The following is a 54,239-nucleotide window of genomic DNA, read 5'->3' as shown; positions in this document are numbered from 1 at the left end:
GCCGAGGCGCGGCGCAGAGCCGCGGAAGAAGCCAGGGCCAAGGCGGCGGAAGCCGAGGCGAAACGGAGAGCGGCCGAGGCGGCGCGGGAGAAAGCCGAGGCCGAAGCGCGGGAGAAGGCGGCGGCGGAAGCGGCGGCGCGGAAGAAGGCGGAAGCCGAAGCGAAGGAAAGGGCCGAGGCCGAGGCGCGGCGCAGAGCCGCGGAAGAAGCTAGGGCCAGAGCCATGGCAGAAGCCACGAGGGAGATGGAGGAAGAAGTCAAGGCCAAGGCGGCGGCGGAAGCACGGAAAAAGGCCGTGGAAGATGCCCGGCGCAAGGCCGAATTGGAGGAGCAGTTGAACAACGAACGCAGGGAGCTGGCGGAACGTGAGGCGAACAAATGGGCGAATCGTTACATCAAACCCCGCGTGGAAGGCCTGTGGCTCAAGCCGTCTGCCGCCAGAGGCGGCCTGTTTTGTATAATCCAGGTGAGAACGCTTGGGGATGGAACGGTCGTCGAGGCACGGGTCGTGAAGAGCAGCGGCGATGCCGCCTTCGACCGTTCCGCGGAAAGCGCGGTGAAAAAAGCGTCCCCCCTGCCCATGCCGTCGGATCCCAGGGTTGCCGCGGAGCTGCGTTCTTTCACGTTCAAATTCGAACCTGCCGGTTAGTCGAGTCAAGGTACCAAGCATGAACAAGGCGCGTGCGATCGCCCGTTGGATCTCGTTCCTGTTGCTCATCGCCGCGGGTCAGGTCTGTGCGGAACTCCAGGTTCAGATCAGCCAAGGGGTGGAAGGGGCGATTCCGGTGGCCGTCGTTCCCTTCGCCAACCAGGGAAGCTTGAGCGACTCTCTCAGCCAGATCGTGTCGGCCGACCTGCAGCGCAGCGGGCGATTCAGAACCTTGGCGGAAAGCGCCATGCAGGAGCGGCCGACGGCGCCGGACCAGGTTCAGCAGGCGGCATGGCAGGCTTTGGGCCAGGATTTCGTCGTGGTGGGCCAAATCCGGCCGTCCGGCGACGGCTACGAAGCCGATTTCCATGTCGTCGACGTCATCCGTGGCACGCTGGTCGTCAGCTACAGATTGCCCTTCGGAAGAGCCGAAACCCGCCAAGCCGCCCATCGGATCGCCGACGTCATCTATAAGGCCATCACCGGTGAGCCCGGCGCGTTCGCCACGCGCGTCGCTTATGTCAGCGTGTCGGGTGAGGGCGCCAACCGGCGCTACAACCTGCAGGTGGCGGACACGGACGGCTACAACCCGCAGAGCGTCATCGTCTCGAACGAGCCGATTATGTCGCCGGCCTGGTCGCCCGACGGTACCAAGATCGCCTACGTTTCGTTCGAAAGCCGCAGGTCGGCGATCTACGTTCAGACGCTGGCTACCGGCGAGCGCCGCAAGGTGTCGGATGCTCCGGGTATCAACGGCGCGCCGGCGTTCTCGCCGGACGGATCGCGGCTGGCGCTGACCTTGTCGAAAGACGGCAATCCCGATATCTACGTCATGAACCTGGGATCGGGCGGGCTCACCAGGATCACCGATTACGGCGGGATCGACACCGAACCGAACTGGTCACGGGACGGCCGTTCCATCGTGTTCACTTCCGATCGCGGTGGCAAACCCCAGCTGTATCTGGTGTCGGCAAGCGGGGGACCGGCCGAACGGCTGACGTACGAAGGGGATTACAATGCCCGCGGTGTGTTCTCGCCGGATGGCCGCAGCCTCGCCATGGTGCACGGTAAGGGCGGCGATTACCGGATCGCAGTCATGGATCTGGCCAGCCGTGCGGTTCGGGTTTTGACCAGCGGTCCTTTGGACGAATCCCCGGGCTTCGCTCCCAATGGCAGCATGATTTTGTACGCTGCGCGGCGGGGCCAGCTGGCGGCGGTTTCCATCGACGGCAAGGTCCGTCAGAGTTTGCGGATCGAGGGGGGCGCCGTGCGGGAGCCCGCATGGTCGCCTTGATCTCGATGGCCGAGGCCATAAATCTCGAGATTTCGGAAGGGTAGGCATTATGAATCGCATGAGAACGGGTTTGTTGATTGTGGTTGCGGCATCGCTGCTGACAGCGGGATGCTCCAAGAAGGAAGAAGTGAGACCTGACGATGCGGCCGGCGTGGGGCTCGAGGGCGGCGGCGGTCCGGGCGGGCCCCAGATCGGCAAGTACGGCGCGGGCGGGAACGGCGGCAAGGCGTATGGCGGTACAGGCGGTGCCTATGGCGGTGGGGCATATGGCAGTGGCGGGGGCGATCCCGCACTGAACGATCCTTCCAGCCCGCTCTATAAGCGGGTGATTTATTTCGGCTATGACAGCAGTGAGGTCCTGCCCGAGTACGTGCCGATCGTCAACGCGCACGCCGCTTATCTGGCATCGCATCCCAACGTCACGGTGACGCTGGAAGGGCATTGCGACGAACGCGGCTCGCCCGAATACAACATCGCCCTGGGCGAACAGCGGGCGCGCTCGATCGCCAACACCATGCGCTTTCAGGGGGCGAGCGACGGTCAGATGCAGATCGTGAGTTTCGGCGAAGAGAAACCCGCGGACCCGGGCAGCGGAGAAGCGGCCTGGGCCAAGAATCGCCGTGTCGAGATAGTCTACCCGGGAAACTGATCCGATGAGATCTTTACCTGTTCTGTTCATGTCTTGCGGACTGTCGCTGGCCGTTCCGGTGCAGGCGGAGCAGGGCTACGGCGGCTACGATGCCGGAGGTTACGGCGCGGAGACCTTGGACGAGCGCGTCGCCAAACTGGAAAAGAAGCTTGCCGGCCAGGTGCTGGTGGATCTGAACACTCAGATCGAGCGCCTCCAGCGGGAGTTGGCGAAAACACGCGGCCAACTCGAGGAGGTCAACCACAAGCTTGAGACGCTGAAGAGCCAGCAGCAGGCCATGTACACGGATCTGGATCAGCGGATCCGACAGGGCGCCGGGAGCCCGCCGGCGGCATCGGCCGACGGCGTCGCGGCGGACGCCCCGGACGCCGGAGCCGAGGGGGCCGGGACGGGCGGCGAAACCCGAACCGCGGCCGCGACCCCGGCTCCCGCGCCGACGAGCAGGCCGGTCGCGCCTCCTCCAGCATCCGATGGTGCGGCCCGGGAGGCCGCGTACCAGAGGGCCTTCGGCACGCTCAAGGATGGCAGATTCGCCGAAGCGATCAAGGAGTTCAAGAGTTTCACTGCCCGCTATCCCAGCGGCGACTATGCCGATAACGGCCAGTACTGGCTGGGCGAGGCCCATTACGTCAACCGTGATTTCAGTAGCGCAAAGGAGGCGTTTCAGAAGCTGATCAAGAATTTTCCGCAAAGTGCCAAGGTTCCGGACGCGGCGCTGAAGCTGGCTTACATCGAATCCGACACGGGCCAGATTGCCAGCGCGAGGCAGATGCTGAACGACGTCATCAAGCGTTATCCCGGCTCCAGCGCCGCGAAGCAGGCCGAGAAACGACTTCAGAAGATGCAGCAGGAGAAGCGCTGATCCTCGTGACCGAGACCCTCGTCCGCATCACGGAAATCTTCTTTTCACTCCAGGGCGAAACCCGGACGGTCGGCCTGCCGACCGTATTCGTCCGTCTCACCGGCTGCCCCTTGCGCTGTTCCTACTGCGATACCGCCTACGCCTTCAGCGGCGGCGAACGCATGAGTATTGCTGAAATCGTCGAACGGGTCGGTCGGTACGGCGCCCGCTACGTTACGGTGACGGGGGGCGAACCGCTGGCGCAGAAGGCCTGTCTGCCGCTGCTTACCGCCTTGTGCGACGAGGACTACCAAGTGTCGCTGGAGACCGGCGGGGCGCACGACATCTCGGCGGTTGACCCGCGCGTGGTGCGGGTGGTCGACCTGAAGACCCCCGGCTCGGGCGAAGCGTCCCGCAACCTTTATGCGAATGTCGACGCGCTCCGCCAAGGCGATCAGGTTAAGTTCGTGATCGCCGACCGGCCGGATTACGATTGGGCCGTGGCTAAGCTTGACGAACACCGGCTCGCGGAGCGTTGCGAAATCCTTTTTTCCCCGGTGGCCGGTGCGCTCCAGCCGGCGCAGCTCGCCGAATGGATTCTGCGGGACCGGCTGCCGGTTCGGTTCCAGCTCCAGTTGCACAAGCTGCTTTGGGGCGACACTCCGGGGCACTGATGAAACCTGCCGTAGTCCTGTTGTCGGGCGGACTCGATTCCGCCACCACCTTGGCGATTGCCCGCCGCGAAGGCTTCGCCTGCCATGCCATGAGTTTCGATTACGGCCAACGCCACGGAGCCGAACTCAAGGCCGCGCGGCGCCTCGCCCAGTCCTTGGGGGCAATCGAGCACAAGACCATCCACATCGGCCTCGATGCCATCGGCGGTTCGGCGTTGACGGACTTGCGGATCGCCGTCCCTGATCATCCCCAGAACGGGATTCCGGTCACCTACGTTCCCGCCCGCAACACCGTGTTCCTTTCCTTCGCACTGGGCTGGGCGGAGGTCTTGGGTGCGCTGGACATCTTCATCGGCGTCAATGCCGTGGACTATTCCGGCTATCCGGACTGTCGGCCGGAATTCATCCGCGCCTTCGAGCAGCTCGCCAACCTGGCGACCAAGGTGGGCGTCGAGGGGGGGCGGTTCCGGATCCATACGCCACTGATCGATCTTTCCAAGGCCGATATCATCCGTACCGGTACGGCTCTCGGCATCGACTACGCCATGACGGTATCGTGCTATGCCGCCGATGCGGAGGGTCTGGCGTGCGGAGTCTGCGACTCCTGCCGTCTGCGTCGCCAAGGGTTCGAGCAAGCCGGCATTGCCGATCCGACCCGCTATCGCTCTTGATGCCGCCCGCCCTGTATCATTAACGTCTTTTTGGTTTATTGCTCACCCATCAGGTTCTAGGGATGACCCACCGCACACGTTTCGCACCCAGCCCGACCGGCCACCTGCATATCGGCGGCGCTCGGACCGCTCTGTTCTCCTGGCTGTACGCCCGCAAGCACGGCGGCACCTTCATTCTGCGCATCGAGGATACCGACCTGGAGCGTTCCACTGTCGAATCGGTGAACGCCATTCTCGAAGGTATGACCTGGCTGGGGCTGGAGTATGACGAAGGTCCTTTCTATCAGACCCACCGTTTCGACCGCTACCGGGAGGTGATGGAGCAACTGCTGGAAGAAGGCCATGCCTACCGCTGCTACTGCACCAAGGAGGAACTGGACGAGCTGAGGGCAGGGCAAATGGAGCGCAAGGAAAAACCGCGTTACGACGGTCGTTGTCGCCATCGCAGCGAGCCCAGGCCGGGCGTGCTCCCGGTGATCCGTTTCCGCAACCCGACCGAAGGGGAGGTGGCTTGGGACGATCTGGTGCGCGGGCGCATCGCTTTCCAGAACAGCGAACTCGACGATCTGATCATCGCCCGCTCGGACGGTACCCCGACCTATAATTTCACCGTGGTGGTGGATGACCTCGACATGAAGATATCACACGTCATCCGCGGCGACGATCACGTCAACAACACCCCGCGCCAGATCAATATCCTCAAGGCCCTGGGCGTCGAGCCGCCTCGCTACGGCCATGTGCCGATGATCCTCGGCGCCGATGGCGCACGGTTGTCGAAACGCCATGGCGCGGTGAGCGTGATGCAGTACCGCGACGAAGGTTATCTGCCGGAAGCCTTGCTCAACTATCTGGTCCGTCTGGGCTGGTCCCATGGCGATCAGGAAATCTTTTCGGTCGACGAGATGATCGAGTACTTCGACGCCAACGTGATCAACCACTCGGCAGCTACCTTCAATCCGGACAAGCTGCTCTGGCTCAACCATCATTACCTGATGCATTCCGATCCCGCCCATGTCGCCCACCATCTGCGATGGCATCTGGGGCGTCTGGACATCGATCCGACCGAAGGCCCCGATCCCGTCGACGTGGTGGTAGCCCAGCGCGAACGCTGCAAGACCCTGGTGGAGATGGCTCAGGCCAGCCGATTCTTTTATCGAGACTTCGACGATTACGACCCCAAATCCGCCCAGAAGTATCTGACTGCGGCCAGCGTGCCGGCGCTGGAATCGCTGCGGCGCCATCTGGCCGTCGTCCGGTCATGGGAAAAGGAGTTCCTCCACGCAGTCCTCGTTGCCACAGGGGAGGAGATGGGGCTCAAGCTCGGGGCTGTCGCTCAGCCGCTACGGGTGGCGGTGGCCGGCACCGCCGTGTCGCCACCCATGGATGTCACCCTGCATTTACTGGGTCAATTGCGCACTCTGAATCGCATAGACCGAGCCTTGCAGTACATCGAGGCAAAAAAAGACTAGACAGATATATCCAGCGGCCATATAATGATCGCTCAACTTCGGTTGGGGCCATAGCTCAGCTGGGAGAGCGCAACAATGGCATTGTTGAGGTCGGGAGTTCGATCCTCCCTGGCTCCACCAACTCTAAGTTAGCAGCCAGTCCTGTCCCCATCGTCTAGAGGCCCAGGACACCGCCCTTTCACGGCGGCGACGGGGGTTCGAATCCCCCTGGGGACGCCAGTGAAATCGATCAGTCACGATTCGGGGTGCACACGTGCGGTGTGGTACCCTGCATTCGCTTTTCCAGTTTCTGCACCTGTGCGGAGCGTACGCGCCCGCACACTGGCGTGAACGACGGCGACGCGTGATGCCGTGTTCCGAAGGGCCACGCCCGCGGTGGACGAAATGAGAAAAGATCCACCGTTTCGGCTGCCGATGACCTGGGCGTGGCGATCGGGCACATTAGCATGCTTCAGTTACGATATGATGTCGATGGAATGAGGGAGGCGCGAAGGTCCAATGCTGACCGTCAGCGACGATCACGGCTATCAGCTGCGCTGGATGACGAAAGGAATAGATCGCCATGATCGGTTTCTTTCATCCCCGGCCCTTTCGTGACTCCGCGATCGTCTGATGACCGGTTGGCGGCCGTTAGCCGCGCCAGCTGGAAAAGTACTTGAGCGTTGATCTGGCTTCGCTCCAAAATAGGGTTCTTAACCAGCCTGAGAGGATCGAAATCATGAAGCTCCATGACGCTATGTGTGCCGTGCTGCTCGGTCTGGCTCTCGGCTCGATGTCGATCGAGTCTTGTGCCGATGATTGGGCCAATTACGCCGGCGATGTCGGAGACAAATTCGGACGGGGTCTGGCCAACGCCTCGCTCGGATGGGTGGAAATGGTGAAAGGAGTGGGTATTGCGGCAAGCCATGACGGTCCGGCATTCATCCCGTTTGGTTTCGTAAAAGGTCTCGGCCATACCCTCGGCCGGACCTTGTCCGGCGCCTTCGACGTGGTGACTTTTCCCATCCCCACGGCTCCATTGAGTGATCCGGCGTATGTCTGGGATCGATTCGACCAGGAGACGCAATACGGCTATTTCGAACCCGCTAAGCGGCGATCCTCGAAATGATGATGATGAGCTCGGTCCACCTTCGGTCCGGGCGAATGGGGGAGGACGGGACGAGCTGATCTCATACGAGCCTTCGCGGCACGACACCGTGCGTGCTGCGAATGGCCCGCCCGGCAACAGGACAGAGCCGTGTCATGTACCAAGAGCAGCATGTCCTCGGAGAGGATGAAAGCGGTGGTTCGATCGAATCCCTGATGGCCGAAACCGTCGTTGCGCACTCGTTGCCGAAAGCCGGTTCAATTCATTCCATTTACTTGCGTTATCAGTTTGGCGACATCATCCGCAGGCAGCGGTTTGGCAATGAGAAAGCCTTGGATGGCATCGCAACCCGAGTTTTGCAGCAGGTTTTTCTGGGCGTCGGTTTCCACGCCTTCGGCGATGATTTTCAGTCCAAGGCTGTGGCCGAGCGCGATGATGCCGTCGCAGATCTTGGCATTGCCGTGATCGGTTTCGATGTCGTGAACGAAGGAGCGATCGATTTTCAGACTCTGAATGGGTAATAGTTTGAGGCGCCCCAATGAGGAATACCCAGTGCCGAAATCGTCGATGGAGAGGGTGATTCCATAATCCTGAAGCGATTTCAACAAAGCCTGAACCCGGCTGAGATTTTCCATGATGGCGGATTCGGTGATTTCGAGTTCGATATCAGAGCCGGACAGGCCATGGCGTTCGACGATGGAGCCCAGGGCTTCGAAAAACGACTCGTCCTGCAACTGCTTCACCGAAACGTTGATGGCCATGCGCACGCCCGCGATACCGTCGTTCCGCCAGGCTCGCAGCTGATGGCATGCCCGGTCGATGACCCACAGTCCCAAAGGCAGGATGAGTTTGGTCTCTTCGGCGATGGGTATGAACCGGTCGGGAGCGATGACTCCGAGCAGCGGGTGGCGCCAGCGCAGCAGCGCCTCGACGCTGCAGATGGAGCCGGTGGTCAAATCGATCTGGGGTTGGTAATGGAGTTTGAAGCCGCCGTGCTTCAGTGCATCGCGCAGGCCGTTTTCGATGTCGAGCCGCTCCCGAACGCCGCGGTTGATGGCCTGACTGAAGAACTCGAAGGTGTTGCGTCCCCGCGATTTGGCATGGTACATCGCGGCGTCCGCATGTTTCATCAGTGTCTCAGCGCTGTTTCCGTCGGCTGGGTAAATGGCGATGCCTATGCTTGCGCCGGAGTGCAGCTGATAGTCTTCGACGGTATAGGGGCGGCAAAGGCTTTCCAGGATTCGTTCCGCCATGGCGGCTGAAGTCGTCGAAACCCTGTTGCCGGTGATCACGACGATGAACTCGTCGCCGCCCAGTCGTCCCACCACCTGGCTGCCGGGGACGTTTTCGGTCAGGCGCGCCGCAACCTGTTCCAGCAGCGCATCGCCGATCCGGTGTCCCAGGGTATCGTTGATTCTCTTGAAATTGTCCAGGTCGATGAACATCACCGCGACCTGATTCTGTTCCCGCCGGGCGAGTTCAATCGCCTGTTCGAGGCGTCCGTGCAGGAAGACACGATTGGGCAGGTTGGTGAGCGGGTCGTGATGAGCGAGATGTTTGATCCGGTCTTCCGCTTCCCTGCGCTGGGTGATGTCGCGGAATGCGCCGTGGACGTAGCGTCGCCCGTCCATTTCGAAGGTGCTGCTACTGACTTCCACCGGCACGGTGGTGCCGTCGGCCCTGACCAGCGACAGCTCGATGGTCCCGGTTTTGCCCTGCAGCATGTGGCCGAGGAGATCCGTTTCTGCACCATCGGCATCGTTACCGGTTTGCTGGAGGTTGCACAGGTGCCGGCCGATGATTTCGTTGCGGGACATTCCCAGCAGTGTTTCGGCCTGACGGTTGCAGTCGACCAGGGTTCCTGTCTCGGAATCGGTGACGAGGATGGCGTCGCTGGCGACCTCGATCAAGGTGCGGTAGCGCCGTTCGCTGGCACGGAGTGCCCGGTTCTTGGCCACTTCCTCCTGGCGCCGCCGTTCCAGCTCCTCCATTTTCATGATCGCGGTGACCATGATGGCTGATACGAAAAGTGCAGCCACCATTCCTGTGGCCAGGTAGTCGTAGGTGACTTCACCTTTGAAGAGCAGCCCCATCGCTGCGGTCACGGCTTCGGACATCACGACAGAGGCCAGAATGCCGGCTATCCACAGGTATTTTCCCAAGAGAATGATGAGCGTCACTCTAAAATTCCTGCTTTTCTGCTCTTGCGGTTCGGGATTATCGGATGGATCGGCGTCTGTGTTGCCGACAGCCGCTCCCATGTCTATCGGGCGATTCCTTGAATAAGCCAATTGTATTGTAGCGCCCTCACCACCACAGCCGGCCTTGGTACGATCCGATTCAGATGTCGGCCTGCACTTCCAGGATGTTGAGACGTGCTTGCGCATCGTTCCCATGGAGGGTGGCTCCCGAGGGTTACCATTGTACCCATTCGCCTTCGCCATCGGGCTCCCCTCTCGGAGAGAGGGGAGGCGCAGCTCAAGCGGTCGTTTCCGTCAAGCAGCCGATTTGCTCGGCGCCGTCAGTATCTCGTCCCTGACCAATTTGAGCAAATGGATACGCAACATCGATGGCAGGTTCGTGATCTCTGCACTTTCCGTCGCCATCCTCCAGGCTGCCATATGCGTGCCGGTGGCGAGTTTTTCCGATTTGCCGCCGGGCAGTAACCGGAAAAAATCGAATTCCAGCAGAACCCCTTTTTGATGGATCGCTGCTACGGACATCCGGGCTTTGATGGTATCGAACGGCATCGCGTCCCGGAGGTGCCGGATCTCGGTGAAGATGCACCGGAGACCTTCCTGCGCTTCTCCGATTCGATAGGCGTCCGGAACGATGCCGTGAAAGTAGCTGTCCCGAAGGCTCCCTTGCAGTTCATAGTACTTTGAATAGTAAATGTTTCCTACCAGATTCGCATCGTTCGGCGATGTGACGACGCTTTGCTCGGCAAGAAAGACGCCTCCGGCGGGTCCAGGTTTTGCGCGCCACAGAGCGGTTCCAAGGAGTTCCATTGACCGACTGTGGCTGGTCTGTTCTCTCGCGCCATGCTCTGCTGGAGCTGCCTCGAGTTCACGGAAGAAGCTATCGAGGTAGGGAGGGTAAGGTTCGGGCATAACGACCCCGTGTGACAGGACCTTGGCCCAGGTCATCTGGATCTGGCTCGTTGCAACGCGCTCCGGTGTCCCGTGAGGGGGTACGCGGTTCCATTCGAATCCGACAGCGACCGTGGCATTTCCTGGACCATTTCGGCCAAGGAAACGGCACGATACCTCGATGATCTCGCCGGCGCAGACGGGCTTTTCGATCACCGCCCAGGACCGATTGGTCACCCATGCATGCTCGCCCGACGTGAACTCGTTGGTGAGTTGGCGCAAGACCGGCCGCAGTGCCATTTCCCTGATTCGTCCCATCCATTCGAAGTAGCGGGAGAAGTAGAGCGTTCCGTCTGCATTGGCACCGTCCTTGAATGCGAGGGGGAAGCGAAAAGCGATACGGTGGTCGGAATCCTGGGCGGTTACGTGGGTTTCAACGCGGAGAATATCCGCGGGATCGCCCCCAGCTGCGAGCCAGCGCAGCCAGGATCCGTCGTTCTCTCCCGTTGGCGCGGGGTGCGCCATCTTTACCGGAACTGCTTTGTCGAGCACCGGGGTACCGGTGACGACCATGGCCACCATGCGTTGCCCCCCGTGCTCCCTTACAAGGGGGAAACTCACAATCCAAAGTCGGACATATTTGTCTGTGGCGCGAAACAGCACGCCATCTGCTTTCATGGCTTCGATATCCAGGGTGAGATCACGCGTGTTCAGCGCTTTCATGGCCGCTTCCAGCGCGGCCCAGACCCTCGCTCCAGCCTCGTTCAGCAATTCACCCCTGCTTTCCAGACGGTGGACGAGGGAAAAAAGGTTGGCGTTGAGCATTGCACGCCATTGTTCGCGGCTACGCTGGATCGGTCCCACCAGGTCGCAGCCTTGAAAGCCCTTGCCAGCGACGCAAAGCAGCATTTCATCGTCATGGCTCAATGAGACTTCCAGCGGAGTGTGAGTTGCCATGGTTTCCCCGAGGCCGGCCGTCGTTCCGCTTTCTGGTGGGACAGGCGGGCGGAACAGTATCGGTTTTCCGTTTTCCAGCCAACGTATTTCGAGGTGAGACGTGTCCACCGCGAAGCGGCGTCCGGCTCCCCGGACGGCGGCATGAAAGACGGGGAGGCTCAACGCTCGCCTTTCGTGGCGTTTGCGCTTGTGCAGTTCCGGAATCTTACGAATGATTACGTAAGGGGCGGATAGACCGAACTTTCCTGCTTGCCGATCCGCCGTCTCCTGTAAGGACGGCTCATCCGTCGAGTCTGCTTGCTCAACCAGTTGGGCCGGTGTGGGGAGATCGGCACCATGCTCTAGCATATGGACTTCATAATTTTCGATGCGCTCAACGATTCGGTCGTTGTCATCATAAACGACCACGTCGGCCAGAACCCGGTGACCGTTACGCTGGGTTATTTCGGCTCGCGCCCTGTAGACTCCGCCATCGTTTATCTGGCGATACAGATCAATGCGGCCGATGTGCACGGGCAGGCAGACATCAGGGGTGAGCGTGAGTTGTCCGGCCTGCAGCAAGGTGTCGCGGTAGAACGGATCGCCCAGCACCAAGGGAGCCCGCACCGTGTCCGAGAATCCCTCGGGGGCATGTACGGTTTCGGCCCGCGCTTCGGTCACGAACACGACATGGTTGTCGTCCAACGATTCCACGCCGCTGATACGCTGGAACAGCGGCCCCTGGAACAGCACGCTGCCATAGAGATCGACCTTCGGAACGATGCCCAGCAACTGGCGCGGCGGCAGAGCGGTCTCTCCCGCCTCAGCGTCTCGACGCCGCCCCAGCACGAAGCGGGCGGCGAAATGCGCCGGTTCCATGCCGGTCTGTTCGGCATGGATCGATGCTTCCACCACAATCGGCTCCGACACCGCCGTGCGTTCCAGCGCCAGTGCCCGGATCTCGATGCGTTGCGGCCTTTCCGGATTCACCACGATCGGTCGTTCCAGGCGGATGTCCTCGATGCATACCACCTCCGCCCCGGCTTCACCCGCGACCCGCAGCGCCGCCTGGGCCATGGCTTCGAGCCCCATGACCGTAGGCAGGAGCAGGGAGCCGCGGTAGTCGTGGTCGGTGAGATAGAGATCGTGCCGGGTGTCGAGGCTGACCTGGGTGATGAGTTCTATCTCTGCCTCGAAGCGTTGCACTTCGCCGAGGAAGCGGCCGGCTGGGGGGGATACCTCGGTCACCGGCGGACGGACCCAGGTGGCGAGACCGTCGGCGCTGGCGGCCACGATCACTTCCCGCGTCGGCGGCGCCGTGCGCATCCAGCGTAGGAACTGGCGCACGCCCTCGGCGACCGGAATCGCGTCGATGCCCAACTGGCCCAGATGGCGGACGCTACCGAGTTTCACGCCCATGCCGACTTCGTCCCATACGCTGAACGCGTGGCAGACCACCGCCGTTTCCGGGTGCGCCTGCGCGAATCCGTCCAGCAGCCGCGCCACCGCCTCGTTCGAATAGGCATACCAGGCATTGTTCATCATGCCGGTGACACCGATGATCGACGTCAGTGCCGCGAACAGTTTGGGCGGACGGTTCCCGAACAGGGCCAGCAGGTTCTCGGCGCCTTTCAGCTTGGGTGCGATTTCGCGTCGGGCCTGTTCGGCCGACACCTCGGTCACCGGCCGCGGGATGTTGGTCCCGGCGCCGTGTATCACCCCGGTCACCGGCCCCATTTCGCTGTGGATGGTGGTGATCGCCCGTTCCATCGCCTGGAGGTCGGCGACGTCGGCGGCGTAGTAGCGGCAGTCGACACCCGCTTCGGCGAAGCGCCGGAGGGTCGCCGCGAGTTCACCGGATTCGCCCGGCTGCGGTGCCGGCGAGCGTCCGATGAGGGCGAGCCGGACACCGGTCTCGAGGGCGAAAGCCAGGGCGCATTCGGCGGTGATGCCCTTGCCGCCGCCAGTGACCAGCACTACATCTTCGGCCGACCATTCGATCGAGCGCGGGGTGCAGTCTTCGGGTTCGATCCTCTCGATGCAGCGGCTCCAGCGCTTGCCCTCGCCATCGTATTCCACCGCCTTGTAGCCGGGCTGGCCGGACAGTTCCGCCGCCACCCGGTCCGCGACGAAATCCGCGGTCAGAGCCGGGTCGAAATCGATCACGCCGACTTCGAGTTCCGGCCGCTCCAGCGAAAGGCTGGCGGCGAACGACCAGGCGCTGACCGTTCGCCCACCCGGCAGCCCCCTTTGGCCGCTGCGCTGGAGGAAGAAGATGCCGTTCAGGTTCCGCCAGAGGGCGGGAGTCTGTCGGGCGAGTCTGTGAACGACGGCCAGTTCGTCGACCCCGGCGTCGGCGACCGAACCGGCGCGCGGCGCATCGTCATCCGACAGTACGATCACCAGCCGTTGCGTGTCTTCAGGGAGCTGGGCCCGTTCCAGATCGCCTGCATTCACCGTCCGGGCCGCAAGGCGTCGCCCCAGATGCTCTGCAAACGGGGCGCCGGCGAGGGGGAGCACGACCAGACATTCGCCGGCCGGTGGTTCCGGTGCGTCACAAGGCGAAACGAGCGGGGCGGCCACTCTCGACTGGCGGAATGCCCGGACCCAGTGCAGGCGTCTGGCGGGTGCCTTGGCGATTGCCGCAGCCGGCTTGGAACGGGCGGCCTCTCCGCCGGTCGCCGTCTGGAGCGCCGCGGCGATTTCTTCCAGGGTCGCGTTGGCCAGCGACGCGGCGTCGATCCGGTCCTGGGTGCCCGTGGCCAGGATCAAATCGCCCAGCAGCGCGCCTGCTTTGATCGAGTCGATGTTGAGGTCATCCAGTAGTCGCTGGTCCGGTGCCAGGCAGTCGCGGCTGAACCCGGTGCGCTCGGCAACCAGGTCGAGCACCAGGTCCATCGCCGGGACCGGCGGGAGAGAGGCCACGGGAGGTGTCGGCGCGGCGGCGTCGAAAGCGGCGATGACGCTACCGACGGTGTCGGCGTGCAGGTGCATCGGATCGATCGTTCCCTGCACCCCCAGGCGGATGGCGGCATCGCCGAGCAGGGTGCCGATCTTGATCGAGTCCAGGTTCAGGTCATCGATCAGGCGGGCCTCGTCCTTCAACGTGTCGATCGCGAAGCCGGTACCTTCGGCCAGCAGCGCCAACACCACGTCGCGCGCCGAGGCGGACGTCGTGCCTGCGGATGCCGGAGCGGCGGCCGCCGGTTCAGGCCGGTGCTCGATGATGGCGGGCCGGACGTCGGCGAAGAATTCGCCCTTGAGGTTCTGCGAAATGGACCGCATGCGATCGAGTAACGGACGGTTGGCGAGCAGGGCTCCGATTCTCAGGCCCAGCTCGGTCAGGTAGTCCCGGTTGCCCGGAAACCGGCGGTTGATCAGCAGCAGCACGCCCAGGGGCAGATGCTGCTTGGTGAGGACGGGTACGCAGTCCACCGCGCGCGTTCTGACGCCGGCCAGTCGGTCGAGCGTGGGCTCGAAACGGGGGTCGGCGTGGGCATTGGCCAGATGCAGTGAGCGCCGGGTGGTGAAAACTTCCCCAGGAATGCCGCGCTCCGCGCTCAGGCCCAGCTTTTCGGCCGCAGCGCCGAAGGCGGGATAGAGCATGGCGGTATCACGATCGTGCAGCAGGAGCGCGCCGTATTCGGCCCCGAGGCTGTCCTTGGCCGATTCCACCAGGTTGCCGATGATCGCCTCCGGGCGTGGGTCCACCGTTTCCCCAGCTACCACACGATGCAGCATCGTCTCGATGCCATCCAGCTCACGGGCGCGTTCGGCCAGGTAGGCCTGGATCAGGCCGGGTGCGGCGATCGCTGCGAGTTCCGCCAGAATTTCCGCGTCCATGGGCGTGAAAGGCTCCCCCGGTCGTCGGGCGACGCGAACCAGCCCGAGCGGGTGGCCGGCACCGCTGGGGAATGGCACGTACAGCGCGGTCCAGGAAGGCGGGACGCCAAGGGTCTCGAGCTCGGCCTGGACGCGGGGATCTTCCCCGAGGATTTCGATGGCCTCCGGCGCCCCGGAACGGAGCACGTCGGCGAAGATGCCGTCGGCGGCGCTCAGCCGGTTGGCGAACATGTCGAAAGGCAGGACCACCCGCAAGGACTGCTCGCTCTGCTCGAACAACAACACGGTGGCGTGATCGGCATGAACGGCATCACGGAAGGCCGCCGTCAGCGTCTCCGACAACTGGGCCAGATCGGAGGCCGTTCGTTCGCCGATCCGGCGCAGTGCGCCGTCTCTGAGGACGGTCCGGTTGCCGTCGACCGTGGGGACGGCACCGAGTTCACGTTCGCACGGGGCGACATAGAACTTGCGTGCGGAGGCGGGCACGAATGGCCGGACCAGCCGGTTTTCGTACAAGCGTTCCCAGCGCAGGGCGAGCCCGCGGACATGGGCTTCGGCTACCACTGCATTGAAATCGGCGTCGCGTCCTGGTCTCCCTTCGACCGGCAGGCAGGGGCGCACGCGGCCGTTGCCATGGCTTTGCGCCAGTCCGGACAGCACCCGGCCGGGGCCGACTTCCACCAGCCAGTCGCAATGTTCCGACATCGCTTCCAGCAGACGGGTGAAATTCACCGACGATACGATCTGGCGGGACAGGTGGGCGCGCAGATCCACGCCGGAGGCGATTTCGCTGCCGTCGATGCTGGAGAACACCCGGACGATCAGCTCGCTGGCGCGCTCGGGGACGTCCGCGTTGCGTCGGAAGTCTTCCGCCGCGCTTTCGACCAGCCTCGAATGGAAGGCATTGGATACCGGCAGCAGGCTGGCGCGGATGCCGTCGGCATTCGCCAGCTCGACGGCACGGGCAACCGCCGCCCGCTCACCCGAAATGACGGTCTGCGACGGTGAGTTGATGTTGGCGATCGCGCAATAGCCGTGGTCTTCGCGGGCCAGGATCGCCTCGGCGGTCGCGGCGTCGCAGGCCAGCACGCCCATCGCGCCCGCCTCGCCTTCCGGAGCCGCCATGACGAGCCCCCGTAGCGTGGCCAAACGGATGAGCGTGGATGCGTCGTACGCGCCGGCCGCGGCCAGCGCAGTGAGTTCGCCCAGACTGTGTCCGCCCACCACGGAAGGAAGGATGCCGAGCGATTCCAGCCGCTGTTGCCACAGCAGGGAGGCGGTGCAGATCGCAGGCTGGGCATTTTCGGTGGCGGTCAGCGCAGCCATCCAGGCCGGTTCAAGCTTTTTCGCCGGATCACGCTCAGTGGAGCGGAGGTACAGCCGACTCAAGCGGCCGTCCGGGTCCTCCGGACGCAAGGTCGCGGCTTCGGCGTCCGAGCGTGCGACGGTGTCCCGCGCCCATTCGAAACGCTCGACCAGACTGCGGCCCATCCCGATCTGCTGGGAGCCCTGGCCCGGAAACAGGAACCCGACTCGCTGCGGCGAGATGGCATGTCCGATCCAGACCTGATCCCCTTGCCACAGGCTGCTCACTGCCGGGGTTTCTTGCTCCAGCTGCCGCTCCAGCAGTTCGAGCCGGGATTCGAGCTCCTCGACCGAACCGGCGACCACAGCCGCCCGCCAGGGATGGTCGCCGGCGAGAGTCGCTGCCCGGGCGGCCGCATCCACCAACTCCCCGACCGCCATTCCCTCGATCTGCCGGCGGAATTCACACACGGCCTGACGCAGCGAGTGCGGATCAGCGGCCGAGAAGGGGAAAACTTCCGTGTGCTGACGGCTGGCCAGCAGCACCCGCTCCGGCAAGGAAGGTTCGAGTTCCGGGGACGGCGGGTCACCGCTTTCCAGCGTGACGTGGCAGTTGATCCCGCCGAACCCCATGGCAGACACGCCGGCGCGCAGGCACTCGTTGGGCTCCCTGAGCTGTCCGTCCAGCACCGGGTAAAGCCCGCGCGCCGATTCCGCGAAGCTGGGGTGCGGCTCGGTACAGCCGGCGGTGGGTGGCACCACACGCCGGTTGACCGCCAGGACCGCCTTGATGAATCCGCCGATGCCGGCCGCCGCTTTGGTGTGACCGACGATCGACTTGAACGAGGTCATGCCGACCGAATGGTCCTCGACCGCTCCGTATGCGGCCAGTGCGCCGGCCACGCCTTCGAGCTCGGTACGATCGCCGACGGCGGTGCCGGTGCCGTGACCTTCCACGAATGCCAGCGTCTGTGGGGCATAACCCGCGGCCCGGTAGGCGCGCAGCAGCGCCAGGCTCTGGCCCTTCGCGCTGGGCGCGGTGATGCCGCCGCGGCCGTCGGATGACACGCCCCAGCCGCGCAATACCGCATAGACCGTGTCGCCGTCCCGGCGGGCGTCCTCCAGCCGTTTCAGCACTACCATGCCGCAGCCCTCGCCGGGAATGAATCCCTTGCCGCGCCTGTCGTAGACCCGCATTTCATCGCGGGTGAGGGCAGTGGCTTTGGCGAAGCCGATCAGTTCGAGCGTGTCGAGGCTCACGTCGACGCCGCCGGCGATCGCCAGGTCCATTTTGCCCTGCTGCAGGTAATCGGCGGCGGTGGCCACCGCCAACAGCGAGGATGAGCAGGCGCCGTCGACGATGTAACCGCCGCCGTGCCAGTCGAGGTAATTGCAGATGCGGCCGGCGATGGTATTGGCCAGGCCGCCCGCCAGCGTGTCTTCGCTGGCCGGCGGGAACACCGATTTGTAGACGTCTTCCATCGCGGTTTCGAATTCCTGCATCAGGTCTTCGGAGAGTCCGCGCGCCTGCGCCGTTTTTCGCAGCACCTTGCGGACGAAAGGCCAGCGCAGGCGCATCGTGCCGGCGCGGGTCTCCTCGCCCGTCAGGGTGTTGCCGATGATCGCGCCGGCGGTGTCCTTCGGAAGGGCGTCGGGGCGGACGCGGGCATGGTTCAGCGCCTCCAGGGCCGTGGCCAGGGAAAGCCAATGGACGATGTCCGTGGCCTCGAACGTCGATTTGGGGATGCGATAAGTGCCGGGATCGAACTCGAAGCCGTCAAGGACGGCGGCTTTGCGTCCATAGGTCTTGTCGGGCGCTGCGGGGTCGGGGTCGTAATAGTCGGCGAGCGGCAATCGCACGTCGGGTATTTCGCGGAACTGTTGCCGGCGGCTGAGTATGTTTTCCCACAGTTGCAACAGGTTTCCGGCGCCGGGGTAGCGACAGGCCATACCGATGACGGCGATCGGCTGAACGGTTTCGGTACGCATAGGGCATTTTCCTCCTAGAAAAAGAACTGCCCGGGATTCGGGCAATGGGAATGACGCTCCCTGGGGGCGGAACGTCGGGACGTGAATGCAGCGAAGAATGGCTGCCTCGAAATTCAACGTACCAAGAATGAGGAGGAATTCAAGGGCATACGGCATAGGAGCCGACAACCCCTGGACAAAGGGGGATTCGGAGAAACAAGAAGAGTTACAAAATGCTGCCGGAGCCCTCCGAAATTCTGGCAGGGGTCAGGACGAGGCGCGATCGTCGAACCACCGGTACAGGGTCGGCAATACCACCAAGGTCAGCAGCGTCGAGGTGATGAGGCCGCCGATCACGACGATGGCCAGCGGCCGCTGGACTTCCGAACCGGGGCCGGTGGCGAACAGGAACGGCACCAGGCCCAGCATGGCGACGGTGGCGGTCATCATGACCGGCCGGAAACGCTGCTTGCAGCCTTCGACTATGGCGGCTTCGCGATCGAGGCCGGTTTCGCGCAGACTCCGTATGTAGGAGACCAGGACGACGCCATTCAGCACCGCGATACCCCAGAGCGTGATGAAGCCGACCGAAGCGGGCACCGACAGATATTCGCCAGAGGCGAACAGGGAAAAAATCCCACCCATGGAGGCGAAGGGGAGGACCAGAATGATGAGGCTGGCGAATCGCAGCGAATCGAACAGCAGGAACAGCAGGAAAAAGATCGCCGCGATGGTGACCGGAACGATGACGAGCAGGCGATTCATGGCGCGCTCCAGGTTCTCGAACTGGCCGCCCCACTCGAGGTAATAACCCTCGGGCAGCTTGACCTTTTCGCCGACGGCCTTTTGCAGTTCGGCCACGAAACCACCCAGGTCGCGGCCGCGCACGTTGGCGCCGATCACCAGGCGGCGCTTGGCCATTTCCCGGCTGATCTGGGCCGGGCCATCGGTCAGCCGGATTTCGGCCAGATGTTCCAGCGGCACCAGCGCACCATGATGGGAGCGCAGCAGGATCTTACCGATGGCTTCCACACTGTCTCGGAAGTCGGCGGGGAATCGCACCACCGCCGGGAAGCGTCGCTCGCCTTCGTAGATCTGGGTTGCCTCGCGCCCTCCGATCGCGGTTTCGATGATGTCGTTGATGTCCTGCACGTTGATTCCGTGGCGGGCGATGGCCCAGCGGTCGATGTCGATGGTGAGGTACTGCTGGCCGCTGACCCGCTCCATCCGGACGTCCGCCGAACCCCGGATCGAGTTGAGCACCCGGATGATTTCCTCGCCCTTGCGTTTCAACGTCTCGAGTTCATCGCCGAAGATCTTGATGGCGATGTCGGACCGCACGCCGGTCACCATCTCGTCGACCCGGTCCGAGATCGGCTGGGCCATCACGACCTGAACGCCCGGCAGCACCTTGAGCTTCTCGGCCAGCGCCTCCATCACGTCGTCCTGGTCCCAGCCGCGCGGCAACTGGTCCACCGGCTTGAGGGTGAGGATGGGGGTGGATTCGTTCTCCGGCTGGGTGTCGGTGGGGTTCTGGCTGCGGCCGAGCTGGGAAACGGCGCGTTCGACGCCCGGGACCTGCATGACCAGCCGCATCGCCTCGGTCTCCATTTCGATCGACTCGTCCAGCGACATGCTGGGGGCCCGGTTGATGCCGGTGACGATCGAACCTTCCTTCATCTCGGGAACGAACGAGGTGCCCAGCAAGGGGAACAGCGCAAGGCTCGAGGCCAGCAGGGCCAGGGCCAGGGCGACCACCGTCCGCGGCCGGCCGAGCGCAACCCGCAGCAGGGCGAGGTAGGGGCGCTTCATCGCCGCGATGATACGGGTGTCGCGCTCGGCCCCGCCTTTGAGCAGGTAGGCGCACAGCACCGGCGAGAGGGTCAGCGATACGATGAGCGAAATGAACAGCGCGATGGCGATGGTGTAGGCCAGCGGGGCGAACAGCTTCCCTTCCAGGCCGGTCATGGTCATCAGCGGCAGGAACACCAGGCAGATGATGCCGACCCCGAACAATACCGGCGTGCCGACCTCGGCGGCGGCGCGCAGCACCACCTGCAGCTTGGTTTCCCCGGAGTCCTTCATTTCGCCCAAGTGGCGGAAGGTGTTTTCCACGACCACCACCGAACCGTCGACCATGATGCCGATGGCAATCGCCAGCCCACCCAGCGACATCAGGTTGGCCGAAATGCCGTAGCGGTTCATGACGATGAAGGTCGCCAGCGGCGTGACCACCAGGGTTGCCACCACGATCAGGCTGGAGCGGACGTCGCCCAGGTAGAGCAGCAGAATGACGACGACCAGCGTGATGCCTTCGACCAGCACCTTGGTCACGGTGTGGACAGCAGCGTCGACCAGCGTGGTGCGGTCGTAGTAAGGCACGATTTTCAGGCCGCCGGGCAGCATGCCCTTGTCGTTGATCTCACGGATCCGTTCCTTCAACTCCGTGACGATGCGCTTGGCGTTGCCGCCGCGGAGCATCATCACGATGCCGCCCACGGCCTCGGTCTGCCCGTTCTTGATGACGGCCCCGTAGCGGACTGCGTGACCGATCTTCACCTCGGCCACGTCGCGGATGAACACGGGCGTGCCGCCGCTTTCCTTGAGCACGATGTTGCGGATGTCCTCGATGCTTTCGATCAGTCCCAGCCCGCGGATGAGGTACTGCTCGGCATAGCGGGGTAGCTTGCCGCCGCCGCTGTTGGCGTTGTTGAGCGCCAGGGCCGTGTAGATGTCCTTGAGCGAGATGCCGTAGTGCCGCAGCCGGTCCGGGTTGGCGAGCACCTGATACTGCCGCTCGAAGCCGCCGATCGAGTTGATTTCCGCGACGCCGGGGACGCCGCGCAACAAGGGGCGGACCACCCAGTCCTGAATGGTCCGGCGCTCGGTCAGCTCCTGCTCGGTCAGGACACGGTCGCCGTCGTCCGGGCGCTCCAGGGTGAACTGGTAGACTTCGCCCAGGCCGGTCGACACCGGCCCCAGTACCGGCGTGATGCCTTCCGGCAACTGGGCGGCCGCTTCGATCAGCCGCTCCAGCACCAATTGGCGGGCGAAGTAGACGTCGGTGTCGTCGCTGAACACCAGGTTGATCTGGGACAGGGCGTTGCGGTTGACCGAGCGCATCTCGGTCAGGCCCGGCAGGCCGGTCATCGCGATTTCCAGCGGCACCGTCACGAAGCGCTCGACCTCCTCGGGCGAGCGCCCCGGCGCCTCCGCCGCGACCTGGACCTGGACGTTGGTCACGTCGGGGAAGGCATCCACCGACAGTTCCTGCATTGCGTCGATCCCGAAGCCCAGCAGGCACAAGCCCAGGATCACCACGACGAGGCGTTGCCGGAGGACCGCGCGGATGAGGGATTCGATCACGGGGGAGCAGTCTGTGGTTGATCGCAGGGTGGCCGATAACTCCTGGAATTCGGCTCCGCTGTTGTTCGAGCATGAAGTCGGCTCGATCCAAGGCGGCTGCGGCAGTTTAGCAAAATCCGGTTTCCCCGCCCGCGCCGCCAACAAAGGGCGGGAATCGGAGATTGGCTCGGGATACAATCGAGATACACACTGATTGGAAGCCAGCCTGTCATGCCACAACCCCAACGCCTCATCGTCGGCATCAGCGGTGCCACGGGAATCATCTATGGTGCGCGGCTGCTGGAGCTGCTGAAGGAGACCGGGATCGAGACGCACCTGGTGGTGTCCCGGGCCGCCGATCTGACCCGGGCGCACGAGCTGGAGCTGAGCGCCGCGGCGCTGCGTGGTCTCGCCAGCGTGAGCTATGGCGCGAACGACGTAGGCGCGGCGCTTTCCAGCGGATCGTTCCGGACCGCCGGTATGGTGATTCTGCCATGTTCCATGCGGACGCTGGCCGAGATCGCCACCGGCGTGACCAGCACCCTGCTGACCCGTGCCGCCGACGTGGTATTGAAGGAGCGGCGGCGGCTGGTGCTGCTGGTGCGTGAGACCCCGCTGCACGCCATCCACCTGCGCAACATGCTGAGCGTGACCGAATGCGGCGCGATCGTCATGCCGCCGGTGCCGGCGTTCTATACCCGGCCGCAGACCATCGACGACATGGTCACCGACACGGTGTGCCGGGTGCTGGATTTGTTCGACATCGACGTCGGCCGGGCCAGGCGCTGGGGCGAGGACATCGACACGGGCGCGGCGACGGTTTGAGCCGGCTCAGCCTGCGACCCATTGCAGGTAGCACACGGCGGTGCCGTCCGGATCGCGCAGGCTGAACGTTCGGCTCCCCCAACTCGTCGTAATCGGAGGCGGCGCGTGGATGGCGAGGGCGCGGTGGGCGGCATCCACGTCGGCGACCTCGATCACCAGATGGATTCGGTCGCCGACCGGACCGAGTTCCAAGGCCGCCTTTTCCCGGGCGGCATCCAGGATTTCCAGTTTCAGCCCGTTCAGGTCGAACACACAGCTGCGGCCGTTCGGCCGATCCCATCGCTTCAAGACCGTGAAACCGAGTGTCTTGCCGTAGAAGTCCGTCAAGGCCTCGAATTGTCGAGTCGCAAGTGCAACGTAGCTCATAGTGCGGCGACGGCTCGGCCGATTTCCGCCAACAGGGCTGGGCCGCGGTAGATGAAGCCGGTATAGACTTGCACCAGACTGGCGCCGGCTTCGAATTTCGCCACCGCATCCGCGCCGGAAAAGATGCCGCCGCAGGCGATGATGGGCGCCCGGCCTTGGAGGGCATCGGCCAGCCGGGCGACGACCTCGGTCGAACGCAAGAACAACGGCTTGCCGCTCAGGCCGCCGGCCTCATCGGCGTGCTCCAGTCCCTCCACACCATCCCGCGAAGCCGTGGTATTGGTGGCGATGACCGCGTCCACCCCGTGGCGGACCACAGCGCCGGCCAGCGCCTTGATTTCCTGCGAATCCATGTCCGGCGCGACCTTGAGAGCCAGCGGCACCCGTTTGCCGTGTTGTGCGGTCAGCTCCTCGCGTTCCCCCATCAGACCGTCCAGCAATTCATCGAGCAGGGCGCCGAATTGCAGGCTCCGCAGGCCCGGCGTGTTGGGGGAGGAGACGTTGAGGGTGACGTAGTGGGCATACGGATAGACCGCTTTCAGCCCCTCCCGGTAATCGTCCAGCGCTCGTTCCACCGGAGTCGTCAGGTTCTTGCCGATGTTGATGCCGAGGATGCCGCGGTAACGGGTTTGCCGGACTCGGGCGATGAGGTGCGCTACGCCCGAGTTGTTGAAGCCCATGCGGTTGACGAGGGCGCCGGCTTCGGGCACACGGAACAGCCGGGGCCTGGGGTTGCCGGGTTGGGGGCGTGGAGTGACCGTCCCGATTTCGAGGAAGCCGAAGCCGAGCGCAGCCAGGCCGTCGATGCAGTCGCCGTTCTTGTCCAGGCCGGCGGCGAGGCCGATCGGGTTGGGAAATTCCAGTCCCATGACGGTGCGTGGGCTGGTGGGCAGGGACTGTTTCAACGGATTGGCCGGCCCCAGCTTCGCCGCCAGCCGCAGGGCCGACAGGCTCAGTTCGTGGGCGGTTTCGGGATCCAGCCGGAACAGCAGGGGGCGGAGCAAATTTTCGTAGATCATGACGCCTGCGATGAGAAGGGCCGGGGAGGAGCGGACGGAATCAGCCGTCGCACGTCGGCCAGGGCTTCGGGATCGATTCCGGCGGCACGCCGGGCGCCGTGGCAGAGCGCTCCGCGGAAGCCGAGGTAATCGGGTTCGAGGCTCAGCAGTCCAGGAACATCCTGGCTCCGGAGCGAGCCGGCCAGGCCGCACAACAGACTCTGAGCGCGGGTTTCGCCGACGAAGCGTTCGAGCACGGCGCGGTCCAGTATTTCTGTCAAGGGGCCCGAGTCCTTGTCCTGGGTATCCAGCATCGCGCCGGCGAAGCCCGCCTTCTTCAGCCGGGCAATCCAGTCGAAGTCCGGCAGATTGTCTGCGAACAGTACGGCGACCAGGCGCGTGCCGTGGCTGGCCAGCTGCGCCAGGGCCGCGAGGGTGGAGCTCCAGTCGCCGCCGCGGAACATGCCGATCTTGACGTAATCCACGCCGGTGTCGGCCATTTCGCGCACCGCGCGGCAGATCGGGTCCGGTTCCAGCGGCAGGTCGCCGATGGTGGCGCTGACCGGTACCGTGCCCTCCATCTCGGCCACGATCCGGCCTACTTCGTCCGCCGGCAAGGCGCCCAGGCTGCCGTACTCGGGTGCCTTGAGGTCGACGATGTCGACGCCGGCCTCCAGGGCGATGCGCGCCTCGGTCAGGTTGCGGACGCTGGCGAGCATGCCGGTCATTCGATTTCCTCCCTCTGGCGTTGATACGCTTCGATGGCTTCCATCAACCAGCTCCAGGCCTCCAGTTCATGGGGGCCGGCGGTTTTGTCCAGGCCGATGCGCAGATAATCCAGCTCCCGTTCGATCTTGCTCCAGGGCAGGAAGTGCAGACGGCTGACCAGGATGGCGGCTTCCAGCACCGCGAACTGGGCGCGGTTGAAGCCGCGGAACGGTGCGTGGTTGGCCTCGTGCACCACGCGGAAGTAGAGGCGCGGCCGTTCCGGATCGTCCTCCCGCCGGACGAGTTCGAGTTCGGCGTGCGCCAGGGCGCCGCCCAGACGCTGGCCGGCGACGCGGTCGGCCGGAACCAGCGGCCAGTCGCGGCGGCCGGTCAGACAGCCGGCGAAAATCCGGACGTCGTCGCTGTAATTCACCACGGCGCAGCCGGATGCCAGGACGTTGTCCAGGGTCCGGGAGGGCCGGAACGGCATGATGAGGTAGTCGGCTCCGCCGCTCTTCGAATCGGTGGCCGGCACGTGGATGCCCATGGGGGCGATGTGCGCGGTTTCTCCGGCGGCGGTCGTGGTCACCAGGGTTTCGCGGATCATGATTCAGTCATCCCTCGGTTTGGCCAGCGTGGTCCCGGCCGGTTTGTAGGCATGCGGGTCTGCCGTCGATTCCTGGCGATCGACCGCACAGCCCCAGTCCAGGGTTTCGTCCTGGACATAGCGTTTGCCAAGCTGCCAAGCGATCTGGGCGCGGGCCAGTTCCACGCCGAGATAGAAGGCGTGTCCGCCGTCGTGTTCAACGCCCAGGGAGGGATAGAGCTGGAATGGATCGGCAGCGCTGTGGAAGCCGTCCCGGTTGAAGATGTGGATACCGGCGGCGCTGATCTGTATCCGGTAACTGGGGTCGCGGATGGCCTGGGCCAGCTCCCGGATCTCCGCTTCCGAGTAAGGGAAGGGGGCACGTTCATGGAGCGCCATCAGGCCGTCACCCATGTGCTTGGGCAGTGCATTCAGTCCGCGGGCGGCGAACATGATTCGCCGCGCCAGGTCGGCTTCGGCCACGGCCCGCCGCGCATGTTTGCTGACCTGGGTCGTCAGGATGGCGCGGATGCCGAGTTCCGAGCACACCCCCAGCAGCAGGGCGTTGATGCCGGCGGTATCGGCATGGGTCAGTTCGGTGAGGTTGCCGACGCCCATCATGATTTCGACCTCCGGATGGCGGCGGCGGGTTTCGTGGTAGCGCGTCAGGGAATCGGTGAAGCCGAAATGGATGGGGTCGAGGATGGGATCGACCAGGAACGGTTTGCCACGCGATCGCATCCCGGCCACGGCGCGGTCGAGCGACTCCAGATCGCCATGCCGGGCGGGGATGAGGACGGGGATGGAAGCCACCTGGTCGGTGACCCACAGCGAATCTTCGTGCAGGCTGAGCAAGTAATCGGCGCCGGCCGCGCCCCCTCGTACCAGATCCGCAGTTTCCAGCGAGTCCACGCTGACCTGGAACCTTTCCCGTTTCAATGCGGCGATGGCTGCTTCGAGATGGGGAAATGGCGTGGCGGGCAGGCAGCCGAGGTCGATCACGTCCGCCCCGTGTCTGCGGTAGTCGGCGGCCTGGCGGAGGATGCCGTCGACATCCAGGTGGGGGGCATCGACGACTTCGGCGAATATTCTCAGATCGTAGCGGCTGAGATCCGGCTTCCTGGCCGCCCGTCCGAAGAACTCCGGCAGGTCGCGCAGTTCTTCCGGCCCCCGTTCCACCGGCAGTCCCAGGTCCCGGGACAGGGTCTCGAGGTCGCCGCGGCAGCGCCCCGGCACCAGGATGCGGTCGGCGCCAAAGGTGTCTTTCAGCCGCCGGCGGATCATGTCCGCGGTCATCAGCGCGGCCACACTGAGACCGAGTTGGTGCACCGTGTATTCGAATTCCGGCGCCATCTCCTCGAGAATCCGATGCAGTTGCTTCTCGGCCAGCTTGCCGGTGAGGAACAGGATGTGTTCCGCCATGGGTGGGTGCGGGAATGTCCGGGATGGGGCGAGGGGAGGCAAGTATAGCAAAGCCGCCGCGGCTCGCCCCCTGGTCTCGACTCAAGGTTTGAATGGCAGGGGGCGGCGGAGGAAATCCTCGAATTCTCCGGGCGGCAACGGCGGGCTGATCAGATAACCCTGCGCCTGGTCGCAGCCCAGGGTCTTGAAGCAGTCCAACTGCGCCTGGGTTTCTATGCCTTCGACGGTGCAGCTCAGCTCCAGGCTTTTGGCGAGGGAAACGATGGCGCGGGAGATCGAAAGATTGTTGCAATCGTCGGCGCCCCAGGGGACGAATTCGCGCGCCACCTTGAGATGGCTCAAGGGCAGACGGCGCAGATAGCTCAGCGAAGAATAGCCGGTGCCGAAATCGTCCATGGAAAAACTTACGCCGGTACGCTTGAGTTCCAGCAGCGTCCTTACGACCGTATCCACGTCCTGCAAGAGCAACCGCTCCGTCAATTCGAGCTCCAGCAAGGTCGGATCTACAGCGGTTTCGGTGAGAGTGTCGGCGACCAGCCGGACGAAATTCGGCTCGCGGAACTGGCGCGCAGAGATGTTGACAGCTATGCGGACCGGCTTCAGGCCGGACCGTTGCCAGCCGGCGATCGTCTGGCAGACCGTTCGGATGACCCATTTGCCCAACGGGACGATCAGGCCGCTGTCCTCGGCCACCTGGATGAATTCGTCCGCGGGGACCCGTCCCAGTTCGCGGCTGTTCCAGCGTGCCAGCGCTTCGGCGCCGGTGACGGCGCCGCTTTGCAGACTCATCTGGGGCTGGAAGGCGAGCTCCAGTTCCCCGTTTTCCAGGGCTTTTCGTAACCGGGTTTCGATCGACAGCAGCCGGTTTGCCCGCCGGTTGAGGTCGGGGGTGAAGAACTCGTAATTGCCGCGGCCTTTCTCCTTGGCCAGGAACATGGCGGCGTCGGCGCTGCGGAGCAGGCCGTCGGCGTCGCGGGAGTCTTCGGGAAACAGGCTGATGCCGCCGCTGAGACTGACGAACAGCTCATGCCGGTCCAGTACCACCGGTGTCTTGACGGCCTCGATGGCCGCCAGGGCGAAGCGCGAGGCATAACCGATGTCGTCGAGGTCTTCCATCAGCACGGCGAATTCGTCGCCGCCGATGCGCGCCAGGGTGTCCCCTGGACCCAGCCGTTCCTCGAGGCGGCGGCTGATCTCCAGGAGGACGCTATCGCCCACCTCGTGGCCCAGGCTGTCGTTGATGAGTTTGAATCGGTCGACGTCGAGAAACAGGAGGCCCAGCCGTTTGCCGCCTGCCAGCGCCTGCGAGACGGCCTGTTCCAGCCGCTGTTGGAACCTGAAGCGGTTGGGTAACTGGGTCAGGGGGTCGTAGTACGCCAGATAATCGAGGTAGTGGCGGCTTTGCCGCAACTGGGCCTCGAAGCTGTTGCGCTCGGTGATGTCGTTGTTGACTTCGACGATGGCGCGTGGCACGCCCTCGGCGTCCCGGTACAGTTCCCAGTGGGTTGCCACGGTTCTTTCCCTGCCTTGCCGGTCGACATGGGTGAGTTCGCCTTTCCAATGGCCGTCGGCCAGCACCTTCTGGCGGATCGTGGCCAAGGGGAGGGGAAACCGGCTGTTCAGCAATTCGTGAGAGGTGCGGCCGAGTGCCTCGTCCTTGGTCCAGCCGTAGAATTTTTCGGCGTAGCTGTTCCAGAATACGATGCGGTCTTCGAGATCGCGCGCCAGGACATGGGCGTGCTTCAGCAATTCGGCCTGCTGGCGAAGTTCCGCCGCTTGCGCGATCAGTTCGTGTTCCGCCTGTTTCAGCGAGGTTACTTCGCCGAAGGTGATCACCAGTCCTTCCACGCAGCAGTTGTCCCGCGACCGGTAGGGCAGGATCTTGCGGAGATACCAGGCTCCCTGCTGGTCGAGGATCTCCCGGCTCTTCGGCTCTGCGCCCCTGAGCACGTCTGTTGCGTCGGTGAACAGTTCGTCGTCTTCGAAGTGGTGGACGATATCGGCGAAAGGCCGGCCGATGTCGCTGGGAATGAGGTGCATCAGCCGGTTGCAGGCGGGTGTATAGCGGCGGATGTTGAGGTCGCAGTCGAGGAAGAGTATCGCCAGGTCGGTGCCGACCAGGAGATTATTGAGGTCGTTGGTGGTGGCTTCCAGTTCTCCGACCTTCGCGTCGAGCATGGCGTTGGTGGCAGTGAGTTCGACATTGAGCGACTGCAGTTCTTCCCGCGAGCTTTCCAGCTCTTCGTTGGCCGACTGGAGTTCCTCGTTCATGGCCATGATTTCTTCGTTCGAGGCCCGCAGTTCGTCGTTCACGTGGCGGCTTTTCTCGATGGTTTGCCGCAGGTCCTCGCGGGTCGCCGCGAGTTCCCGCTCGAGCTGCTGCAACAGCCAGCCGTCGTCCCCGGTCCTGGCCGTCGCGGACGCGCCCGGATCGCCCGGCGTTTCTTCCTCCAGCCCGATCAGAAACAGCTCGAAGACCTCGCCGTCGGCGAGGGGAGTGACGGTGATCCGGACCGCTTCCGGCAGCGGGAACGCGTGGTTGGCGCCCGTCGCCACGGCGGCGACCTTTCGTCTCTCCCTGACACACCGGTCCAGCGAGCAGCGCAGCATGGTACGCAACGGCGGCCTGACGAGCCTGAACAGCTCGAGGGTGGGTTCGCCAGCGGGAAGTTCCAGATAGGATTGAACGTTTCCGCTGGTGTAGAGGACTTCATGCCGTGCATTCGCTATGATCAGGGTCGGGGCGTGGCGTTCGAGCAGTTCGCGGAACAGCCTTTCCTGGATTTCGTGCGCCTTGGGATCCGCGGCCAGGATCCGTCCTTCTGCGACGCGCGCCGTGGTCGCCGGGGCAGACAGCGGCAGGCTGGGCCGCACCGCTGCGGCGGCGTCATTGCGCCGGAATATCCGCCAGGGTTGGGAAACTTCGTCGAACAGGCGGGCGGCCTCGCCGAGGCTTTCCGAACTGCCCAGGAACAGGTGGCCGCCGGGGTTGAGAACGAAGTGGAAGATTTCGAGCAGCTTCTCCTGAGTCGTCGCATTCAGGTATATCAGGACGTTGCGGCATACCACCAGGTCGAGCCTGGAAAACGGCGGGTCGCCGATCAGGTTATGGAGCGCGAAGACGATCGATTCCCTGATCTGTTTCGAGATGCGGTACGCTTCGCCCTCCCGGACGAAGTAGCGCTCCAGGCGCGTTTCGGAGACGCCCGCCAGAGCCGCTTCGGAATACAGACCATGGCGGGCGAATTCCAGTGCCTCGGCGTCCACGTCGGTTGCGAAGATCTGCAGGCGCGGCCGTTGTCCGGCGCGCTCGAATCCTTCCGTCAAGAGAATGGCGATCGAATAGGCCTCCTCGCCGGTGGAACAGCCAGCGATCCAGCAGCGGACCGGTCGGTCGGCTCTACCTTCCCCGCAAATGGCCGGGACGACGGTGGTTTCCAGCAGCGCGAAGGCCTCGGCATCGCGAAAGAAGGCGGTGACCCCGATCAACAGATCTTCGGCCAGGCGGTCCAGTTCGTCCTCACTGCTTTCGAGCAGTCTCAGGTAACCGGCCGTGTCTTCGACGCGGGCGATGCCCATGCGGTGTTGGATGCGGCGCCGCAGTGGCGGGACTTTGTAGGCACGGAGATCGGCACCGGAACGGCTACGAACCAGTTCGAGAATCGCCGCCAGGGTTTCTGAGTCGTCTCCCTCCTCTCTGCGCAGCCAGTTTTCGACGGTTTGCGCAATGGTCTCCGCCGCGGATTCCAGCGCGTCCGCGCCGGGCTCGAACGGTGCCACGGCGCATACCAGGCCGCCGGCGCGTTCGATCATGCCCAGGAGCTCGTGTTCCCGGCTCGAGGCGCCGGGGTGGCGCACGACCGCCGTCCGGCCGTGGCGATCCGTCGGGAGACAGTGCAGGAAATGATCGAGCGGATGGCCGGAGGCGGGCGCGTCATCCAGCCTCAGCCGTTCGCTTTCTATGGACAGATATTTCCCGGAAGGAGGGATGTACACATGGGACGGCAGAACGGGAGCGCCGGGTTCGGCGATCGTCACCGCCAGCGGCGCCTCGGCCAGTTTGGCCAACGCTGTGTCGGGAAGAGCGGGGAGGAAGAATGCGGGACGGCGGTCTAGGGAGATCGCCTCGAAAAAAGCTCTTGCCGGTTCGGCTTCATCCCAGGGAAGGACGACCAGGTGGGTCGCGATGAGACCTTCGTCGGCTTTTTCACCATCCATGCTGCCGGCATGCTCCTCCATCGGAAAAAATCTCAGCGCAGCGACTTGAAGTATCGGATCAGGCCGTTGGTGGATGCATCGTGCGAAGCGACCGGGGCATCGCCGGGGAGTTCGGCCAGAATGGTCTTCGCCAGCTGTTTGCCGAGTTCAACGCCCATCTGGTCGAAGGAGTTGATGTACCAGATCACGCCCTGGGTGAAAATCTTGTGTTCGTACAAGGCGATCAGCATGCCCAGGGTATGGGGGTCGAGCCGACGGTACAGGAAGCTGTTGGTCGGTTTGTTGCCGGGGAAGGTCTTGGCGGCCGCCAGCGCTTCGAGGCGTTCGGCGGGCAGTTCTTCCGAGGCGATCTCCTGCCTGGCCTCATCCGTGGTGCGTCCCCGCATCAACGCTTCGGTTTGAGCCAGGAAATTGGAGATCAGGATGTCGTGGTGTTCGGCCAGAGGGTGATGGCTTTCCGCCGCCGCAAGGAAATCACAGGGCACCAGCATGCTGCCTTGATGGAGCAACTGGTAGAAAGCATGCTGGCCGTTGGTGCCGGGCTGGCCGAAGATGACGGGGCCGGTGGAGTAGTTCACCGGCCGGCCTTCCACGTCGACGGTTTTGCCGTTGCTTTCCATGTCGGCCTGCTGAAGATAGGCTGGCAGATCCTCCAGGTACTGATCATACGGCAGCACGGCATGGCTCTGGGCGCCGAAGAAATTGATGTACCAAATGCCCAGGAGGCCCATCAGCACCGGGATGTTGCGTTCGAACGGGGCGGTGCGGAAATGCTCATCGACGAAATGGGCGCCTTCGAGCAGTTCCTCGAAGCGGTCCATGCCAACGCTCAGCGCGATGGGGAGGCCGATGGCCGACCACAGCGAATAGCGCCCACCTACCCAGTCCCAGAATTCGAACATGTTGCGGGGATCGATGCCGAATTCGGCGACCTTGTTCCGGTTGGTCGAAATAGCGACGAAGTGACGGGCGATGGCGGATTCGTCCGAAATGCGTTCCAGGAACCAGGCGCGGGCCGAACGGCCGTTGGTCATGGTCTCCTGGGTCGTGAAAGTCTTGGAGGCGACGACGAACAGCGTGGTTTCCGGATTCAGCGGCCTGAGGATCTCGACCAGGTCGGATTCGTCGACGTTGGAGACGAAGTGTGCGCGCAGCCGCGGGTCTGCGTAAGGCTGCAGTGCCTTGACCACCATCTTCGGGCCCAGGTCGGACCCGCCGATGCCGATGTTGACCACATCGGTGATGGCCTTGCCGGTCGCGCCGCGCCATTCTCCCGTGCGGACCGACTGAGAGAAGCGGCGCATGCGGTCGAGAACGCGGTTGACCTCCGGCATGACGTCTTTGCCGTCGACCCGAATCGGACGGTTGGAGCGATTGCGCAGGGCGACATGAAGCACCGCACGGTTCTCCGTGACGTTGAGCCGTTCGCCCCGAAACATGGCATCGATCTTTTCACGCAGACCGGCCTCCTCGGCGAGCTGGATCAGCGTCGCGACGGTTTCCCGGGTGATCCGGTTCTTGGAGTAGTCGAACAGCAGATCGCCCAGCTGGACGGAAAAGGCCTCGAAACGCCCCGGATCGTCGGCGAACATGTCGCGCATATGGCGGGGGGCAATGGTCTTGAAGTGTTCGGAAAGAGTCCGCCAGGCGGGAAGGTCGGTCGATTGTGGCATGGTTTCCTTATTATGGTATCAGGCGAGCTCGTGGTTGCCGCTCATGGACATAAATGCTACTACAAGCGGCGGGGATGGGCGAAGCTCCGGCGGCGTTGGGTTTATAATGGGCTGCTTTGAACCTCGCAGTGGAAGATGCAATGAGTATCCAGCAAAAGCTTTGGGGTGGGCGATTCGAGGAGGCGACCGATGCCTTCGTCGAGGCCTTCACTGCATCGGTGGATTTCGACAAGCGGCTGGCTTCCCACGACATCCGGGGTTCGATCGCGCATGCTACGATGCTGGAGCGGCTGGGGCTTCTCACCCGTGAGGAACTGCAGGCGATCGTCAGTGGCCTTGAAGCCATCGGCGCGGAAATCGAGGCCGGCCAGTTTCCGTGGGAGGTGAGCCTGGAAGATGTGCACATGAACATCGAGGCCCGTCTGACCCAGCGGATCGGCGAGGCCGGCAAGAAGCTGCATACCGGGCGTTCCCGCAACGACCAGGTCGCCACCGACGTGCGCCTGTACTTGCGCACCGAGATCGACCGTATCTGCGGAATGATCCTGCGGCTGCAGACCGCGCTGGTGGATCTGGCCGAGCGCGAGGCCGCCACCATCATGCCGGGTTTCACTCATCTCCAGGTGGCGCAGCCGGTCACTTTCGGCCACCACATGATGGCGTGGTACGAAATGCTGTCGCGCGATTACGACCGCCTGCGCGATTGCCGCAAGCGGGTCAACGTCATGCCGCTGGGGGCCGCGGCCCTGGCTGGCTCCAGTTTCCCGCTGGACCGCGATTACACGGCGGCGCTGCTGGACTTCTCCGGGCCGGCGGCGAATTCGCTGGACGCCGTCAGCGATCGCGATTTCGCCATCGAGTTCGCGGCCTGTGCCAGTCTGGTGCTGATGCATCTCTCACGTTTTTCGGAGGAGCTGATCCTCTGGACCTCGGCTCAATTCGGTTTCATCGATCTGCCCGACGCTTTCTGCACCGGCTCCTCGATCATGCCGCAGAAGAAAAACCCCGACGTGCCCGAACTCATCCGCGGCAAGAGCGCACGGGTATTCGGCCATTTATTCGCGCTGCTGACCCTGATGAAGAGCCAGCCGCTCGCCTACAACAAGGACAACCAAGAGGACAAGGAGCCGCTGTTCGATACGGTCGACACCCTGTCCGGCTGCCTTCGCGCCTTTGCCGACATGATGCCGCACGTGCGGCCAAACCGGTCTGCCATGTACGCATCGGCCCGCAAGGGCTATGCGACCGCCACCGACCTGGCCGACTACCTGGTCCGGCGCGGGACGCCCTTCCGCGACGCCCATGAAATCGTGGGCAAGGCCGTCCGCTTGGGGATGGAGAGCAGCCGCGACCTGGCGGATATTCCGCTGGAAGAGCTTCGATCCCTGTCCAGCGTCATCGGGCCGGACGTTTACCAGGTCCTGACGCTGGAGGGTTCGGTGGCGGCGCGTTCGCACCCGGGCGGCACCGCACCGGACTGCGTGAAACGGGCCGTGGCCGAAGCGCGGGTCCGCCTGGCGGCTCTGCAGGGGAGCTGATGGCCGGCGAAAGCTGCAATACCCTGGTTGATCTGATGCGCCACGGCGAGCCGGCCGGCGGCAGCCGCTATCGGGGACAGATCGACGACCCGTTGAGCGCCGTGGGCTGGGAGCAGATGTGGCGAGCGGTGGGGCGGCATTGCCCGTGGGACGTGATCGTCACCTCCCCACTGTTGCGTTGCCAGGCGTTTGCGGAGGCATTCGCCGAACGCCATCGACGACCGCTGGAAATCGAGCCGCGCTTCAAGGAGCTCGGTTTCGGCGCTTGGCAAGGCAAGACCCGGGAAGAAATCACCACTGAATACGATCCCGGCGTGCTGCAGCGCTTTTATCGGGATCCCCTCAACCACCGTCCGGAAAATGCCGAAGGCCTGGGAGATTTCCGCAGCCGCGTCATCTCGGCCTGGAAGGAAATGCTGGAACGGCACCTCGGCAAGCACGTCCTGGTCGTCTGTCATGCCGGCACGATCCGCATGGTGATCGCGCACGTGCTCGACGTGCCGCTCGCCAACCTGTTCCACATCAAGGTGGCCAACGCGGGCATCACCCGCATCGAATGCATCGAACAGGGCGACGAATTCCTGTCGCAACTCGTGTTCCACGGCGGCACGCCGGCCGCCTGAGCGCTGATCGGACTATCCGGCCGCTGGCGGCAACCGCGTGACCAGGATCTTGTCGACCCGGTTGCGATCCATGTCCACGACCTCGAACCGTAGATCCTGGAATTCGAAGCTGTCGGTCACCTTCGGCACGTTGCCCAGTCTCAGCATGACGAAACCGGCCATGGTGTGGAAATTGCCGGTCTCTTCTTCTGGCAGGGCATCGAGGTCGAAGAGCTGTTTGAAGCGCTCGATGTCGAGCATGCCGTCGATCAGCCAGGAGCCGTCTTCGCGCTGCGAGACCTGCGGTTCTTCCTCGGCGGTTTCGGAGGCGATGGCGCCGACGATCGCTTCCAGCACGTCCGTCAGCGTCACCAGGCCGGTCAATTCGCCGTACTCGTCCACCACCAGCGCCGTCTGCAGGTGCGACCGCTTGAAATGTTCGAGCAGCTGCATCAGGGACAGCGAGTTGGGGACGAACAGCGCCCGGGTCACCAGTTCCGCCAGCTCCGGCTTTTCGCCGGCCAGCAGCCGGTTCAGGACGTCCTTGGTTTTCACGAAACCGAGGACATTGTCCACGCCACCCCGGCATAGCGGGATGATCCAGTGCGGATGGTCGGTCAGGATGCCGCGGTTCGCTTCGTAGGACTTGGTGACGTCCAGGTAGACCACGTCCTTGCGCGGGGTCATGATCGCGCCGACCTTGCGGCTGTCCAGTCGCAGAATGTTTTCCACCAGTTTCTGCTCGACTTCCTCGAACACTCCTTCCAGCGTGCCCTGCTGGAGCAGTAGCTTGATTTCCTCTTCCGTGACCGAGGGCTGTCGGACCGGCCGCGCGCCCAGCAGCCGCAGCACGATGTCGGTGGAGACGCTGAGGAGTTTGACCAGGGGGAGGGCGATGAGGGAGAGGAGATGCATAGGCCGTGCCACGGCCGCCGCAATGGCTTCGGCGTGGAGCAGAGCCAGCCGTTTGGGCACCAGTTCGCCGATGATCAGGGACAGATAGGTGATCGCGAAAACGGTGACCGTGAGGCTGATCTCATGGGCGTAGGGTGCCAGTTCCGGCAGCGTGAGCAAGATCGGCTCGAGCTGGCTGGACACCGACGCCTCGCCCAGCGCGCCGTTGAGCACCCCGATCGTGGTGATACCGACCTGAACCGTGGAGAGGAACCGCGAGGGCTGCGCCGCCAGTTCGAGGGCCTGGAGTTCGCCGGTGCCTCCCTTGTCGGCTCGCTGCTGCAACCGGGAACGCCGGGCGGAGACGATGGCCATTTCGGACATCGCGAACAGACCATTGACGAAGATGAGGAACAGGACCAATCCGATCTGGATCACTTTAGGGTAGCGGGTAGTGGAACAATGGCAGAGCCTCCCGGGCGGGTTGGAGAGGAGCGCCCGGGTGGCGCTCCCCGGCAGACCGGCGGAGTGCGTGCGAAGTGACTGGGCTGCGCGGGAGTGAGAAAAGTTCAGGCCAGAGGCATGAACCAGGATATTCGTCGGACACGAGTCAGTCCGTCAATCGGCCGTCCGGCAAAACCGGCGGTCAGGAAAGGTGGATGATTCGAACATGTTGATCGACAAGAGGCCGATATGCCCCGGGCGTTAGCGTAGCCGGGTCGTGGGTTCGATTCAACTGTTTTCGCGCGCATCCGGGCCGAGACGTGCGGGTCGAAACTTGTTGTAACGGAGGGGGCGTTTGTTCTAAGTTAGGCGCCAGCCAACGATACTCAAAGGGGAGGCGGTTCATGGCGGCGCGGAATGCTTTCTATGCCCAGTCCGGCGGTGTGACCGCCGTTATCAATGCATCGGCCTGCGGCGTGCTGGAGACCGCCCGGCAGTATCCCGACCGTATCGGCACGGTTTACGCCGGGCGTAACGGCATCGTCGGTGCGCTGACCGAGGACCTGATCGATACCGGGCAGGAGAGCGCCGAAGCCATCGCCGCATTGCGCCATACTCCCTCCGGGGCGTTCGGTTCCTGCCGCTACAAGCTCAAAGGGCTGGAGGAGAACCGGGCCCAGTACGAACGGTTGATCGAGGTCTTCCGCGCCCACGACATCGGCTATTTCTTCTACAACGGCGGCGGGGATTCCGCCGATACCTGTCTGAAAGTCTCCCAGCTTTCCGAGAAATTGGGTTATCCGTTGCAGGCCGTCCATATTCCGAAGACGGTGGACAACGACCTGCCGATCACCGACTGCTGTCCGGGGTTCGGTTCGGTCGCCAAGTACATAGCGGTATCGGTGCGCGAGGCGAGTTTCGACGTGCGCTCCATGGCTGCGACTTCCACCTGCATCTTCGTGCTGGAAGTCATGGGCCGCCACGCGGGCTGGATCGCCGCCGCCGGCGGTCTGGCGAGTGACGAGCGGCATGAGCTGGCTCTGGTCATCTTGTTTCCCGAACAGGTGTTCGACCCGGAACGGTTTCTCCGGGCGGTGGACGAAAAGGTCCGGTCACATGGCTATTGTTCGGTCGTGGTGTCGGAGGGCATTAGGGGCGCGGATGGCAGGTTCGTCGCCGAATCCGGCAGCCGGGACGTGTTCGGGCATGCTCGGCTCGGTGGCGTGGCGCCGGTCATCGCCGACCTGATCAAGGAGCGCCTGGGTTACAAATACCACTGGGCCGTCGCCGATTACCTGCAGCGCGCGGCCCGGCACATCGCCTCCCGCACGGATGCCGAGCAGGCCTATGCGGTGGGGAAGGCGGGCGTCGAGATGGCTCTGAAAGGGCTCAGCGCCGTGATGCCGGCCATCGTGCGTACCTCGGATTCGCCTTACCGTTGGGAAATCACGGCCGCCAGTCTGGCGGAGGTGGCCAACGTCGAAAAGAAAATGCCCCTCGAATTCATCAGCGCCGACGGTTTCGGCATCACCGAGGCCTGCCGCCGGTACCTCCGGCCTCTGATCGAGGGCGAGGACTACCCTCCCTATGCCGGCGGTTTGCCGGATTATGTGACATTGTGCAATGTCGCCGTCCCGAAAAAACTGGCCGCTTCGTTCAGCGTCTGAGTTCCTCACTCAAATCCGTAACACCAACAACAACGTTCGAGGAGTATCGCTATGGCTTGCTCGGTTCTGTCCTGCGCCCGGGAGGGGCTGTGTTGTCTGATGCGCAATCCGCGGACCAAGGCGATCACCTTGGCCGGGCTCGCGGAATTTCTGGCGCTCGGCCTGCTGGTCGACTGGGGAACGGCGTTTGCGTTCACCGCTGCGTTGTCCGCGCTGCTCTACGGCATCCTGTCCATCGGCTGGGTCAATGCCCAGCCCGCTGGCAACGAGCGGATGGTCGACATCGCCACGGCGATCCAGCAGGGTGCCCAGGCCTATCTCAACCGCCAGTACCGTACCATCGGGATCGTCGGCTGGCTGTTGTTCTTCGTCATCGGGGCTTTCCTGGGATGGTCGATCGCCTTCGGTTTTGTGATCGGCGCCGCGCTGTCCGGCGCGGCGGGGTACATCGGCATGAATATCTCGGTGCGTGCCAATTCCCGTACCGCCCAGGCCGCCATCACGGGGATGGACGAGGCGTTTTCGACCGCGTTCCGGGGCGGTGCCATCACCGGCATGCTGGTGGTGGGGCTGGGGCTGCTCGGCGTAGCCGGGTACTACGCGCTCCTCAAATCGGTCGGCGCGACCGATCCCCTCCATGCCCTGGTGGGGCTGGCGTTCGGTGGTTCGCTGATCTCGATTTTCGCCCGCTTGGGCGGCGGCATCTTCACCAAAGGGGCGGACGTGGGGGCCGATCTGGTCGGCAAGGTCGAGGCGGGGATTCCCGAGGACGACCCGCGCAACCCGGCCGTGATCGCCGACAACGTGGGGGACAACGTCGGCGACTGCGCGGGTATGGCGGCCGATCTGTTCGAAACCTACGCCGTGACCATCGTCGCCACCATGCTGCTGGGAGGGCTCCTGACCGGGGGCAGCGAGGCTGCCACCGTGTATCCCTTGGTGCTGGGCGGCATTTCCATCGTCGCCTCCATCATCGGGACCTTCTTCGTCCGGATCACTCCGGGCAAGAAGATCATGAGCGGGCTGTACAAGGGCGTGATCGTATCGGGAGGGCTCGCGGCCGCGGCTTTCCTGCCGATCACCGGCTTCATGTTCGGCGGCGGCGTCAGCCTCGGCGGCATCGACGTGTCCTGGATCGGCATATTCTTCTCTGCCCTGATCGGGCTGGGTCTGACCGGGCTGATGGTGGTGATCACCGAGTATTACACGGCGACGGAATTCGCCCCGGTGCGTCACATCGCCGAAGCCTCCACCACCGGTCACGGCACCAACATCATCGCCGGTCTGGGCGTGTCGATGAAGGCGACTGCGGCGCCGGTGCTGGCAGTCTGTGCCAGCATCTGGGGTGCCTATGAACTGGCTGGCCTGTACGGCATCGCAGTGGCAGCCACCGCGATGCTGTCCTTGACCGGGATGATCGTCGCCCTCGACGCTTACGGCCCGATCACCGACAATGCCGGCGGCATCGCCGAAATGGCGGAACTGCCCGATTCGGTCCGCGCGGTCACCGATCCGCTGGATGCCGTGGGTAACACCACCAAGGCGGTGACCAAGGGTTATGCGATCGGCTCGGCCGGACTGGCGGCACTGGTGCTGTTCGCCGATTACACGCACAACCTCGGCGGCAACGTCAATTTCGATCTGTCGAACCACATGGTCATCATCGGCCTCTTCATCGGTGGTATGGTGCCCTATATGTTCGGGGCGTTGGCCATGGAAGCCGTGGGACGGGCTGCCGGCGGCATCGTCAATGAAGTGCGGCGGCAGTTTCGGGAGATACCGGGCATCATGGAGTACACCGCCAAGCCCGATTACTCGAAGGCGGTTGATATGCTGACTCAGGCGGCGATCAAGGAAATGGTCGTGCCGTCCTTGCTGCCGGTCGCAATTCCGGTCCTCGTGGGGCTGCTGCTCGGCAAGGAAGCGCTGGGCGGCCTGTTGATCGGCACCATCATCACGGGCTTGTTCGTCGCCATCTCGATGACGACCGGCGGCGGCGCCTGGGACAATGCCAAGAAGCACATCGAGGACGGCAACTTCGGGGGCAAGGGATCGGAGGCGCACAAGGCGGCGATCACTGGCGACACCGTCGGCGATCCCTACAAGGATACCGCAGGCCCCGCCGTGAATCCGATGATCAAGATCATCAATATCGTCGCTCTCTTGATCGTGCCCTTGCTCTGAACCGTCCTGCCTCAGGCCCTCCTGCCTCCTCCGCCCGGCGGGAGGGAGCCGGCCCGCGCCTCCTGGAGGGTTCGTGGCAGGGAAGCCTCGAACCATCGCGTGGGCGGCGAGATTCCGGCCAGGTTTCCTGATATATTTTTCCTTTCCTTTTTCCACGAACCCGGCAGGGGTTCGCGGCCGGGGCCTGGCCGCCGTCCTTGCGGTTTGCAGGATACAAACCGGATTCGAGGTAATGCGATGACCAACCCTTTGCTGGAGGACCACGAACTACCGCCGTTCTCGCGCATCGAAGCGAGCCATGTGTTGCCGGCGGTCCGACAAATCCTGGCCGAAAGCCGGGCCGCGGTGGACGCCTTGCTCCAACGCGGTGGGCCCTATACCTGGGCCGGGCTGGTGGAACCCCTGGACGATCTCGACGACCGACTGAACAAGGCCTGGTCGCCGGTCGCTCATCTGAACGCCGTGATGAACAGCGAGGCGTTGAGGGATGCCTACAACGCCGCTCTGCCGCTCTTGAGCGAATATGCCACCGAGATGGGCCAGAATGCGGGGCTGTACGCCGCTTTCCGGGAAATCGCCGAAGGCATCGAGTACGCCCGGCTGGACACCGCCCAGCGCAAGATCGTCGACAATGCGCTGCGCGACTTCCGCCTATCCGGTGTGGCCCTGGAAGGGGAGCAGAGGGCGCGTTTCAAGGAAATCGCCCAGGAGTTGTCGCGCTTGGGCAGCCGGTTTTCGGACAACGTGCTCGATGCCACCCAGGGCTGGACGCGGCATATCGACGACGAGGCACTCTTGGCAGGACTGCCTGAAACCGACCGGGCGGTGGCCCGCCAGGCCGCGGAAGCCGAAGGCAAGAGCGGCTGGGTGTTCGGTCTCGCTTTCCCTTCCTATGTCGCCATCATGACTCATGCCGATGACAGGGGGCTGCGGGAGGAGTTCTATCGGGCCTACGTGACCCGCGCGTCCGAAACCGGCCCCCACGGCGGGCGTTGGGACAACGGCGAAGTGATGGAGAAGATCCTGGCTCTGCGTCACGAAGAGGCGAGGCTCCTGGGTTTTGCCAATTATGCCGAGCTATCTCTGGCCACCAAGATGGCGGAGAGTCCCGAACAGGTGCTGGGTTTTCTGAATGATCTGGCGGAAAAGGCGCTACCCGTCGCCCGCTGCGACCTGGAGGAGTTGAAGGCATTTGCATGCGAGAACTACGGGCTCGACGAGTTGCAGGCCTGGGACGTGGCGTACTATTCCGAAAAGCTCCGCGAGCACAAATACGCGTTTTCGGAGGAGGAGGTAAAAGCCTATTTTCCTGCAGAGCGCGCGGTTTCCGGTCTGTTCGCGGTGGTGCAGCGGCTGTACGGCCTGGAAATCAGGCGGCGCGAAGACATCGACGTCTGGCATCCGGACGTCCGCTATTACGAGATATTCGACCGGACCGGCGAACGGCGGGGCGGCTTCTATCTGGATCTCTATGCACGCCCCGGCAAGCGCAGCGGCGCCTGGATGGACGAATGCATCAGCCGGCGCCGTGTCGGCGGCGCCATTCAGACGCCGGTCGCCTATCTGACCTGTAATTTCACGCCGCCCGCGGGTGACGAGCCGGCGCTGCTGCGGCACGACGACGTGGTGACGCTGTTCCATGAATTCGGCCACGGCTTGCACCATCTGCTCACCAAGGTCGAACATCTCGGTGTGTCGGGAATCCGCGGCGTGGAATGGGATGCGGTAGAACTGCCGAGCCAGTTCATGGAGAACTTCTGCTGGGAGCGCGAGGCGCTGGCCCTGATCTCCGGCCATTACCGGACCGGCGAGCCTCTGCCGGACGAACTGCTGGCCCGGATGTTGGCGGCGAAAAACTTCCAGGCCGGCATGCAGACGGTCCGTCAACTGGAGTTCGCCCTGCTGGATTTCCGCATTCATCACGAATACGATCCAGCCCGAGGCGGGCGCGTCTATGAAATCCTCGAGGATGTGCGGCGACGAGTATCGGTCATGCCGCCTCCGGCGTACAACCGCTTTCCCCACAGTTTTCAGCACATCTTCGGCGGCGGCTATGCGGCCGGCTATTACAGTTACAAGTGGGCGGAAGTCCTGTCGAGCGATGCCTTTTCGCTGTTCGAGGAGCGTGGCATCTTCGATCCGGAGACCGGCCATGCTTTCCTGAGCAACGTGCTGGAACAGGGCGGACGTCGGAGTGCCCTGGAGTCTTTCATCGCCTTCCGCGGCCGCGAACCGGACATCGAGGCTTTGCTGCGCCACAGTGGGATGCTCGTATCCGCCGGCTGAGTCTTTCGAATTTCAAACCGACAAGGAGATGCCATGGTCGAATATCACAAATACCAATGTTCCGCCTGCGGCTACATCTACGACGAAACCGAAGGCGATCCGGATGCGGGTCTTCCACCCGGTACCCTTTTCGAGGACATTCCGGAAGGCTGGGGTTGTCCGGAGTGCGGCGTGGACAAGAGCTTCTTCGAACCGCTGGATTGAGCAGAAATCGGTGTCTGCCGGCCGCGCGGCCGGCAGAATTCAGGGATGTCGGTGGGCGGTTGTCGCCGCCGCAGCCTCGAAGACCGAAAAGAGGTCATTGACCTGCATATCCCGCTCGGCGAGTGGAGTCAGCCGGTAGCGTTTTTCCGGAGTCGTCATGGGGTCCATGGTCACTGCCGACGGGCTCGCTGGAATGGCCCGGATGCTCGTTGCCTTCTCCGATGGGTTTGACGAAGCTCACCGATTTCAGCTTGCATTCCTTCTTCGAAGTCTGTGCCAGCTTGATGAACTCGATTTCATCACGCAGGTGCTTCTTGCGGTTTTTCAGGCCGCTCTTGGTCTGAGTGCCGAAATCAGCGAAGTAGTTGAACGGCTGGTGGTGGAACTGGAACCCCGTGTCCGGGCAGTTCGGGAAAGTCGAACCCTGGAGGGATGCGGGTCCGCGTGATTCGGTCCGAGTCCGTTGGTCCAGCCGGGCGCCCCGATGTCGCCGGCGGCGTTGGACCAGCCGTCCGCATACCAGGCCCAGCTCCCGCCGGCCGCGGAGAGCCGGCCGCCGTACAGGTCGTCGAAGCTGTGATTCTCCTGATGGATGATGATGAACCGTTTGATCTTCGTGATTTCGTCGCCGGAGGGGGGGTGGCCGAAACGGTGCCGGACCCGGTCGCAAGGAGGGCGGCGACGAGGGACGGCTTATGTGCGGACTCGCATCGACTCGGCACCTGTGCGCTCGTTGATGTGTCGGCCGCTGGCGGCGGACAGGCTGATCGTGACAGGTTACGCGCGTGGAAAAGTCCGGAGCCGAGATGGGGGAGTTGTAATTGGCCAGTGCTTCCCCTATAACACCAGCGACGAGTTTGAGGCTTGAGGGCCGTATGAAAAAAATTCTTGGATTCGCACTGAACTCCGTGCTCGTAGCGGCGCTGCTGTTCTCCGGCATGCACGAAGCGTTCGCCAAACGACTGGGCGGGGGAAGCTCCTTCGGGAGTCGGCCTTCGTACAGCGAACCGTATCGGCGTTCGACCGGTGGCAACACCTTCTCGCAAACACAGCGGCCGGCGTACCAGCCCAGCCAGCCGGCCACTGCCGCGAGCCAGCGCAACCAGGCGGCGCGTGAGGCCTATGCCCGCCGTGGTGGTTTGATGGGTATGCTCGGCGGTTTGGCGCTGGGCGGCCTGCTGGGGACCATGCTGTTCGGCGGTGCTTTCGAGCATCTGAATGTTCTCGATCTCCTGCTGTTCGCGGGGATCGGCTTTTTCCTCTACCGGCTGCTGGCCGCGCGCGGGAGCCAGCCGCAGCCCGCGGCGGGAGCAGGCTATTACCCGCATTCGGAAAACCCCGGCGGCGCGAACCCGGTTTCGGGACGTCCCGCTTTTGACACCGATTTGCTGTCCCGCCGGGGAGGCGCGCAGCCGGCGCGATCCCAGCCGGCCGATTTCGACGCAACCGGATTTCTGAACGGCGCCAAGGCTGCCTACCGCCAGCTTCAGGCTGCCTGGGACGAGCGCGATCTGGGGACCTTGCGGGCGCTCACGACCGATAAGGTGTTTGCCGAACTGCAAGACCAGTTGCGGGCGTCGGCCGAGCGTCACAGCACCGAGCTGCTGCGGGTCGATGCGGAAATCCTGGAGGTCAGGGACCGGGGCGACGAGCGTGAGGTCGCCGTGCTGTTCGACGTCACGCTGCGCGAGGCGCCGGTCGAAGAAGCGGCCGTGGTTCACGAGGTCTGGCATTTCGTGCGATCGCGTTCGAGCCGCCAGCCTACCTGGTTCCTGGACGGCATCCAGCAGGTCGAGGCCTGAAGACCGACTCCCTCCGCCGAGGCGGGAGCACACGGGTGCGGTTCGTCCGGTTCCTCGCCGTCGCAGGTCTGCTGGTACCGGTAATCTGGTTCGGCTGCGGGCCTTTCGAGAGGAAAAACCTGTCGCCGGCCCTGGGGTTCACCACCATCGAGGGGCAAAGGGTGAATCTCGAGGAGTGGCGCGGCCGTCCCGTGCTGCTGGCGTTCTGGGCCAGCAATTGCCGAAGTTGCCTGGAAGAAATGCCGGAGCTCGCTGCGCTGTTTCGGGATTACCAAGGGCAAGGGCTGCGGATGGCGGCTGTGGCGATGCCGTATGATGTGCCCAGCCGCGTCGTATCTCTGGCTGGGAAGGAAGGCTGGCCGTTTCCTGTCGCGCTCGATCCCCTGGGCCAACTGGCAGGCGCGCTCGGGGTCGAACTGGTGCCGAACTGCTACCTGCTGGACGGCGATGGTGCGATCGTCGCGACGTACCTCGGCAAACCGGATTTCCGCGAACTGCGGGGAACGATAGACAAGCTGCTCCGGGAGGGATGAGCGCATGTGGCTGAAAGCTTTTCACCTGATCTTCATGGTGACGTGGTTCGCCGGTCTGTTCTATCTGCCGCGCTTGTTCGTCTACCACACCATGACCTCCGATGCGGTGGGTATCGCCCGGTTCAAGATCATGGAAAGAAAACTGTTCTGGGGAATCATGACGCCGGCGATGCTTCTGACCCTCCTGTTCGGTGTCTGGATGTTGGCCGACTATGCCTGGGCAGTTTACGGCGGCAGCGGTTGGCTGCATGTCAAACTGGTCCTGGTGGCACTGCTGGTCGGCTACCACGTCCTGTGCTGGCAATGGCTGCGGTCGTTCGCCGAAGACCGCAACAGGCGCAGCCATTTGTTCTACCGCTGGATCAACGAAGTCCCGGTGCTGTTTCTTTTCGCCATCGTCCTGCTCGCCAGTTTGAAACCCTTCTGAAGGAGAAGCATCGAATGCCTACCTACGACTATGCCTGCCGGTCCTGCAGCCGAGATTTCACCGTGATGCAGAAAATCAGCGATCCCTTGCCCGTCTGTCCGCACTGTGGTTCCGAATCGGTGATCAAGAAGCTTTCAGCACCCGCCGTGCACGGCGGATCGAGCCATTCTTCGCAGCCCGCGACCGGACATGGCTGCGGTGCGGGCGGCTGCGGCTGCCGGCACTGAGTCCGTCAAAATCGTCCCTCCGGCCGGCTCCGAACCGGGGCGGTGGCCCACGACCCGGCGGTCCACATGGCGTCGAAACAACAGCAGATTCACGACCTGTGGGACGGACTCGCCGAATTCGGCCCGACCCGTGTCAATGAGGCGCTCGACCATGCCATGGCTTCATTGTGCGGGATCATCGGCGCCCAGCAGGCATGCTGGTTCGGCGCGGTGCGCCTGGACTGCCGGGACGATCCGATCGACGGCTGGCGGGTCTGCGCCATTCGCTATCTTCACCCCCACCCCGAGCGGGATGCGGCCTATGCGGAGCATCGCCGCCGTCTCGAACGGGGTGACATCGACCCCAGCATCGTTGCCAATTTGCGTCATGCCGGCCGCTTCCGCGTCAGCATCCAGCACGAAATCGTGCCACCCGGCTGGTACGACGGCGAGTTCTATCGCAGCCTGTTCAAGCCTTTCGGTATCCGCGATGTCTGCTACATGGCGACGCCGGTCAACAGCGGTCTGGAATCCTGGTTCGGCTTCGAGCGCGTCAGTCCGGAAGCGCCTCTGTTCGGAGAAGCCGAGCGTGCCCTCCTGGAGCGGGCAGGCCGGGCACTGAAATGGTTCCACCGGCAGCTCGCTCTCCATCATGGTCTCATGATCGCTTCGCAGCCTCTCACCCCCGCCGAGCGGCGGCTGCTCAGTGCGCTGCTCGGCGGCGCCTCCGAGGCTGAGATCGCCGAGCGGCTCGGCCTCACACCCAACACAGTGCATACCTACGCTACCCGCATCTATAGGAAGTTCGGCGTAAAGGGTCGGACTGGCCTCGTGGCGTTGTGGCTGGGGTGCTGACCACGGGATCCGTCTCTGTACAGAGACTGTTCCCATGGTCAACATGTGGTTTATATTCCATTCCTCTTTTTGTTCGGAAGCGTCTTCCGGAAACGGAACCCCCCTCAACAGAACCGTAAGATTCCATACGGTTGACGGAATAGGTTTCGTCGATTCAAGGCGAAATTAAAACTGTTCGGTTTGGTAAAAAGGAACCGAAGTTCGTTTCGCGCTCTAAAAAAAACCAATTCAGTTGTATTTTGGGGAGTTTGGGCCGGCACGATGAACATAACGATCGATAATGACGCTCCCAAATGACCAGGGGCGCAATCCTGTTCTACGGCAAAAGGGCCACGTCAAGCGGACGCGCCCTTCGACATCAATCAAATGTCCCATCCGCCCGCTAACGAACGGATCGGCGTCGCAGTGCCATACACCCCCAGCCGGTTCAGGATCGGATATCAGGGCGAAGACCAGTTTCAACGTCCTTTGCAGATGAATGGAAGGTGCACCAGCCTGAGCGCGGCCGGGCCGTCGAGCCAAGACTCCCGGGCACCTCTGGATAGAGGATGTTCACCGTCCCCGCATTCGGTGTGTCTTCAGGAAATTTCTGGCCTTGGGGCGATAGAGTCTTAGTGGGCGTAAGTGCAGAAGACGGGAACTAATCACGACCCATGGTGCCAAAAAAGTGTCGGGGTGCGTGCCTACAGAATAGGGAGCCCGAAAGGGGCAGGATACGGAAGGTAAAGAGCAGTGGAGTCGGTCAGTTTTACGACGCACTGTCTATTGAGGAGATGAGAACAATGAAGCAGCCAATGAGCTATCTGCGTTTGGCGGTCCCCGCCTTGTGCCTGCTGTCGCTGGCGGTTCCGCCGGCGGAAGCCAAGAAGGCGGACGACAAGTACAATCGCTATATCACGTTCCAGAACGATTTTCCATTTACTGTCTATCCTGTCATCCAGGTCCCGGCAGACATCTGCGACGGCGCCGCGGCCACTGGGGACAGGCGGATCATCATCAACTATGACGTGAAGACAGAAGGGTTGCCTGCGGGCAAGAAAATAACCGTCTGGATTCCGCGTGACCAAAAACAGGTGAATGTCGGCGGGAAGACGGTCGACAAGAATTGCTGGTATCAGAGCGGCCGTGTCTATATTTTTCCAGTGGCTCTAAAAACGTACGAGGCCAATATAGTCAAATTGGACCCTTTGCAGACAAAAGTCATCACCAAATTTGACGATCCGGCGCATCCGTCGGAAGTTGTCGATTGTTACAAGGGGGACAATACCGTAGAAAGTGAGGCAGTCAAGGGAAACTGCATGACAGGTGTGTCCGGTGCCAGCTATTCCGTGGATGCGCCGGCGCAGTTGGCCGAATTCACCTTCGATGCGGACAATCCCACGGATCAAAACATGGATACCGGCGATCCGATGGCGGACATCGATGTGTCCATGGTCGACGAATTGTATATTCCCGTGGCCGGCTCCGTCGCCAATCATGGCGCTACGGGCTACATGGGCGGCTCCGCCGCTACCGTCAACGCGAATGGAGTCAACGACCTGGCTCAATTCAAAAAGCGGATAGACGGCTTCCTTACCGATCCGGACGGCCGCGGTGGAAGGAAAAATGTCTGGCCCGTATTCGCTGCTTACACGAGTCAGTATTTCAATTCCCAAAATAAAGAAATAAATACCTTCAGCGATCTGCTGCCCAAGGAATTGGGAAAGAACGCCGGTAACACTATAATTCCGCACTTTCCTGGTGGTTATAATAGTATCGATATGACCCTGACACGTGGTCCTTCGACGAATTACTACACGGGGACCAACTATGTCACTGACAAGGGGACTCTGATTACCGGCGTGCGGTATGACGAGAAAATGAAAAAGCCTGGTAATCCGCTGGTGCAGCCCTATATCGACCGTTGGATGTATTGGGTGAAACAGAGGGATAATCCAGGGTTTTGCGCGGATAAGACCAATCTGGAGCAGCTGAAGTGGCCGGATCATGTCTGCAAGTACGACAGCAAGAAGGCCGTTCAGGACTGCACTTTCAGGCATCAGTATTTTTGCGAGAAATTCCAGGAAAGTGTGAAGGTCGTATGGGATCATTTTACCAATGATCCCGTCGATGGATTTAATCCAAATCAAGCGAAGGTCTGGGAGAAGTGCGGGTTCCCGAAAGCGCCATACCCGACGGATGAGAATGCCAAGAATTTCTGTATCATCCAGCAAATCGTAGGCTATGATTCGAAAGTGCTGGGAGGAGACCTCCCGGGGCGCGTGCAGGCGCTTCTGCGCGGCGTCGCCTTTGAGACCAATGATCCATACGATCCTAACCATCCCAGCGTACCCAAGGCGGACATACAACAGTGGCAGTTCGATCCGTTTCTGACCTTCGCCGCGCCGTACGACAGCCAGTTCAACCTCAATCCCTATACCAGGTTGGTGCACGACAGCGGCAAAGACGGCTTGGGTTCGGTGTCGTACTCCTTCTCGATCGACGACAAATACGGCAACTTCCGTGATGCGGCGTCCGGCTTCACCGTCGATGCCGGCGGCGTTACCGCGCTGGAGAACAAACGCCCTTACGATCCTTACCAGCAATACACGGTGACCTGGGGATACAACCGGGATCAGTTCAGCCTGGCTTGGCTGAATACCGGTACCAGCATCGAGGCCATAAGGGCCAAGCTGGAGCAGGTCGCCGAAAGCCACGGCAAGCGTCCGTTCCTGCTCAGGGAGGGCGATAAGCTGGCCGTGCTCGGACACGACGCCAACGGTACGTGGCAGCTGACCAATCCGCTGACCACGAAGACCGATCTGGAGGCTCTGGCGGCCCAGGAAAAAGAGAACAGCAAGGGTAAGAACCACACCTATCAGGATTTGATCGACCGTGTTTTCCTCAACAAGCCCGCGGACGTTTTCCCTGCGCAGGCGCTCAACGTCGATGCGGTCAGTGAACAGGCGATCAGTGTTCTGAACTTCGACGTGGACACGGGCTGGTCCGCCGGTGAAGCGCGACTGTACGATCAGATCGCCCTGAAGAAAGCCGATGTTCCGCAGGCCAATAACTGGGTCAGCCTGACGACTTGCGGCCATCAGGTCCCGATCCGGGGTCCGGGGGCCCAGACGCTCCCCTTGGTGTACGACACTGCGAAAGGCTATCTGCCGTGCGAAATCGTGGCGAAGGATAAGTTTGGCGACGAACTGAAGCTGAGCATGGCGCCGGAAAAGAAGACCGGTATCATCGATATTTACAGCGGTTCGAAGGTGACGGACTGGACTACTCTGTGGGGTTTTCCGACAGGAAAGAAGCATACCGGCGCACCTCCGGTGACCTCAGACCTCAATGCAAAGGATCTGCAGTATTGTATCGATAATTCGAGCCCGTATTTCAGTGTTTCCGGTTTTTGCAACAATGTGAACGTATCGGCCGTATGGGCCGGGGCGCCACTTGCGCGCGACGTGGTATACATGGGACTCGACTATGTGAATATGCCGCGGGTCGGTGTTTCGATCGCTCAACCACCGAAAAACGGGCCTGATCCCGATGCGGTATTCTGGCCGAATGGTGCCAAGGTGACTGGCGAGCTGATGCCGGACGGGGTGACCGTCCATGTTACCTGGCCGAAAGCCATCATCACGTCTGGCAAGCCGCTCAACTATTCGCTGACGTTCGGCGGACAATTTCAGGCATCCTGCAATACGCAACACAATCCGGATATCAATCCCAATACGTATTGTGACGCGAAGATCACGAAAGGTGACAAGACGCCCAAGAAGATGGACGTCGTTGCCATCAACTACACGGGGAAGCCGGTAACGCAATCGGTCCTGCTTTCAGGGACCTTCACGTCTGGAGTCCGCCCTTGATATGTGCGCTCATCGGTAAACGCTGGGCAAATAGCAATGGACTGCAGTCCTGTAACTCGGGGCGGGATAGAGTCTTTATCCCGATTTACGGGATCGTTGGTGACCGGTGGTGGAGAAATCCGGATGACGATACTAATAAAGCTCCGTCAGGGGGATAAATTATGAAAACCAAGTTGATGTTATGTGTATGTGTTTCCATGCTGGGCTTTGGCGCTTCTTTCGAAATAGCCAGCAAGGAGTATTGCTCCATCAAAACACTCAAAGGCACATATACGTATTCCAGTCAAGGGTATTATGCGGGTGAGCCGTATGCCGAAAGCGGGATGGAGTCCTATAACGGCGCCGGTAACGTAGTCAACAATTATACCGATAGTCTGGGGCGTGTGAGTGCTGGCGATACCGCGACCTATGTCATTGGTGAGGATTGTCACGGCACTGTTACCTATAATTCAGGCAGCGTCTACAAAATCTATGTCAGCCCCAACGGCGATAGTATGACTTACATTCTGACCTCAGGGGATGGCGTGATTGCAGGCGCCAGTCGCCGCGTTTCCAGCAAACTGATTCTCAAGTAACTTATTTCATTGGGCATGGCATTATTCGTATTGTAACGCGCTTATCCATCTATTTCTGTACTGCTCTTTGATGGCGGAATAGGCGTCCTATAGAAGGACCAATAGGCAAGGATTTAATATTGCTGTCTGTATCGTTTGTGGCAATATGTCAATCTTTTGTTTTTGGAGTCCAATATTGTGGACCGTGGCCCCATGAAAAGCGTGGTGGATGGTTCGCTGAAGGGTATTGGCTTGGGGAGCTTGGCTGAGTGGAACCTCAAGAAGTTTCGGGGCGTTCCGGTTTCGGATTAATCCTACATCGGGGCAAATGCGAAGTTTCCAGGCTGTCTGGGGCCCACCAACCCTTCAAGGGATTCATTCCGCCGGGTCTGCCGAGTTCTCTCGACGCGTGACGGGCAAGAGGGCAGTGTGCTCACTACGCAGATTCAGGCACCGGCTCAGAAATCCGGTTGCCCCAATCGCTGATCAGGAAGTCGCGGCGTTCGGTGGCGAACGTCGAACATGTGGCGACTCCAGTGAGGAGAGACTGCAGCGGTGGTTGCCGGAAAATGAGCCGGTTCGGAGTCCCCACGAGCGGACGTTCGTCCGGGTTCCCTGCAAGAGTAGACATGCAACGGGATGGTGGATTCGGTGGAGCCGATTTGCGGCTCCACCGCCGGGCTCAAAAACTCGACAAGCCAACGAAGTTGTAGCCGGCATCCACGTAGAGGATTTCGCCGGTGATGCCGGAGGCGAGGTCCGAGCAGAGGAAGGCGGCGGCGTTGCCGACTTCTTCGATGGTGACGTTCTTCCGCAGCGGCGAGGCCTGTTCGGCCTTCGCCAGCATTTCCCTGAAGTTGGCGATGCCTGAGGCGGCCAGCGTCCGGATGGCGCCGGCGGAGACGGCGTTCACCCGGGTACCTTCCGGTCCCAGCGAATAGGCGAGGTAGCGGACGTTGGCTTCCAGGCTGGCCTTGGCGACGCCCATCACGTTGTAGTTGGGGACGGCGCGTTCTGCTCCCAGATAGGACAGGGTGAGCAGGGAGCCGTTGCGGCCGGCCATCATCGTCCGGCCGGCCTTGGCCAGGGCGGCGAAGCTGTAGGAGCTGATGTCGTGGGCGATGCGGAAGTTCTCGCGGGTGACCGAGTCGATGTAGGAGCCTTCCAGGGCTTCGCGGGGGGCGAAGGCCACCGAATGGACGATGCAGTCGAGCCCGTCCCAGTGCTTGCCCAGATCGGCGAACACCTGATCGATTTCGGCGTCATTGGAGACGTCGCAGGGCAGGACGATGGAGGAGCCGCATTCGGCGGCCAGTTTTTCCACGCGTTCCTTGAGCTTCTCGTTCTGGTAGGTGAAAGCGATTTCCGCGCCTTGCGCCTTCATCGCTTCGGCGATGCCCCAGGCGATCGAACGGTTGCTGGCTACGCCGACGATGAGTACGCGCTTGTCTTGCATGAAGCCCATGGGATGCTCCTTCGGGATGGGGTCTTGGGGAAAAGGCGCAGAGTATCTGCCAAGGGTCCAAGGGCTGTCCAGCGCTATCGTGTCCGCAGGGTTCGCGTATAATTGCCCACCTTTTTCATGGGCTCGGATTAGTGAGTACCGGATCGAACCAACTCGGGCTTTACCTGACGCTGTTCGCGGCCCTGGGGCTGGCGGGCTGCGAGGGACCGCTCAACAGTCCTTACCCTGCGGCCGATGCCGAGCGCAACATCCTGTATTCCTCGTTTTCCGAACGCCCCAAGCACCTCGATCCGGCCCGCGCCTACAGTTCCGACGAGAGCCTCATCCTCGGCCAGATCTACGAGCCGCTGCTGCAGTATCACTACCTCAAGCGCCCCTATGTCCTGGAGCCGGCGACCGCCGAGGCACTTCCGGAGATCCGCTATCTCGATGCCGGCGGCCGGGTCCTGCCGCCCGGTACGCCGGATTCGGCCATCGCCTACAGCGAGTATGACTTCCGTCTGAAACGCGGCATCCGCTTCCAGCCGCATCCGGCTTTCGCCCGCGGTGTGGGAGGCGAGTATCTTTATCATCATCTGGGCCCCGAGCAGCTGGCCCGCATCCAAACCCTGGCGGATTTCTCCGAAACCGGCACCCGCGAACTGACGGCGGAGGATTACGCCTACCAGATCAAACGCCTGCTGCATCCGGCGCTGCATTCGCCGATCGCTGAGCTGATGAAGGAGCACATCGTCGGCTTCAAGGCGTTGGGCGATACCCTGGAGCGGGATTATTTCGCGGCTCCCAAGGGGCAATTCTTCGATCTGCGGAGGTATGCCCTGGAGGGCGTCCAGGTTCCCGACCCGCACCGGCTGGTCATCCGTCTGAACGGCAAGTATCCACAGTTCCGCTTCTGGCTGGCGATGAGCTTTTTTGCCCCCATGCCCTGGGAAGCCGATGCGTTTTATGCCCAGCCGGGGTTGATCGAGAAAAACATCACGCTGGACTGGTATCCGGTGGGCTCGGGGCCCTATATGCTGGCGGAGAACAACCCCAATCGCCGCATGGTGCTGGAGCGTAATCCGTACTTTCACGAGGACCGCTACCCGGCCGAGGGCGATCCCGAAGACGCGCCGGCCGGTCTGCTGGCCGACGCGGGTAGGCTGCTGCCGTTGGTGGACCGGGTGGTCATGGTTCTGGAAAAGGAAACGATCCCTTATTGGAACAAATTCCTGCAAGGTTATTACGATTATTCCGGCATTGCTTCGGACAATTTCGACCAGGCGGTGCAGGTCGGCAGCTCGGGCAGTCCGGAGCTGACACCGGAAATGCTGGAGAAGGGCATCCGGCTGGAGACCTCGGTCGCGGCATCGGATTACTACCTCGGATTCAACCTGCGCGACCCGGTGGTCGGCGGGCTGGACGAAGCGCACTGCAAGCTGCGCCAGGCGCTCAGCATCGCCATGGATTACGAGGAATTCATCGCCATCTTCATGAACGGCCGGGGGGTGCCGGCGCAAGGCGTGCTGCCTCCGGGCATCTACGGCTACCGGGAAGGGGAGAAGGGGATCAATCCTTATGTCTACGATTGGGTGGACGGGGCGCCCCGGCGCAAAAGCATCGAAACCGCCCGCCGTCTGCTCGCGGAGGCAGGTTACCCCAACGGCGTCGATGCCGTGACCGGTAAGCCGCTGGTGCTGTACCTCGATCTTTCGACCCATGGGGCGGACGACAAGCCACTGCTGGCCTGGTACCGCAAGCAATTGGAGAAGCTCGGCGTCCAACTGGTGTTTCGTGCCACCGACTACAACCAGTTCCAGCAAAAGATGGCGGCCGGTAATGCCCAGATCTACCAGTGGGGCTGGAATGCCGATTATCCCGATCCGGAGAATTTCTTCTTTCTGCTGTACGGGCGCAATGCCAAGGTACCGAATGGCGGCGAGAATACCTCGAACTATGTGAGCGAAGAATTCGACCGCTTGTTCGAGCGGATGCGCAACCTGGACGACGGTCCGGAGCGTCTGGCGGTGATCGATGCCCTGCAGGAAAAGGTCCGGCACGATGCCCCTTGGATTTTCGGGCTGCATCCCAAGGGTTTCTCGTTGCATCATGCCTGGTACGGTAACCTCA

The 54,239-nt window shown here is 62.7% G+C and carries 36 protein-coding genes and 2 tRNA genes (1 of these 38 running past the window's edge); 26 read left to right on the top strand and 12 right to left on the bottom strand.

Going from position 1 to position 54,239, the window contains the following annotated elements:
• From tolA to ACSHWJ_RS02695, 10 genes are all read left to right on the top strand, one after another.
• On the top strand, positions 1-648 hold a 648-nt coding region (gene tolA / locus ACSHWJ_RS02740; RefSeq protein ID WP_432539255.1), incomplete at its 5' end, for a cell envelope integrity protein TolA.
• A 19-nt stretch (positions 649-667) separates the two neighbouring features.
• Positions 668-1,942 (top strand): Tol-Pal system beta propeller repeat protein TolB, encoded by a 1,275-nt coding sequence (tolB, locus tag ACSHWJ_RS02735; protein WP_017365814.1) that lies wholly within the window; start codon positions 668-670, stop codon positions 1,940-1,942.
• Between the two features lie 79 nt (positions 1,943-2,021).
• The gene (pal, locus tag ACSHWJ_RS02730; protein ID WP_306440755.1) at positions 2,022-2,591 is read left to right on the top strand and encodes a peptidoglycan-associated lipoprotein Pal; all 570 of its coding nucleotides are present in this window, start codon (positions 2,022-2,024) and stop codon (positions 2,589-2,591) included.
• 4 nt (positions 2,592-2,595) lie between these two features.
• Positions 2,596-3,453 carry a tol-pal system protein YbgF gene (gene ybgF, locus ACSHWJ_RS02725; protein ID WP_036246538.1) on the top strand — a complete coding sequence of 286 codons (858 nt, stop codon included), beginning with the start codon at positions 2,596-2,598 and terminating at the stop codon, positions 3,451-3,453.
• A 5-nt stretch (positions 3,454-3,458) separates the two neighbouring features.
• Entirely contained in the window at positions 3,459-4,106 is a 648-nt protein-coding gene (gene queE / locus ACSHWJ_RS02720; RefSeq protein WP_017365817.1) for a 7-carboxy-7-deazaguanine synthase QueE, read from the top strand.
• Positions 4,106-4,777 (top strand): 7-cyano-7-deazaguanine synthase QueC, encoded by a 672-nt coding sequence (gene queC, locus ACSHWJ_RS02715; RefSeq protein ID WP_432539254.1) that lies wholly within the window; start codon positions 4,106-4,108, stop codon positions 4,775-4,777. Before queE ends, queC begins: the two co-directional genes overlap by 1 nt.
• A 62-nt stretch (positions 4,778-4,839) precedes the next feature.
• On the top strand, positions 4,840-6,246 hold the full coding sequence (gltX, locus tag ACSHWJ_RS02710) for a glutamate--tRNA ligase (RefSeq protein ID WP_432539253.1): 1,407 nt from the start codon (positions 4,840-4,842) through the stop codon (positions 6,244-6,246).
• A gap of 44 nt (positions 6,247-6,290) precedes the next feature.
• Positions 6,291-6,366, top strand: a tRNA-Ala gene (locus tag ACSHWJ_RS02705).
• Positions 6,367-6,389: 23 nt separating this feature from the next.
• A tRNA-Glu gene (locus ACSHWJ_RS02700) sits at positions 6,390-6,465 on the top strand.
• A 499-nt stretch (positions 6,466-6,964) separates the two neighbouring features.
• On the top strand, positions 6,965-7,354 hold the full coding sequence (locus ACSHWJ_RS02695; protein ID WP_081423411.1) for an exosortase system-associated protein, TIGR04073 family: 390 nt from the start codon (positions 6,965-6,967) through the stop codon (positions 7,352-7,354).
• Between the two features lie 236 nt (positions 7,355-7,590).
• Here the strand turns inward: ACSHWJ_RS02695 and ACSHWJ_RS02690 are convergent, their stop codons facing one another.
• The 3 genes from ACSHWJ_RS02690 to ACSHWJ_RS02680 form a co-directional block, all read right to left on the bottom strand.
• Complete coding sequence (locus ACSHWJ_RS02690) at positions 7,591-9,513, bottom strand: putative bifunctional diguanylate cyclase/phosphodiesterase (protein WP_432539252.1); 1,923 nt, start codon at positions 9,511-9,513, stop codon at positions 7,591-7,593.
• 315 nt (positions 9,514-9,828) lie between these two features.
• On the bottom strand, positions 9,829-18,495 hold the full coding sequence (locus ACSHWJ_RS02685; RefSeq protein WP_432539251.1) for an SDR family NAD(P)-dependent oxidoreductase: 8,667 nt from the start codon (positions 18,493-18,495) through the stop codon (positions 9,829-9,831).
• Positions 18,496-18,741: 246 nt separating this feature from the next.
• Positions 18,742-21,840, bottom strand: a complete 3,099-nt coding sequence (locus tag ACSHWJ_RS02680) for an efflux RND transporter permease subunit (RefSeq protein ID WP_432539250.1) — start codon at positions 21,838-21,840, stop codon at positions 18,742-18,744.
• A gap of 210 nt (positions 21,841-22,050) precedes the next feature.
• Here ACSHWJ_RS02680 and ACSHWJ_RS02675 point away from each other — a divergent pair, with 210 nt between their 5' ends.
• Positions 22,051-22,644, top strand: coding sequence for a UbiX family flavin prenyltransferase (locus ACSHWJ_RS02675; RefSeq protein ID WP_218801268.1), 594 nt, complete (start codon positions 22,051-22,053; stop codon positions 22,642-22,644).
• A gap of 6 nt (positions 22,645-22,650) precedes the next feature.
• Here the strand turns inward: ACSHWJ_RS02675 and ACSHWJ_RS02670 are convergent, their stop codons facing one another.
• The 7 genes from ACSHWJ_RS02670 to pgi all read right to left on the bottom strand — a co-directional run bounded on the left by ACSHWJ_RS02670 (position 22,651) and on the right by pgi (position 32,615).
• The gene (locus ACSHWJ_RS02670) at positions 22,651-23,010 is read right to left on the bottom strand and encodes a VOC family protein (RefSeq protein ID WP_432539249.1); all 360 of its coding nucleotides are present in this window, start codon (positions 23,008-23,010) and stop codon (positions 22,651-22,653) included.
• Positions 23,007-24,029: a quinone-dependent dihydroorotate dehydrogenase gene (locus ACSHWJ_RS02665; protein ID WP_333688165.1), complete on the bottom strand. Its 1,023-nt coding sequence runs from the start codon at positions 24,027-24,029 to the stop codon at positions 23,007-23,009. The genes ACSHWJ_RS02670 and ACSHWJ_RS02665 overlap by 4 nt, the downstream gene beginning before the upstream one ends.
• Positions 24,026-24,736, bottom strand: coding sequence for a (5-formylfuran-3-yl)methyl phosphate synthase (locus ACSHWJ_RS02660; RefSeq protein WP_010960526.1), 711 nt, complete (start codon positions 24,734-24,736; stop codon positions 24,026-24,028). Before ACSHWJ_RS02660 ends, ACSHWJ_RS02665 begins: the two co-directional genes overlap by 4 nt.
• Positions 24,733-25,323, bottom strand: coding sequence for a DUF447 domain-containing protein (locus ACSHWJ_RS02655; RefSeq protein ID WP_017365827.1), 591 nt, complete (start codon positions 25,321-25,323; stop codon positions 24,733-24,735). The genes ACSHWJ_RS02660 and ACSHWJ_RS02655 overlap by 4 nt, the downstream gene beginning before the upstream one ends.
• Positions 25,324-25,326: 3 nt before the next feature.
• On the bottom strand, positions 25,327-26,724 hold the full coding sequence (locus ACSHWJ_RS02650; protein ID WP_010960528.1) for a DUF6513 domain-containing protein: 1,398 nt from the start codon (positions 26,722-26,724) through the stop codon (positions 25,327-25,329).
• A gap of 81 nt (positions 26,725-26,805) precedes the next feature.
• The gene (locus tag ACSHWJ_RS02645; protein ID WP_432539248.1) at positions 26,806-30,942 is read right to left on the bottom strand and encodes an EAL domain-containing protein; all 4,137 of its coding nucleotides are present in this window, start codon (positions 30,940-30,942) and stop codon (positions 26,806-26,808) included.
• A 32-nt stretch (positions 30,943-30,974) separates the two neighbouring features.
• A complete protein-coding gene (gene pgi / locus ACSHWJ_RS02640; RefSeq protein ID WP_017365829.1) occupies positions 30,975-32,615 on the bottom strand; it encodes a glucose-6-phosphate isomerase in 1,641 nt (546 codons plus the stop codon).
• Positions 32,616-32,755: 140 nt separating this feature from the next.
• On the opposite strand from pgi, the gene argH reads away from it, so the two are divergent.
• Entirely contained in the window at positions 32,756-34,153 is a 1,398-nt protein-coding gene (argH, locus tag ACSHWJ_RS02635; RefSeq protein WP_017365830.1) for an argininosuccinate lyase, read from the top strand.
• The gene (locus tag ACSHWJ_RS02630) at positions 34,153-34,776 is read left to right on the top strand and encodes a histidine phosphatase family protein (RefSeq protein ID WP_010960532.1); all 624 of its coding nucleotides are present in this window, start codon (positions 34,153-34,155) and stop codon (positions 34,774-34,776) included. Before argH ends, ACSHWJ_RS02630 begins: the two co-directional genes overlap by 1 nt.
• Positions 34,777-34,788: 12 nt before the next feature.
• Here the strand turns inward: ACSHWJ_RS02630 and ACSHWJ_RS02625 are convergent, their stop codons facing one another.
• Entirely contained in the window at positions 34,789-36,087 is a 1,299-nt protein-coding gene (locus ACSHWJ_RS02625; RefSeq protein ID WP_010960533.1) for a hemolysin family protein, read from the bottom strand.
• 410 nt (positions 36,088-36,497) lie between these two features.
• Between ACSHWJ_RS02625 and ACSHWJ_RS02620 the strand changes: the two genes are divergently transcribed.
• The 12 genes from ACSHWJ_RS02620 (at position 36,498) to ACSHWJ_RS02565 (ending at position 50,686) form a co-directional block, all read left to right on the top strand.
• A complete protein-coding gene (locus tag ACSHWJ_RS02620) occupies positions 36,498-37,760 on the top strand; it encodes a 6-phosphofructokinase (RefSeq protein WP_218801273.1) in 1,263 nt (420 codons plus the stop codon).
• 51 nt (positions 37,761-37,811) lie between these two features.
• Complete coding sequence (locus ACSHWJ_RS02615) at positions 37,812-39,944, top strand: sodium-translocating pyrophosphatase (RefSeq protein ID WP_017365832.1); 2,133 nt, start codon at positions 37,812-37,814, stop codon at positions 39,942-39,944.
• 237 nt (positions 39,945-40,181) lie between these two features.
• Entirely contained in the window at positions 40,182-42,230 is a 2,049-nt protein-coding gene (prlC, locus tag ACSHWJ_RS02610; protein ID WP_432539247.1) for an oligopeptidase A, read from the top strand.
• Positions 42,231-42,263: 33 nt separating this feature from the next.
• Positions 42,264-42,434 (top strand): rubredoxin, encoded by a 171-nt coding sequence (locus ACSHWJ_RS02605; protein ID WP_010960537.1) that lies wholly within the window; start codon positions 42,264-42,266, stop codon positions 42,432-42,434.
• A 157-nt stretch (positions 42,435-42,591) separates the two neighbouring features.
• On the top strand, positions 42,592-42,882 hold the full coding sequence (locus ACSHWJ_RS02600; protein ID WP_041360958.1) for a hypothetical protein: 291 nt from the start codon (positions 42,592-42,594) through the stop codon (positions 42,880-42,882).
• Positions 42,883-43,309: 427 nt separating this feature from the next.
• Positions 43,310-44,236, top strand: coding sequence for a Tim44 domain-containing protein (locus tag ACSHWJ_RS02595; protein ID WP_282213392.1), 927 nt, complete (start codon positions 43,310-43,312; stop codon positions 44,234-44,236).
• 35 nt (positions 44,237-44,271) lie between these two features.
• On the top strand, positions 44,272-44,769 hold the full coding sequence (locus tag ACSHWJ_RS02590; RefSeq protein ID WP_017365837.1) for a TlpA disulfide reductase family protein: 498 nt from the start codon (positions 44,272-44,274) through the stop codon (positions 44,767-44,769).
• A gap of 4 nt (positions 44,770-44,773) precedes the next feature.
• Positions 44,774-45,196, top strand: a complete 423-nt coding sequence (gene hemJ, locus ACSHWJ_RS02585; protein WP_010960541.1) for a protoporphyrinogen oxidase HemJ — start codon at positions 44,774-44,776, stop codon at positions 45,194-45,196.
• Positions 45,197-45,210: 14 nt separating this feature from the next.
• Positions 45,211-45,423: an FmdB family zinc ribbon protein gene (locus tag ACSHWJ_RS02580; protein WP_017365838.1), complete on the top strand. Its 213-nt coding sequence runs from the start codon at positions 45,211-45,213 to the stop codon at positions 45,421-45,423.
• 66 nt (positions 45,424-45,489) lie between these two features.
• Positions 45,490-46,257: a helix-turn-helix domain-containing protein gene (locus ACSHWJ_RS02575; RefSeq protein ID WP_010960543.1), complete on the top strand. Its 768-nt coding sequence runs from the start codon at positions 45,490-45,492 to the stop codon at positions 46,255-46,257.
• Positions 46,258-47,051: 794 nt separating this feature from the next.
• Entirely contained in the window at positions 47,052-50,111 is a 3,060-nt protein-coding gene (locus ACSHWJ_RS02570) for a hypothetical protein (protein WP_432539246.1), read from the top strand.
• A gap of 161 nt (positions 50,112-50,272) precedes the next feature.
• Positions 50,273-50,686, top strand: coding sequence for a hypothetical protein (locus tag ACSHWJ_RS02565; RefSeq protein ID WP_010960545.1), 414 nt, complete (start codon positions 50,273-50,275; stop codon positions 50,684-50,686).
• A 661-nt stretch (positions 50,687-51,347) separates the two neighbouring features.
• On the opposite strand, the gene ACSHWJ_RS02560 is transcribed toward ACSHWJ_RS02565, so the two are convergent.
• On the bottom strand, positions 51,348-52,130 hold the full coding sequence (locus ACSHWJ_RS02560; RefSeq protein ID WP_218797630.1) for an enoyl-ACP reductase FabI: 783 nt from the start codon (positions 52,128-52,130) through the stop codon (positions 51,348-51,350).
• Positions 52,131-52,261: 131 nt separating this feature from the next.
• Between ACSHWJ_RS02560 and ACSHWJ_RS02555 the strand changes: the two genes are divergently transcribed.
• Positions 52,262-54,239, top strand: the 5' portion of a protein-coding gene (locus tag ACSHWJ_RS02555) for an ABC transporter substrate-binding protein (RefSeq protein WP_010960547.1). It continues 188 nt past the right edge of the window; only the first 1,978 of its 2,166 coding nucleotides appear in the window; its start codon is at positions 52,262-52,264; the stop codon falls past the right edge of the window.

Source organism: Methylococcus sp. S1M (genome assembly GCF_051295855.1).
Lineage (GTDB): Bacteria > Pseudomonadota > Gammaproteobacteria > Methylococcales > Methylococcaceae > Methylococcus > Methylococcus capsulatus.
The sequence above is the reverse complement of the archived record's forward strand: the minus strand, read 5'-3'. Positions and strand labels throughout refer to the sequence as shown.

Coding starts and splice junctions, on each gene's coding strand:
- tolB (WP_017365814.1), top strand. CDS start 668: ATGAACAAGGCGCGTGCGATCGCCCGTTGGATCTCGTTCCTGTTGCTC.
- ybgF (WP_036246538.1), top strand. CDS start 2,596: ATGAGATCTTTACCTGTTCTGTTCATGTCTTGCGGACTGTCGCTGGCC.
- queC (WP_432539254.1), top strand. CDS start 4,106: ATGAAACCTGCCGTAGTCCTGTTGTCGGGCGGACTCGATTCCGCCACC.
- gltX (WP_432539253.1), top strand. CDS start 4,840: ATGACCCACCGCACACGTTTCGCACCCAGCCCGACCGGCCACCTGCAT.
- ACSHWJ_RS02695 (WP_081423411.1), top strand. CDS start 6,965: ATGAAGCTCCATGACGCTATGTGTGCCGTGCTGCTCGGTCTGGCTCTC.
- ACSHWJ_RS02685 (WP_432539251.1), bottom strand. CDS start 18,495: ATGCGTACCGAAACCGTTCAGCCGATCGCCGTCATCGGTATGGCCTGT.
- ACSHWJ_RS02675 (WP_218801268.1), top strand. CDS start 22,051: ATGCCACAACCCCAACGCCTCATCGTCGGCATCAGCGGTGCCACGGGA.
- ACSHWJ_RS02670 (WP_432539249.1), bottom strand. CDS start 23,010: ATGAGCTACGTTGCACTTGCGACTCGACAATTCGAGGCCTTGACGGAC.
- ACSHWJ_RS02665 (WP_333688165.1), bottom strand. CDS start 24,029: ATGATCTACGAAAATTTGCTCCGCCCCCTGCTGTTCCGGCTGGATCCC.
- ACSHWJ_RS02660 (WP_010960526.1), bottom strand. CDS start 24,736: ATGACCGGCATGCTCGCCAGCGTCCGCAACCTGACCGAGGCGCGCATC.
- ACSHWJ_RS02655 (WP_017365827.1), bottom strand. CDS start 25,323: ATGATCCGCGAAACCCTGGTGACCACGACCGCCGCCGGAGAAACCGCG.
- ACSHWJ_RS02650 (WP_010960528.1), bottom strand. CDS start 26,724: ATGGCGGAACACATCCTGTTCCTCACCGGCAAGCTGGCCGAGAAGCAA.
- ACSHWJ_RS02645 (WP_432539248.1), bottom strand. CDS start 30,942: ATGGATGGTGAAAAAGCCGACGAAGGTCTCATCGCGACCCACCTGGTC.
- pgi (WP_017365829.1), bottom strand. CDS start 32,615: ATGCCACAATCGACCGACCTTCCCGCCTGGCGGACTCTTTCCGAACAC.
- argH (WP_017365830.1), top strand. CDS start 32,756: ATGAGTATCCAGCAAAAGCTTTGGGGTGGGCGATTCGAGGAGGCGACC.
- ACSHWJ_RS02630 (WP_010960532.1), top strand. CDS start 34,153: ATGGCCGGCGAAAGCTGCAATACCCTGGTTGATCTGATGCGCCACGGC.
- ACSHWJ_RS02620 (WP_218801273.1), top strand. CDS start 36,498: ATGGCGGCGCGGAATGCTTTCTATGCCCAGTCCGGCGGTGTGACCGCC.
- ACSHWJ_RS02615 (WP_017365832.1), top strand. CDS start 37,812: ATGGCTTGCTCGGTTCTGTCCTGCGCCCGGGAGGGGCTGTGTTGTCTG.
- prlC (WP_432539247.1), top strand. CDS start 40,182: ATGACCAACCCTTTGCTGGAGGACCACGAACTACCGCCGTTCTCGCGC.
- ACSHWJ_RS02605 (WP_010960537.1), top strand. CDS start 42,264: ATGGTCGAATATCACAAATACCAATGTTCCGCCTGCGGCTACATCTAC.
- ACSHWJ_RS02600 (WP_041360958.1), top strand. CDS start 42,592: ATGGGGTCCATGGTCACTGCCGACGGGCTCGCTGGAATGGCCCGGATG.
- ACSHWJ_RS02595 (WP_282213392.1), top strand. CDS start 43,310: ATGAAAAAAATTCTTGGATTCGCACTGAACTCCGTGCTCGTAGCGGCG.
- hemJ (WP_010960541.1), top strand. CDS start 44,774: ATGTGGCTGAAAGCTTTTCACCTGATCTTCATGGTGACGTGGTTCGCC.
- ACSHWJ_RS02580 (WP_017365838.1), top strand. CDS start 45,211: ATGCCTACCTACGACTATGCCTGCCGGTCCTGCAGCCGAGATTTCACC.
- ACSHWJ_RS02575 (WP_010960543.1), top strand. CDS start 45,490: ATGGCGTCGAAACAACAGCAGATTCACGACCTGTGGGACGGACTCGCC.
- ACSHWJ_RS02570 (WP_432539246.1), top strand. CDS start 47,052: ATGAGCTATCTGCGTTTGGCGGTCCCCGCCTTGTGCCTGCTGTCGCTG.
- ACSHWJ_RS02565 (WP_010960545.1), top strand. CDS start 50,273: ATGAAAACCAAGTTGATGTTATGTGTATGTGTTTCCATGCTGGGCTTT.
- ACSHWJ_RS02560 (WP_218797630.1), bottom strand. CDS start 52,130: ATGGGCTTCATGCAAGACAAGCGCGTACTCATCGTCGGCGTAGCCAGC.